The 57,398-nt window shown below is 57.1% G+C and carries 52 protein-coding genes; 15 read left to right on the top strand and 37 right to left on the bottom strand.

Annotation, left to right across the window (positions count from 1 at the left end; all coding sequences use genetic code 11):
* Positions 1–20: 20 nt before the first annotated feature.
* The 8 genes from MT962_RS06175 to MT962_RS06140 form a co-directional block, all read right to left on the bottom strand.
* A complete protein-coding gene (locus MT962_RS06175) occupies positions 21–1,064 on the bottom strand; it encodes a sugar ABC transporter substrate-binding protein (protein WP_048887826.1) in 1,044 nt (347 codons plus the stop codon).
* A 422-nt stretch (positions 1,065–1,486) separates the two neighbouring features.
* On the bottom strand, positions 1,487–2,467 hold the full coding sequence (locus MT962_RS06170) for a LacI family DNA-binding transcriptional regulator (protein WP_024555434.1): 981 nt from the start codon (positions 2,465–2,467) through the stop codon (positions 1,487–1,489).
* Between the two features lie 98 nt (positions 2,468–2,565).
* Entirely contained in the window at positions 2,566–3,717 is a 1,152-nt protein-coding gene (locus MT962_RS06165; RefSeq protein WP_247365174.1) for a Gfo/Idh/MocA family oxidoreductase, read from the bottom strand.
* Positions 3,714–4,784 carry a sugar phosphate isomerase/epimerase gene (locus MT962_RS06160; RefSeq protein WP_247365173.1) on the bottom strand — a complete coding sequence of 357 codons (1,071 nt, stop codon included), beginning with the start codon at positions 4,782–4,784 and terminating at the stop codon, positions 3,714–3,716. The genes MT962_RS06165 and MT962_RS06160 overlap by 4 nt, the downstream gene beginning before the upstream one ends.
* 20 nt (positions 4,785–4,804) lie before the next feature.
* The gene (locus tag MT962_RS06155; RefSeq protein ID WP_024560994.1) at positions 4,805–6,034 is read right to left on the bottom strand and encodes an MFS transporter; all 1,230 of its coding nucleotides are present in this window, start codon (positions 6,032–6,034) and stop codon (positions 4,805–4,807) included.
* Between the two features lie 254 nt (positions 6,035–6,288).
* On the bottom strand, positions 6,289–6,543 hold the full coding sequence (locus MT962_RS06150; RefSeq protein ID WP_048887824.1) for a hypothetical protein: 255 nt from the start codon (positions 6,541–6,543) through the stop codon (positions 6,289–6,291).
* Between the two features lie 260 nt (positions 6,544–6,803).
* Entirely contained in the window at positions 6,804–7,103 is a 300-nt protein-coding gene (locus tag MT962_RS06145; protein ID WP_024555429.1) for a hypothetical protein, read from the bottom strand.
* Positions 7,104–7,170: 67 nt separating this feature from the next.
* A complete protein-coding gene (locus tag MT962_RS06140; RefSeq protein WP_247365172.1) occupies positions 7,171–8,892 on the bottom strand; it encodes an ROK family transcriptional regulator in 1,722 nt (573 codons plus the stop codon).
* A gap of 285 nt (positions 8,893–9,177) precedes the next feature.
* Here MT962_RS06140 and MT962_RS06135 point away from each other — a divergent pair, with 285 nt between their 5' ends.
* The 4 genes from MT962_RS06135 (at position 9,178) to MT962_RS06120 (ending at position 14,209) form a co-directional block, all read left to right on the top strand.
* Entirely contained in the window at positions 9,178–10,194 is a 1,017-nt protein-coding gene (locus MT962_RS06135; RefSeq protein WP_024561154.1) for a hypothetical protein, read from the top strand.
* Complete coding sequence (locus MT962_RS06130; RefSeq protein ID WP_024555426.1) at positions 10,191–11,126, top strand: BadF/BadG/BcrA/BcrD ATPase family protein; 936 nt, start codon at positions 10,191–10,193, stop codon at positions 11,124–11,126. Before MT962_RS06135 ends, MT962_RS06130 begins: the two co-directional genes overlap by 4 nt.
* Complete coding sequence (locus MT962_RS06125; RefSeq protein ID WP_024555425.1) at positions 11,126–12,634, top strand: YfcC family protein; 1,509 nt, start codon at positions 11,126–11,128, stop codon at positions 12,632–12,634. The genes MT962_RS06130 and MT962_RS06125 overlap by 1 nt, the downstream gene beginning before the upstream one ends.
* A gap of 315 nt (positions 12,635–12,949) precedes the next feature.
* On the top strand, positions 12,950–14,209 hold the full coding sequence (locus MT962_RS06120; RefSeq protein ID WP_024555424.1) for an amino acid permease: 1,260 nt from the start codon (positions 12,950–12,952) through the stop codon (positions 14,207–14,209).
* A gap of 70 nt (positions 14,210–14,279) precedes the next feature.
* On the opposite strand, the gene MT962_RS06115 is transcribed toward MT962_RS06120, so the two are convergent.
* The 6 genes from MT962_RS06115 to MT962_RS06090 form a co-directional block, all read right to left on the bottom strand.
* On the bottom strand, positions 14,280–15,053 hold the full coding sequence (locus tag MT962_RS06115; RefSeq protein ID WP_247365171.1) for an ABC transporter ATP-binding protein: 774 nt from the start codon (positions 15,051–15,053) through the stop codon (positions 14,280–14,282).
* A gap of 10 nt (positions 15,054–15,063) precedes the next feature.
* Entirely contained in the window at positions 15,064–15,927 is an 864-nt protein-coding gene (locus tag MT962_RS06110) for an ABC transporter ATP-binding protein (protein ID WP_024555422.1), read from the bottom strand.
* Positions 15,899–16,804, bottom strand: a complete 906-nt coding sequence (locus tag MT962_RS06105; protein ID WP_024555421.1) for an ABC transporter permease — start codon at positions 16,802–16,804, stop codon at positions 15,899–15,901. Before MT962_RS06105 ends, MT962_RS06110 begins: the two co-directional genes overlap by 29 nt.
* The gene (locus tag MT962_RS06100; protein WP_247365170.1) at positions 16,801–17,838 is read right to left on the bottom strand and encodes an ABC transporter permease; all 1,038 of its coding nucleotides are present in this window, start codon (positions 17,836–17,838) and stop codon (positions 16,801–16,803) included. The genes MT962_RS06105 and MT962_RS06100 overlap by 4 nt, the downstream gene beginning before the upstream one ends.
* Complete coding sequence (locus MT962_RS06095) at positions 17,835–19,457, bottom strand: ABC transporter substrate-binding protein (protein ID WP_048887818.1); 1,623 nt, start codon at positions 19,455–19,457, stop codon at positions 17,835–17,837. Before MT962_RS06095 ends, MT962_RS06100 begins: the two co-directional genes overlap by 4 nt.
* A gap of 62 nt (positions 19,458–19,519) precedes the next feature.
* Positions 19,520–20,674: a mandelate racemase family protein gene (locus MT962_RS06090; RefSeq protein WP_024555418.1), complete on the bottom strand. Its 1,155-nt coding sequence runs from the start codon at positions 20,672–20,674 to the stop codon at positions 19,520–19,522.
* Between the two features lie 510 nt (positions 20,675–21,184).
* On the opposite strand from MT962_RS06090, the gene MT962_RS06085 reads away from it, so the two are divergent.
* Positions 21,185–22,084, top strand: coding sequence for a LysR family transcriptional regulator (locus MT962_RS06085; protein ID WP_024555417.1), 900 nt, complete (start codon positions 21,185–21,187; stop codon positions 22,082–22,084).
* On the opposite strand, the gene MT962_RS06080 is transcribed toward MT962_RS06085, so the two are convergent.
* Together MT962_RS06080 and MT962_RS06075 are read right to left on the bottom strand one after the other, a co-directional pair.
* Complete coding sequence (locus MT962_RS06080) at positions 22,059–22,781, bottom strand: substrate-binding domain-containing protein (RefSeq protein WP_247365483.1); 723 nt, start codon at positions 22,779–22,781, stop codon at positions 22,059–22,061. The genes MT962_RS06085 and MT962_RS06080 overlap by 26 nt on opposite strands.
* Before the next feature lie 92 nt (positions 22,782–22,873).
* Positions 22,874–24,181 carry an MFS transporter gene (locus MT962_RS06075; RefSeq protein WP_024561158.1) on the bottom strand — a complete coding sequence of 436 codons (1,308 nt, stop codon included), beginning with the start codon at positions 24,179–24,181 and terminating at the stop codon, positions 22,874–22,876.
* A 378-nt stretch (positions 24,182–24,559) separates the two neighbouring features.
* Here MT962_RS06075 and leuA point away from each other — a divergent pair, with 378 nt between their 5' ends.
* Positions 24,560–26,218: a 2-isopropylmalate synthase gene (gene leuA, locus MT962_RS06070; RefSeq protein WP_247365169.1), complete on the top strand. Its 1,659-nt coding sequence runs from the start codon at positions 24,560–24,562 to the stop codon at positions 26,216–26,218.
* On the opposite strand, the gene MT962_RS06065 is transcribed toward leuA, so the two are convergent.
* Entirely contained in the window at positions 26,215–26,976 is a 762-nt protein-coding gene (locus tag MT962_RS06065; protein WP_247365168.1) for a helix-turn-helix transcriptional regulator, read from the bottom strand. The two genes, leuA and MT962_RS06065, sit on opposite strands and share 4 nt — an antisense overlap.
* Positions 26,977–27,436: 460 nt before the next feature.
* On the opposite strand from MT962_RS06065, the gene MT962_RS06060 reads away from it, so the two are divergent.
* On the top strand, positions 27,437–28,273 hold the full coding sequence (locus MT962_RS06060; RefSeq protein WP_024555412.1) for an alpha/beta hydrolase: 837 nt from the start codon (positions 27,437–27,439) through the stop codon (positions 28,271–28,273).
* Between the two features lie 217 nt (positions 28,274–28,490).
* On the opposite strand, the gene oxlT is transcribed toward MT962_RS06060, so the two are convergent.
* On the bottom strand, positions 28,491–29,747 hold the full coding sequence (gene oxlT / locus MT962_RS06055) for an oxalate/formate MFS antiporter (protein ID WP_247365167.1): 1,257 nt from the start codon (positions 29,745–29,747) through the stop codon (positions 28,491–28,493).
* A gap of 81 nt (positions 29,748–29,828) precedes the next feature.
* Here oxlT and MT962_RS06050 point away from each other — a divergent pair, with 81 nt between their 5' ends.
* The 3 genes from MT962_RS06050 (at position 29,829) to MT962_RS06040 (ending at position 31,991) form a co-directional block, all read left to right on the top strand.
* Positions 29,829–30,236: a hypothetical protein gene (locus MT962_RS06050; protein ID WP_247365165.1), complete on the top strand. Its 408-nt coding sequence runs from the start codon at positions 29,829–29,831 to the stop codon at positions 30,234–30,236.
* A 27-nt stretch (positions 30,237–30,263) separates the two neighbouring features.
* A complete protein-coding gene (locus MT962_RS06045) occupies positions 30,264–31,103 on the top strand; it encodes a DMT family transporter (protein ID WP_247365163.1) in 840 nt (279 codons plus the stop codon).
* Positions 31,104–31,532: 429 nt separating this feature from the next.
* Positions 31,533–31,991: a universal stress protein gene (locus MT962_RS06040; RefSeq protein ID WP_247365161.1), complete on the top strand. Its 459-nt coding sequence runs from the start codon at positions 31,533–31,535 to the stop codon at positions 31,989–31,991.
* Positions 31,992–32,289: 298 nt separating this feature from the next.
* Here the strand turns inward: MT962_RS06040 and MT962_RS06035 are convergent, their stop codons facing one another.
* Complete coding sequence (locus MT962_RS06035; RefSeq protein ID WP_268237245.1) at positions 32,290–32,901, bottom strand: MerR family transcriptional regulator; 612 nt, start codon at positions 32,899–32,901, stop codon at positions 32,290–32,292.
* A 449-nt stretch (positions 32,902–33,350) separates the two neighbouring features.
* Between MT962_RS06035 and uspA the strand changes: the two genes are divergently transcribed.
* Positions 33,351–33,794 carry a universal stress protein UspA gene (gene uspA, locus MT962_RS06030; RefSeq protein ID WP_024555406.1) on the top strand — a complete coding sequence of 148 codons (444 nt, stop codon included), beginning with the start codon at positions 33,351–33,353 and terminating at the stop codon, positions 33,792–33,794.
* Positions 33,795–33,862: 68 nt separating this feature from the next.
* Here uspA and MT962_RS06025 read toward each other — a convergent pair whose 3' ends face one another.
* Complete coding sequence (locus MT962_RS06025) at positions 33,863–36,553, bottom strand: glycogen/starch/alpha-glucan phosphorylase (protein ID WP_247365158.1); 2,691 nt, start codon at positions 36,551–36,553, stop codon at positions 33,863–33,865.
* A 1,066-nt stretch (positions 36,554–37,619) separates the two neighbouring features.
* Here MT962_RS06025 and MT962_RS06020 point away from each other — a divergent pair.
* Positions 37,620–38,072, top strand: coding sequence for a universal stress protein (locus MT962_RS06020; protein WP_024555404.1), 453 nt, complete (start codon positions 37,620–37,622; stop codon positions 38,070–38,072).
* Positions 38,073–38,162: 90 nt separating this feature from the next.
* On the opposite strand, the gene MT962_RS06015 is transcribed toward MT962_RS06020, so the two are convergent.
* On the bottom strand, positions 38,163–38,849 hold the full coding sequence (locus tag MT962_RS06015; protein ID WP_024555403.1) for a VIT family protein: 687 nt from the start codon (positions 38,847–38,849) through the stop codon (positions 38,163–38,165).
* 226 nt (positions 38,850–39,075) lie between these two features.
* Between MT962_RS06015 and MT962_RS06010 the strand changes: the two genes are divergently transcribed.
* Positions 39,076–39,345: a hypothetical protein gene (locus tag MT962_RS06010; RefSeq protein WP_152526335.1), complete on the top strand. Its 270-nt coding sequence runs from the start codon at positions 39,076–39,078 to the stop codon at positions 39,343–39,345.
* Positions 39,346–39,402: 57 nt separating this feature from the next.
* On the opposite strand, the gene MT962_RS06005 is transcribed toward MT962_RS06010, so the two are convergent.
* The 4 genes from MT962_RS06005 to MT962_RS05990 form a co-directional block, all read right to left on the bottom strand.
* Positions 39,403–40,041: a MerR family transcriptional regulator gene (locus MT962_RS06005; protein WP_247365156.1), complete on the bottom strand. Its 639-nt coding sequence runs from the start codon at positions 40,039–40,041 to the stop codon at positions 39,403–39,405.
* A 431-nt stretch (positions 40,042–40,472) separates the two neighbouring features.
* Complete coding sequence (locus tag MT962_RS06000; protein WP_247365154.1) at positions 40,473–40,772, bottom strand: hypothetical protein; 300 nt, start codon at positions 40,770–40,772, stop codon at positions 40,473–40,475.
* A 77-nt stretch (positions 40,773–40,849) separates the two neighbouring features.
* Positions 40,850–41,341 carry an Hsp20 family protein gene (locus MT962_RS05995; protein ID WP_024555400.1) on the bottom strand — a complete coding sequence of 164 codons (492 nt, stop codon included), beginning with the start codon at positions 41,339–41,341 and terminating at the stop codon, positions 40,850–40,852.
* A gap of 381 nt (positions 41,342–41,722) precedes the next feature.
* Positions 41,723–42,283, bottom strand: a complete 561-nt coding sequence (locus tag MT962_RS05990; protein ID WP_247365152.1) for a hypothetical protein — start codon at positions 42,281–42,283, stop codon at positions 41,723–41,725.
* Between the two features lie 126 nt (positions 42,284–42,409).
* Here MT962_RS05990 and MT962_RS05985 point away from each other — a divergent pair, with 126 nt between their 5' ends.
* Positions 42,410–43,306, top strand: coding sequence for a LysR substrate-binding domain-containing protein (locus MT962_RS05985; protein WP_247365149.1), 897 nt, complete (start codon positions 42,410–42,412; stop codon positions 43,304–43,306).
* 65 nt (positions 43,307–43,371) lie between these two features.
* Here MT962_RS05985 and MT962_RS05980 read toward each other — a convergent pair whose 3' ends face one another.
* Complete coding sequence (locus tag MT962_RS05980; RefSeq protein ID WP_024561169.1) at positions 43,372–44,790, bottom strand: MFS transporter; 1,419 nt, start codon at positions 44,788–44,790, stop codon at positions 43,372–43,374.
* A 131-nt stretch (positions 44,791–44,921) separates the two neighbouring features.
* On the opposite strand from MT962_RS05980, the gene MT962_RS05975 reads away from it, so the two are divergent.
* Positions 44,922–45,842, top strand: coding sequence for a LysR family transcriptional regulator (locus MT962_RS05975; protein ID WP_247365147.1), 921 nt, complete (start codon positions 44,922–44,924; stop codon positions 45,840–45,842).
* Between the two features lie 463 nt (positions 45,843–46,305).
* Here MT962_RS05975 and tssJ read toward each other — a convergent pair whose 3' ends face one another.
* The 11 genes from tssJ to MT962_RS05920 form a co-directional block, all read right to left on the bottom strand.
* The gene (tssJ, locus tag MT962_RS05970; protein ID WP_028019786.1) at positions 46,306–46,824 is read right to left on the bottom strand and encodes a type VI secretion system lipoprotein TssJ; all 519 of its coding nucleotides are present in this window, start codon (positions 46,822–46,824) and stop codon (positions 46,306–46,308) included.
* A 7-nt stretch (positions 46,825–46,831) separates the two neighbouring features.
* Positions 46,832–47,932, bottom strand: a complete 1,101-nt coding sequence (gene tssG, locus MT962_RS05965) for a type VI secretion system baseplate subunit TssG (RefSeq protein ID WP_247365146.1) — start codon at positions 47,930–47,932, stop codon at positions 46,832–46,834.
* Positions 47,896–49,656 (bottom strand): type VI secretion system baseplate subunit TssF, encoded by a 1,761-nt coding sequence (gene tssF, locus MT962_RS05960; RefSeq protein WP_247365145.1) that lies wholly within the window; start codon positions 49,654–49,656, stop codon positions 47,896–47,898. Before tssF ends, tssG begins: the two co-directional genes overlap by 37 nt.
* Positions 49,656–52,976: an ImcF-related family protein gene (locus tag MT962_RS05955; RefSeq protein WP_247365144.1), complete on the bottom strand. Its 3,321-nt coding sequence runs from the start codon at positions 52,974–52,976 to the stop codon at positions 49,656–49,658. Before MT962_RS05955 ends, tssF begins: the two co-directional genes overlap by 1 nt.
* Positions 52,966–54,126: a hypothetical protein gene (locus MT962_RS05950; protein WP_247365143.1), complete on the bottom strand. Its 1,161-nt coding sequence runs from the start codon at positions 54,124–54,126 to the stop codon at positions 52,966–52,968. The genes MT962_RS05955 and MT962_RS05950 overlap by 11 nt, the downstream gene beginning before the upstream one ends.
* A 5-nt stretch (positions 54,127–54,131) precedes the next feature.
* On the bottom strand, positions 54,132–54,401 hold the full coding sequence (locus MT962_RS05945; protein ID WP_247365142.1) for a PAAR domain-containing protein: 270 nt from the start codon (positions 54,399–54,401) through the stop codon (positions 54,132–54,134).
* A 19-nt stretch (positions 54,402–54,420) separates the two neighbouring features.
* A complete protein-coding gene (locus MT962_RS05940) occupies positions 54,421–54,927 on the bottom strand; it encodes a hypothetical protein (protein WP_247365141.1) in 507 nt (168 codons plus the stop codon).
* Between the two features lie 21 nt (positions 54,928–54,948).
* Positions 54,949–55,302 carry a hypothetical protein gene (locus MT962_RS05935; RefSeq protein ID WP_247365140.1) on the bottom strand — a complete coding sequence of 118 codons (354 nt, stop codon included), beginning with the start codon at positions 55,300–55,302 and terminating at the stop codon, positions 54,949–54,951.
* Positions 55,303–55,328: 26 nt separating this feature from the next.
* Complete coding sequence (locus MT962_RS05930; RefSeq protein WP_247365138.1) at positions 55,329–56,318, bottom strand: putative type VI secretion system effector; 990 nt, start codon at positions 56,316–56,318, stop codon at positions 55,329–55,331.
* Positions 56,315–56,608, bottom strand: coding sequence for a hypothetical protein (locus tag MT962_RS05925; protein ID WP_247365136.1), 294 nt, complete (start codon positions 56,606–56,608; stop codon positions 56,315–56,317). Before MT962_RS05925 ends, MT962_RS05930 begins: the two co-directional genes overlap by 4 nt.
* 12 nt (positions 56,609–56,620) lie before the next feature.
* Positions 56,621–57,398: putative type VI secretion system effector (locus MT962_RS05920; protein WP_247365134.1), on the bottom strand; the 778-nt coding region annotated here is incomplete at its 5' end.

The raw sequence follows: 57,398 nt of genomic DNA, 5'->3' as shown, positions 1-57,398 counted from the left end.
CCGGGCCTGTCGCCCATGACTTACTGAATGCCTAACGCTTTGCACTCCTCTGCATACTCGCCGGTACAGACCTGGGCGGGAGTCTGGATCTTCTTATCGAAGATTTCCGCTTTGATGTTTTCTTTCGTCACCACCGCCGGGGTAAACAGCTGCGAAGGCGTGTTGTAGAGCGTGGTGGTGGCTTTAGGCGATTTCCCCTCCACCAGCGCCATCGCCGCATTGGCGGCGGCGGCGGCCACAATCTCGGAGGGTTTGGAAATGGTGTTGTACTGGTCGCCTGCAATAATCAACTGCAGCGCCGCGATAGTGGCATCATTGCCCGTGACTGGCGGCAGCGGCGTGACGCCCGCAGCTTTAAAGGCGGCGATGGCTCCGCCGCCGGTCCCGTCGTTGGCGGCGACAACGCCTTTAATCTGATCGCCGAAGCGCGTTATCTGCCCTGCGGTCCACTCCTGCGCTTTGGGCGGCGCCCAGTCTGGCGTGTCATACTCGGCCAGGGTTTTGTAGCCCGATTCTTTAAGCCCACGATGGATGCCGTTGCGAATCAGCCCGGCGGCGGCATCGGTGGGCGAGCCGTTTATCTGCAATACGCCCGCGCCCTGCGGGACGCCTGAGGCTTTTAGGTGCACGACCAGCGATTCAGAGATGGCGTAGCCTATCCCTTCATTGTCGAAAGAGACGTAGAAATCCGCGGGTCTGTCCGGGATGGGACGGTCATAGGCAATCACTTTGACATCCTGTGAATGGGCGATCTCCATCAGCCCCGCCGCCGCCGACGAGTCAACCGGATCCAGCACCACCACCTTCGCCCCTTGCGCAATCACCGAGTTGAACTGCTGCTGTTGCAAAGAGGCGCTGGCGTTGGCGTTCTGATAGATGACTTTACAGTCGGGACAAAGCTTAGCCATTTCCGCTTTAAAGCCCGGATAGTCATGCTGCTCGTAGCGGGTGGAGGCCTGATCGGGCATCAAAAAGGCGACCGTTGCGGCTTCCGCCGCCCGGGCGCTCCCCGTTGCGGACATCATTATCGCTGCCGATGCCATCAGGATCGTGCGGTAGCTCATTTCTCTTCTCCTCAGGTAAGCGGAACGCAGTGCAACGTGCGCAGGCGCCGGGCCTGCAGATGTCCATGGCAAACGAGAGCGACGGGGAAAGGGACGGCGGGACAGCAGCGGGTCTGGGTTACACCACAGACGCTTCCCGGACGGGCATTTTCCTCAACGGAGTCAGCGCTGTTAATTCACATTTCATTTACTTTGTTAATACATTAGCGCAACCATCAGGCGATGATTATCGGGAACCCGGTTTTGGTTAAGCCCGCAGCAAAAGAGTTGTAAATGTGTGACTGAAAGCGGGAAAACAGCAAAAAAATCAACCGCTTCGGCTGAATAAAAAAGGCGCCCCAGTGGGCGCCTTTCCCTCAACCGCACGCGTAATTTTATGAGGAAGCCAGCAGGCGGCGGGTTTTGCGGCGGTAACGCAGGTTTCAGGTGCTGGCGCGCACAATGAGCCGCCAGTCCATCATCACCCGCTCGGTCGGCGCATGCGGGTTATCCATTTTTTGCTGCAACAGGCTGAAGGCCTTGCGGCCGATATCACGCGAAGGCTGCGCGATGGTGGTGAGCGGCGGCGACACCATTTCCGCGAGCTCCGTGCCGTCGAAGCCCGCCACGGCGATATCCTGCGGCACGCGCAGCCCCGCCTGCCGGATGGCGGACATCGCCCCTGCCGCCAGCGTGTCGGAGATGGCAAACACCGCGTCCGGGCGCGTCTCTTGTTGCAGCAACGTTTCCATCGCCTGTTTGCCGGCGCTGAAGCTCAGCGCGCTGGCGTACGTTATCGCCTGCCACTCCAGCTGGCGGCTTCGCAACTCCTGCTGATAACCCTGCTGGCGCAGCTGGGCGTATTTGTAACTGAGATCGTGGTTAATGAGCGCAATGCGCTGACGTCCGCTTTCCACCAGGTGACGCACCAGCTGTCGTGACGCGTCGACGTCGTTAATGCCCACGCACGAGATATCCCCGGCGTCGGCATATTCAGCGCACTGCACCCAGGGCGTGTCGCCAATCAGCTGGGTGAGTTCCGGTAACGTGGTGAACGCATCCATGGTAATAACGCCATCGACAATTTTGCCCGAGAGCAGTTGCAGGCTGGAGCGCGAACGTCGGATATCGGAGCCGGAGTTGCACAGCAGAATACGGTAGCCCTGCTGCTCCGCCTGCTCCTCAATGCCTTTTACCAGCTCGGCGCAAAACGGGTTGGTAATGTCAGAAACCAGCACCAGCACCATTGAGCTGCGCGCGGTACGCAGCTGCCGCGCTAACAGGTTCGGTTGATAGTTACTGGCCTTGATCGCCTGCAGGACTTTCTCGCGGTTCTTTTCCTTTACGGTGTCGCTGTTGTTCAGCACGCGTGACACCGTAGCAACCGAAACCCCCGCCAGCCGGGCGATCTTTTGAATGGACATGGTGGTAACACTTCCTGGGAAACACGGGTAGTAAGCAGGCTACCATAAATTCCCGGGCGACAAGAAGTTAGCCCGGCGCGCTGAGCCGCCGGGCCTCGTCAGTATTGTACCTTAACCCAGCGCTGCTGCTGGTGGCTCTGCATAATCGCCTCGACGACCGCCATGACCTGCGCGCCGTCGTGGAAAGTGGCGAAGCCCGCCGCCCCCCGTTCAGGCATGCGGCCCTTTTCCACCGCCTGATAAAACGCCGCCATCATGGCGCGAAACGCGTCCGGCCAGCCTTCGATATGGCCGCCGGGAAAGCGCGCCCGCGCCGCTATGTCGCCGTTCAGCAAGGAAGGATCGTCTGAGAGGATCTGATTGGCGTGGCGGCGATGGCCTATCCACATCTGCTGCGGCGTCTCCTGGTCCCAGGCGAGCGACGCCGCGCTGCCGCTCACCTCCAGGCTCAGGCGGTTTTTACGCCCGGCGGCCACCTGCGACACGCTGAAGCTCCCTTTCGCGCCATCCTCAAAGCGCAGCAGCACGAAGCCCATATCTTCCGTGGTCACCGGCTTCTCATCATACTGAGCCGCCTGCTGCTGCCCGCCGAAGGTGGCCGCGCCCTGCTGGCTTGCCTTGCGGGTTGGCCAGACGATGGCGAGGTCCGCCATCACCTCAACGATTTTGCGCCCGGTAATGAACTGCGCGGTATCGCACCAGTGGGAACCGATGTCGGCGACCGCGCGCGAAGCGCCGCCTTTCCCGGCCTCCACTCGCCAGTTGTAGTCAGTCTCTTCCAGCATCCAGTCCTGCAGGTAGCTGCCCTGCACGGCGAAAAGACGGCCCGTTTCGCCGTTTCTCACCATGCTTGCGGCCTGCTGCACCATGGCGAACTGGCGATACACGAAGCTCACGCCATGCGCCACGCCCGCCTCTTCTGCAAGACGCACCAGTGTGCGGGCCTCCTCCAGCGTCATGCAAAGCGGTTTTTCCGAAAAAACATGCTTGCCGGCCTGGATAATCTGGCGGTTTATCGCCGCGTGCAGATGGTTCGGCGTGCAGTTATGCACCACATGCAGGTCAGGGTGTTGCAGAAAAGCGGCCACATCGCTGTAGGCATGGGGGACGTGAAGCTGCTGCGCGTGCGCATCGGCGCTCGCCTGGTTTGAATCACAAAGGGCCACCACCGCGACGTTACCGAGGCGGCGCAGCGCCTCTATGTGCGCCGGACCGATGAACCCTGTGCCGATAATGCCGACGTTTATCATCTCTCGCCTCCCTGAGCCAGCCCCAGTTGGGCGCGCACGAGCGCGTCGTCGCTCTGCTGGGCGGCAAAATCATCAAACGCCCGATCAGCCACCGGAATAATGTGCTGGCGGATAAATTCCGCCCCTTCGCGCGCGCCGGTGGCGGCGTCTTTCAGGCAGCACTCCCACTCCAGCACCGCCCAGCCGCCGTAGTCATACTGCGCCAGCTTGCTGAAAATGGTTTTGAAGTCGATCTGCCCGTCGCCCGGCGAGCGGAAGCGGCCCGCCCTGTCTATCCAGCGCTGATAGCCGCCATAGACGCCGCTGCGGCCGTTCGGCAGATACTCCGCATCCTTGACGTGAAACGCCTTGATACGCGCATGGTAGATATCGATAAACTGCGCATAATCGATGTGCTGCAAATGCAAGTGGCTTGGGTCAAACAAGATGCTGGCGCGCGGGTGGTCGTTTACCGCGGCCAGAAACCGCTCAAACGTGACGCCGTCATGCAGATCTTCCCCCGGGTGGATTTCGTAGCAGAGATCCACGCCATGCTCGTCAAAGCAGTCGAGAATCGGTCGCCAGCGGCGGGCCAGCTCGGCGAACGCTTCGCTCAGCAGCTGCGGGTTGTGCGGCGGCCACGGATAAACGTAAGGCCAGGCCAGCGAGCCGGAGAAGGTGGCGTGCGCGCGCAGTCCCAGCTTCTGCGAGGCGGCGGCGGCCTCCCTGACCCGCTGCGTCGCCCACTGCGTGCGGTTCGCGCTGTGCCCCCGCACCGCGGGCGGCGCGAAGTTATCAAAAGCGACGTCATGCGCCGGGTGCACCGCCACCAGCTGGCCCTCCAGGTGCGTGGACAGCTCGCTGATGACAAGCCCGTGCTCCGCAAGCATGCCCGCCACCTCGTCGCAATAGGTCTGGCTTGCCGCCGCCTGGCTCAGGTCGAAAATAGCCGGATGGTTGCAGGGGATTTGCAGCGCGTTATAACCCAGCGCCGCCGCCCATTGCGCCAGCCCTTCCAGCGTATTGAACGGCGCCTGCGGGCCGATAAACTGCGACAGAAAAATCCCCGGTCCTTTTAATGTCTTCAAAAACCACCTCCTGAAAAGGGTTAATCGCGGTACTTAAAGGTAAAGAAGAAAAGAATGGCGATAGCGGCGGCGGCGATGGCCGGGATCCACCAGAACAGCGCCCAGTTTTCAGCGGATGGCTGCCCCGCCACCAGGTTGTTATAGAGCGCGCCGGAAATTTGCGAGCCGAGCAGCATGCCGATGCCGTAGGTAAACATCACCACCATGCTCTGCGCCTGGCCTTTCACCTGCTCGCCCGCCACGCGGTCGGTGTAGATGAATCCCACTACGAAGAAAAAGTCATAACAGACGCCGTGCAGCAGAATGCCGAGCAGGATAAGCATGCGCGTCTCATCGCCCATTCCCATGGCGAACAAGGCGTAGCGTACAAACCAGGCGAACATGCCAATCAGCAGCATGTACTTCACCCCGAGGCGACGGAACAGCAGCGGGATAACCAGCATGAAAAAGATTTCCGACATCTGGCCGAAAGACATCAGCGTGCTGACGTTTTCCACGCCCGCGTCGGCAAGCCAGGAGGCGGTAAAGGCGTAATAGGTGCCAAGCGGTATGGAAATGAGCGTGGCGCAGAGGCCGAAGATAAAGAAATGGCGCACTTTCAGCAGCGCGAAGGCGTCGGCGCAGAACATATCGCGCACTTTAAACGGCAGCCCTTTCGCCGGCGCTGGCGTGTGCGGCAGCGTCAGGCTGTAGAGGGCGAGGATAACCGAACAGACGGCGGCGAGCGTAAAGATAGAGACGCTGGCGGCGATGCCGGTAAAGCCGATAAACATGCCCGCCACAATCCAGCCGATGGTGCCGAACACGCGCACCACCGGGAAGCTCTTCTCGCTGTTCGCAAGACTATGGAAAGCGATGTTATTGGTCAGCGCCAGCGTCGGCATATAGCAAAGCGTGTAGCCGAACAGCAGCGCAATCAGCAGCACGCCGTTTTCCGCAATCAAGGCCTGCGGCACAAACCACAAAATGACCGCGCCCGCCAGATGCATGACCGCCAGCACTTTCTGCGACGGGAAAAAGCGGTCCACCAGCATGCCCAGCACAAAGGGGGAAAGAATCGAGGCGATAGGCCCGGCGGAGAAGGCGTCGCCAATCAGCAGCGACATGTTGTGCTGCGACATCACCAGCCCCAGGGTGACGGACCAGCTCCCCCAGATAAAGAACTGAATAAACATCATTAACGACAGCCGCGGGACCAGCATGCGATGCGTTATTGCCCCGGATTTCGTACCTTGCGTTGCAGTCACCATATAAGCCTCACAGAGGAAAAGTAATCGATTACAAACAGCGGCAAGGTAAAAGTAATCGATTACTTTTTAAGGCGTCGTCGTGTTGATCACAATTTTGAAACAAGAAGAATTGTTTTCTTTTTAATCAATGGAAACGGAAAACAGCGGCCCGGGAGGCGACGCGGTTAAGGCAGGCGAAACGAAAATCGAAAAAGGGAAGGTTCACGGGGTGCCAGTCTGCCCGCCCTCCTTAGCGGGAAGCTAAGCGCGAGGCGTTACGCCAGAAAGACAAGGCCCGCTAACGCCGATGCGATAGCGTAATCTTTGGCGAATTCCTTCAGGGCTTCGGTGTTTTCCCGGAAGTGGTTGAGCATCTTCTCTACCGCTTCCGCTTCATCTTCAGCGCTGGCTTCAAAAGGCAGTTTTCTCATCCCCTGCGCCGCTAACCTCTTTTTTTCATCCGCCGTGAGTTTCGCCTTCTCATAGACGTTTACGGTGATGTCGCTCGAGTAAAAAAGGTACTTTTTCACGATCTGTCCTTAACGCGTTATCCCTTATTTGAGACCATCAATAAAACAGTAATTTATTCAGCCAGTCGAGCGATTTATGGTTGAGAAACGATCGGTTTCGCATTTCGTCATGCGATGAAAAAACGCGTGCGGATGAAAAAGGCGCCAACGCCGTAGCGATGGCTCGCCACCGTCGTGATTCACCCTGACCAGGCTACCCACCCGCGACTGGTCAGCGCACGCGATAATCGGCTACGCCGGGAGCGCCTCCCGGCTTTATCTCAGCGCGGGCTGCTATTTCGCCAGTGCTGTTCGCAGCGTTCGCGGGCTTCGGCGTTCAGGTCGCGCAGTTCAGGCAGGCTGTCGCTGGTGCCATAATCCATCGTGCTGGCCGCCTCTTCCTGCTCCTCTTTCGCGGCGAAACTCAGCGTTTCATCACGCTTGCGCCAGTCGCCGCCGTTTTGCTCATAAATAAGCGCATAAGTCGGCGTCTTTTCGTCGCTGCCGTAAATCTCATATTTACGGGTTGGCGCATCTTCAGGACCAAACTGGATCGTATCGATAAGTGTTGAATCGGCCATCGTTTTCTCCTCTGTGGTTAAGGAGTAAGGGTAGCCTATCGCGCGCAGTGCTGCGGGCCGACGCCGTTCAGCGACGTCGAACCGCCCGTCCCAGCAGCTTAACCTGCGCGGCCTCCAGCGCCAGCTGCACCGCCCCCTCCACCGTCGCCTGCGGGCCAAACTGCGTGGCGGCCACCGTGGTATGCGGCGAAAAGGCGGCCAGGGTTTTGCGCACCGCGGCGACGATAAGCCAGTTCGCCCCCACGCTGCCGCCCATCACTATCATCGCCGGATCGAGAACCGCCACCAGTCCGCAGGCGAGAAAGCCAATCTGCTCGCCATACTGCGCTATCGCCTGCATCGCCATCGGCTCGCCGCCCGTCGCCCGCTCCAGCAGCGCGTCCATGGAGCGCACCATCGGGAGCGACGGCGCGCGGCGGGCGTTCAGCCGGTCGAGAAAACCCTGCTTCGCCAGATGCCGCTCCAGCATCAGTTCGCCCGGCGACTCCTGCTCGCTCCAGGGAAACGGGATATCGGCTATCTCGCCTGCGCCGCCCCGCGCGCCATGTATCAGCATGCCGCCGCTGTATATGCCGCTGCCGATACGCTCGCCGATTTGCAGGAAAACCACGTCTTTTAGCCCTTTCGCTATTCCCAGCCGCACCTCTGCCGCCACGGCGCAGTTAACGTTGTTTTCAACGATGATATGCACCCCCGCAGGCAGCGCCAGACGCGCCAGAATCGCCTCGGGCGACAGCCCCGCCTGCGAAGGCCCCTCGCGCCCCGAAAGCTGAATATCGGGACGAACCGGTTTAGAGAGCGCGACGGTTATCGCCAGCAGCGGTCCGAACGCCGTAAGCTCCTGGCGCAACGCGGCGATGGCGTCGGCTGCGGCCTTAACCAGTTGAACGGAAGCAGCATGAACAAACTGCCGCAGCGCCAGCTGCCGTCCATCCAGGCTGCGGGCGATAAGCATCGCCTGGCTGTTGCCGATATCCGCGCCCAGCACCCAGCCCGTTTGTTGGCTGAGCTGATAAAGCTGCGCGCCGCGCCCGGCCCCTTCAACAACCGTGAGAAAGGCGTGGCGCTGAAGTTCCTGCACGCCGGATGACACCGTGCTTTTGCTCATGCCGAGCCGCGTCATCAGCTCCGACTGCGTCGCGCTCCCCTCAATGATAAGCGATTCCATCAGCAGCCGGGCCCGCACGCTGAGCGCCGGCAGGCCGGACGAGGCGGCCTGCGGCATCGCCAGTTGCGCGGTCTGGTCGAGAAAAGCCAGCGCCTGCGCCAGCGCGCCGGTCCGGTTCAGCGCCTGCGCCTGCCCGGCAAGCCCGGCGCGCAGCGCTTCGCGCTCAAACTCGCCTGCCTGCCACCAGGCGTGCAGCCGGGCGAGATCGCGCTCCGCCTCTGGCTGGCTGAAAAAATCGAGCAGACAACGCCCTGGCGAAGCGAGCCAGAGCCGGGCCGGGAGCGGCGAATCTTCCGGCTGCGGACCAACGCCGGGGACGGGCGTTACCGTCACGCCGGGCAACTGCAACGGGCGGCGGCGCGGATGCACCACATAAAGCGTGGCGCAGGCCGTCGGGTCTGGCTGCATGGCAGACGGCCCCGCCACCACCGCTTGCGGGAAAAAATGACCGACAACCTCCCACAGGAAGCGTCTGGTCAGGGTTTCGGCGGGGGTATGAATGTCGCCGCTGTAAATGCCCCTCGCCAGACGTTGAAGACGACCGCGCCGCAACGCCCGACTAATCACCGCCGCGTCGTGCTCAGCGGCAAAGACCAACGCGGGCCAACCAGAATGCGCCATACCCTTTCCTTATTCATAAACCGCCAGGCGGCGAACGGGCCGCCCAGCCGGTCAATATTGTGTTAATCCGGTCAGTTTATATGCATGAAAAGCGTCACGCTGGTCAAGTTATCTTGTGAGGCGGTAAACCGCTGTCGTGACCGCGCTCACGGTTATTGGGGCAATATAATCATAATCAATTGAAATTAAACAAATTAAATAACCATAGCTGGCAGCGCGGCGGCTGTGCGATGGTGTCTGTGAAGCAAAAACAACCATCAGAACAGAAAAGAGACCCAACCGCTTATGACCGATAACGAAATCTTAATTCCCTTCGCGCAGGGGGTGATGCAGCAGGGCGATGCCTTCGCGCAAACCGTGGCGCGAACGCAGGCGTGGATAGCGTCGCTGGATACTGAAGCGATGCGCCGCGACACCCTGTTATTTGCCGGTATCGGCGCGTCCTATGCCGTGCTCGCCTCGCCGGTGCACGCGCTGCGAGCCGCCGGAATACGGGCGTTTCGCTCGAACGGCGATGATATGCCCGCAGGCGCCCCGCCGCTTGCCGACTGGTATATCGGCGTCTCACAGAGCGGGCGCAGCCCGGAAGTGGTGCGCATGCTGCAACAGCAGCGACACGAGCGGCGGCTGACGGTGGTCAACCAGGCTGACTCGCCGCTGGAGCGCATCGCCGCGAAGCCGCTGTGGCTCGGCACGCTAATCGATTCGGGCATGTCCTCGGTCGCGTTGATGGCGACCAGCGTCAGCCTGGGGCTGCTCACCGATGCGCTGATCGGCCGCGATACGCAGGCAGAGTGGCAGCGTTTGCCTGAACAGTTGACCGCGCTGCGGCCCGCCGCCGAGGCGGTTATTGCGCGCTTCGCCGCCCGGCTGCAGGATGTAGGCTGTATCGATCTGGTCGGCGCTGGCGGTAGCCTGAGCGCTGCGGAACAGGGGGCGTTGCTGCTGCGCGAAGGCCCGAAAGCCGCCGCGATGGGCATGGGCACGCGCCACTACCTGCACGGCATGACCGACGCGGTGGGCAATACCGCCCACGTGGTGATTGGCGGCGAACGCGAAGTGTTGCTGGCAAAACAGATGGCGGCGTTTAAGGTGCCGGTGCTGTTAATTACCGATACCCCGCAGACGATTCCGGGCGTGGAGACGTTGACCCTCCCTTCCCTGCCGCCTTTACAACGGCTGACGCTCGAGTTGCTGGCGATGGAGTTGCTCGCCATCCATCTTGGCGCGGTGCTGGGCCGGGATATCGATGCCGGCATTGTGGAGCGAATCGATACCAAAATAAGCGGAGCAGGCTTATGAACGCCAGCTGGTTAGGAATGGACGTCGGCGGCAGCAAAATTCAGGTGCGCATTGAAGACCGCAGCGGCAGGCTGCTGTTTGACCAGCAGTGGCCCACCGGCCCCTGGAGCGGCGAGCCCTGGTCGCGCAAATCCGCGCGCATGGCGGAGCTGATTGCCTTTGCCTGCAAACAGGCGAAGCTAACCGCGCCGCCCGTGGCGGTAGGCATCGGCGCGCACGGCTGCGATACCCCCGAGGAGTGCGCCACCATGACGGCGTTAATGGCCGACCGCCTGCCCGGCTCGGTATGCCAGGTGGTGAATGACGCGGCGCTGGTGGCGTTAAGCGCCTATGGAGAACCCGCGGCAGGCCTGATTGCCGGTACCGGTTCGGTGGCTGTCGCCCGGGGCGCGGACGGCGGCTGGTTGCAGACCGGCGGCTGGGGCTGGGTGGTGGGCGATGAAGGCGGCGCCAGCGGCCTGGTGCGCGCGGCTATCGGCGCCATCCTGCTGGACTGGGACGGCGGCTGCCAGGACGACCCGCTGACCACCACGCTGGTGGAAGCCTTCGGCGTCGCGCACCTGCTGGACCTCCCTTCGCAGCTGCTGCGTACGCCCGCCAGCGAATGGAGCCGCCATGCGCCGCTGATTTTCGACTGCCTGCCGCGAGATTCGCGGCTCGCCCGCCAGGTGGTCGACGCGGCGGTGGTGTCGCTCACCTCGCTGATACTGCGCCTGCGCGAGCGCGGCGCGACGTTTAATCAGGTTATCGCCGCAGGCGGCGTCATTCGCCATCAGCCTGTTCTGTTCGGCCTGCTGGCTAACGCGTTGCGCCAGCATGATGCGGGTTTATCGCTCTCCCTGTTGCAGGCTGCGCCGGTAAGCGGCGCGCTGCGCCTGGCGCGGCAGATAGCGCCCGAGGCTTCCTTATCTTCTCCTCTGCGAGGTGCATGATGTCCCAGTATGAAAGCGAAGCCGCTCCGGCGGCCAGCAAAGCGTGGCGTTTCCCGAGCACGTACACCGTTCTTATCGTCATTACCGTCGTGGTTTGGCTTCTGACCTGGATAATCCCCGCCGGGCATTATCAAACGCAGGATGGCCGGCCGGTAGCGGGCAGTTTTCAGGTTGCCGCCAGCCCGCTTTCGGCGCACCAGCGCGTGAAGGAGCTTTTCCTCGCGCCGGTTAACGGTCTCTACGGTATTGAAAACGCCGCCGGGTTCGTTGGGCCTTATGAGAGCGGCAGTATCTTCGGCGCCATTGGCGTCTTCTTTTACGTGTTATCGCTCGGCGCGTTTATTGTCACCACCACCAAAACGGGGGCCATCGACGCCTGCCTCGGCCACGTGGCGCAGCGCTTCCGGCGGCGCGGCGGCTTGCTTATCGCCATGGTGATGCTGCTTATCGCCATCGGCGGCTCCACGTACGGCATGGGCGAGGAGACGCTGGGCTTTTACGCGCTGCTGGTGCCGCTGCTGCTGGGGCTGGGGTTCGACCGCATGACGGCGGTAGGGGTAATCCTGGTCGGCTCGGTGGTCGGCAACATGAACTCCACCGTTAACCCGTTTATGACCGGCGCCGCCTCGGCGGGCGCAGGCGTGCCGATGGGCAGCGGCATCGGGCTGCGGTTTATCATGTTTCTCGCGCTCACCGGGCTCGCTATCGCCTATGTGGTTATTTATGCCCGGCGCGTACAGCGCAACGCCGCCCATTCGGTGGTGGGCTTCACCGATGAAGATCGCGAGCTGGCGCAGGCGCGTCTGCAGTTGCCGCAACCGATGACGGGCCGCCAGAAAGCGGTGATGGCAGCCTTCGCCGCCACCTTCGCGTTTATGATTTTCGCCATCATTCCCTGGGCGCAAGTGATTGTCGGGCCGCAGGCGGCGTCGTGGCCCTGGCAGCTCGACTGGTATTTCCCGGAGCTGACCGCGCTGTTTCTGGTGATGTCCGTGGTCACCGGATGGCTTGGCGGGCTGCGCGGCAACAACCTGTTTAACGCCATGCTGGCGGGCATTGCGGACTTCATGGGCGCGGCGCTGGTCATCGTGCTGGCGCGCGGCATTACCGTCATCATGCATAACGCGCAGATAACCGATACCGTGCTGCACTCGATGGAGAGCGTGGTCAGCGGCGCCTCCTCCGGCCTGTTCGCGGTTATCATGTACCTGATTATCATGCCGCTCTCTTTCCTGGTGCCAAGCTCGTCGGGCCTTGCGACGCTCGCCATGCCGGTGCTCGCCCCGATTGCCGATTTCGCGGGCGTTGGACGAGAAATCGTCGTGACGGCGTATCAGGGGTCAGTGGGCGCTATCGCGATGATCTCTCCCACGTCGGCCATCGTGATGAGCGGACTGGCGCTGGCGAAAGTCAGCTACCCGCGCTATCTGATGTGGGTGCTGCCGCTGCTGGCGATGCTGGCTGTCGCCACCTGTCTGTTCCTGGTGGTCGGCGCGGCGTTATCCTGACGGCGCATAAATCAAACCCGGCCTCGCGCCGGGTTTGCTACGGTTCTTCTGCCGCCCGCTTTTATGGCTTTTGCTGAAAAACAGTCAAAACAGCGCCCTTCGCGCTTTCCACGCGATTTCCCCTGCGATTTTACTTACCCCGAAAGATGCCCCTATAATGCGCCCCTTTCTGCGGCGGCGATGATATTTAAACAAAATTTGCCAGCCCGGATAAAAGCCCCGGCGCGATGGGGGTAGTCCTGACGGAGCATGACAAGGCCTCGCCAGTAAAGCAGTCACAGCAATGACTTAACAACACCAGAAAGCGGTTTACTTATGATTTCGGCAACACAAGAGAAGAGCGAAGGCGCGGTCCGCGCAGGCTGGAAATGGCGCGACAATGTCTGGGCGCTGGGGCTTTATGGCACGGCGGTAGGCGCAGGCACGCTGTTCCTGCCGGTGGAGGTAGGCACCCAGGGGCCGGTTATTTTTCTGATGATGCTGCTTGCCGGTCTGCCGCTCTCGCTGATGCCGCACCTGATGCTGTGTCGCGTTTATATGAAAGAGCAGCCGACGGCGGACTCTTCGCTGCCGATTTTCGGCTCCTTTTTTAAGGGCAAAGGGGAGCTTGCGATTATGCTCTTTTACTGCCTGGCGTTCTTCCCGGTGACGCTGGTATTCGGCGTGGCGCTGGTTAACGCGCTGGATAATTACCTGAGCGCCCATCTGCACGCGGCTCACCTTTCCCGCGGCCTGCTCGCTTTTCTCGTCGTCGCCGGAATTTACGCGGTGCTGAGCAAAGGGCGCGACAAAGTGGTCGGCACCATGAGCGCGCTGGCGTTGCCGTTTGCCGCCTCCATTTTGCTCATCGCCCTGCTGCAAATCCCCCACTGGAATATAGCGAACCTGGCGGGCGTGATAACGAAAGCGCATGCGGCGCCCCTTACCGAGACGCTAAAAAGCATCTGGCTAACGCTGCCGCTTATCACCTTCTCGTTCTGCTGCGCGCCGATGGTTTCGCCGCTGACCTCGTACTACCGTGAACGGAAAGCGGAAGGCGAGCGCAAGGCGCTGTTGGTTATCCGCATGGCCTACGGCGCGATTTTCTTCAGCATCCTCTTCTTTGTACTGAGCTGCGTATTAAGCATTCCGCACGACAGCTTCGCACAGGCCAAAGCGCAGAACCTGAACGTGCTGTCAGTGGTGTCGGCGGAAGGCTCGCAGCTTGTCTATCTGCTGGCGCCGTTTATCGCTATTGTGGGCATGACCAAATCGTTTCTCGGCGTAGGGCTTTCCGTCACCGAAACCTTCGCGCAGCTCATTACCGAAGCCTCCGGCATCAAGGGCGCGGGCGGCAAGCGTCTTGCTTACCTGATTATGTTCGCGCTGACCTTCGGCATCGTGTACGCCAACCCGAACGTCATTACGCTGATAGAAACCTTCTGCGGGCCGCTTATCGCCATCATCCTGTTTCTGATCCCGGCCTGGCTTATCTATACCCGCGCCGAACTGCGCGAACTGCGCGGCGTAAAAACCGCCGTCATCGCCCTGGCCGGCGTGGCGACGCTTTCCGCCCTGCTCTATTCGATGGCGTAACGCCGCTCAGGTTGAATCATGCCCCTCGCAGAGGGGCTTTTTTATCGCCTCGATTTCTCCCGACGCTGACTTAATACGCCGCGACTTCCCGCGCCATTTCCCGCGAATAGCGCTGGCTGCCGTTAATCAACATGCGGGTGTAGGCGGTGGCGACGTCGCCTTTGACCAGCGCTTCCACCGTAAGCGTCTCGAGGATTTTGCCGTACTGCATCACCGCCACCTTCTGGCACAGATGGGCGATGACGCCAAGGTCGTGCGTTACCATCAGATAAGTCAGGTTCGCCTCCTTCTGTAGCTCGGCCAACAGGTTGAGGATCTCAGCCTGCACCGACACGTCCAGCGCCGAGGTCGGCTCATCCAGCAGCAAAACCTGCGGCTCCAGAATAAGCGCCCGCGCAATCGCCACGCGCTGGCGCTGCCCCCCGGAAAGCTGGTGCGGATAACGGTCGCGAAACGCCCTGCTAAGGCCCACTCTGTCCAGCAAACTATTGACGCGGCGGTCACGCTCGGGAATGCCGTGAATCAGCAACGGCTCTTCGAGGATATCGCTGATGGTATGACGCGGATGCAGCGAGCCATAAGGGTCCTGAAAAACCATCTGCACCCGCCGACAACGCTCGCGGCTGATGCGCTTTTCCAGCGGAACGTTATTAATAGCCAGCTCGCCTCGCCAGTGGGTGAACAGCCCCGCAAGGCACTTCAGCACCGTGGTTTTTCCGGAGCCGGATTCGCCCACCAGCCCGTAAATCTCGCCGGGCCGCACCTCAAAAGTGACATCATGCAACACCTGGTTCTGCTTGCTGCCCTCGCCAAACGTCAGGTTAAGATGGTTGACTGTTATCATCTGCGTCTCCTTAGTCCGTGAGCCAGCTCGCCTGGCGTTGCAGAACCGGTAATACCGCGCGGCGGCGGTGAATTTCCGGCAGGGAGTCGATGAGTCCCTGGGTATAAGGGTGTTGCGCCTTGTGCAAATCGCAGGCGGCGAGCGATTCCACCACCCGCCCGGCGTACATCACCAGCACCCGGTCGCAAAAGCTGCGCACCAGGTTGATATCATGGCTGATAAAAATAAGCCCCAGCCCGCGCGACTGCACCAGGTCATCCAGCAGCCCCAGCACCTGCAGACGTACCGAGACATCCAGCGCCGAAGTCGGTTCATCCGCTATCACCAGTTCCGGGTCGGTAATCAGCATCATGGCTATCATGATGCGCTGCCCTTGCCCGCCGGAAATCTCATGCGGGTAAAGCTGGTAAACGCGCTCGGGCTGACGAATGCGCACTACCTCCAGCATCGCCAGCGCTTTCTCTTTCGCCTGCGCTTTACGCCCGCGATGGTGCGTAAGCCAGGCTTCAGCGATTTGATCGCCCACGCGCACCACCGGGTTCAGCGAATACTTAGGATCCTGCATGATCATCGATATCCGTTTGCCGCGGATCTGGCGCATTTGCGCCTCGCTGACCGTGCGCAGGTCGATATCGCCGAACTGCATTTTCTCGGCGGTGATGCGGGTTTTTTTCGGGTGCAAATGCAGCAGCGCCCTGCCCACGGTGGACTTGCCGGAGCCGGATTCGCCGACGATAGCCAGCTTCTCGCGCCCCAGTTGAAAAGAGACGCCGCGCACCGCGTGCGTCACCGCCGCGCCGTTGCTGAAATCGACATGCAGATTGCGGACATCGAGCAAGGGCGAATTAGTCGTTGCGAGGATCGAGGATGTCACGTAAGCCGTCTCCTAAGAAGTTAAACGCCAGGCTGTTGATTAAAATCGCCAGCCCCGGAATGGTCACCACCCACCAGCACTCCATCATGTAGGTGCGCCCGCTTGAGATCATGGCACCCCACTCCGGCTGCGGCGGCTGCGCGCCGAGGCCCAGGAAGCCAAGCCCGGCGGCGGTCAGGATTATCCCCGCCATGTTCATGGTGATGCGGATGATGACCGACGGCAGGCAGAGCGGCACAATGTGGCGCCACAGCACGCGCACCGGCGACGCGCCCTGCAGGCGCACCGCGGAGATAAAATCCGCCTGGCGCAGCGAGAGGGTTTCCGCCCGCGCCAGACGCGCTATCGGCGGCCACGCGGTGAGCGTAATGGCGATAACCACATGCTCAAGCCCCGGGCCGAGCGCGGCGACAAACGCCAACGCCAGCACCAGGCTCGGGAAGGAGATGAAAATATCCGTCACGCGCATTAACACCATATCGACCTTGCCGCCGAAATACCCCGCCGTCACGCCGAGCAGCAACCCCAGCGGGCCGACGGTAACCGAAACCAGCAGCACGATATAAAGCGTAATGCGCGAGCCGTAGACCAGCCGGCTGAAGATGTCGCGCCCGAACTCGTCGGTGCCGAACCAGTGCTGCGCGTTCGGCGCCGTCAGCGCGTTGTTGAGATCCTGCACCAGCGGGTGCCAGGGCGCGATGAGCGGCGCGAATATCGCCACCAGCAGCAACAGGGCAATAATTCCACCGCCCGTCGCCGTCAGCGGATTGCGCGCCATTTTGCCAAGAAAAGCGCCGGTCAGCCGCAGCGCGCGCGTTACCCGCCGACGCCCTTCCCGGCTGTCGCGGCCAAGGGGCGAGTCCAGAAAAACCGTCATGATTTGGTCCTCGGGTCAAAGAGTTGATAGAGCATGTCGGAGAGCAGGTTCAGCATCACGAAAATGACGCCCACCACCAGCACGCAGCCCATCACGGCGTTCATGTCGCCGAGCAGCAGGCTGCTGGTGAGGTAGGAGCCGAAACCCGGCCAGGAGAAGACCGTTTCAATCAGCACGGCCCCTTCCAGCAGCGAGCCATAAGCCAGCGCCACCACGGTTAAAAGCTGAACGAGGATATTGCGAAAGGCGTGGTTCCAGATAACCTGCCGTTCCGTCAGCCCCTTTACCCGTGCGGTGATGATGAACTCCTGGGAGAGCTGCGCCAGCATAAAACTGCGCGTCATCCGGCTAATGTAAGCCAGCGAATGGAAGCCCAGCAGTGCGGCGGGCAATATCAGGTGGTTGATGGCGTTCCAGAAAACGGCGGCATTGCCGACCAGCAGCGCATCGACGGTTATCAGCCCCGTGCGCCGCGGCACGATGCCGTCGAGACCGAGATCGAGCCTGCCAGCGCCGCCCACCCAGCTCAGCCAGGCGTAAAACACCAGCAGCCCCATCATCCCCACCCAGAAAATCGGCGTGGAGTACCCGGCGAGGCTGATAATGCGCACCACATAATCCGTCACGCTGTTGCGCCTCGCGGCGGCCAGCACCCCCAACGGGATGCCCAGCCCTGCGCCGACGATAATGGCCATGGTCGCAAGCTCAAGCGTTGCCGGGAAGACGCGGATAATGTCCTGCGCCACCGGTTTACCGGTCAGCAGCGCGTTGCCCAAATCGCCGTGCAGCAGGTTCGTGAGGTAAATGCCAAACTGCGTCGCCAGCGATTTATCAAACCCCAACTGGTGGTAAACCTGCTGATAGGTGCTCTGGTCGGCATCCGGCCCGACAATCGCCAGCACCGGGTCGATGGGCATCACCCGGCCGATAAAAAACGTTAACAGCAGCAGGCCGAAGAGCGTCACCATTACCTGCATAATGCGGCCTGAGAAACGCCTGGCGCGCGTGCCAGGGGCGAGAAGTGCGACGGTCATGGTTTCTCTCCTGCGTTGGTTTTATCCACTTCACGCAGAAACGTGGTGGCGGAGGGATGCGGCTGGTAGTGCTTCACCTCGTTGCGCACCACCACTGAATCCACCATTTGCGAAAGCGGGATAAGCGCGGGGATAAGCTTATCGTAGCGGGTCTGGATAGCCTGATAACCAGCCACCTGCTTTTGCGGGTCGCGTTCAAGCAGCGCGCGGTCGATCATCTCGTTGAGCTGTTTGTCGTAAAAGCCGGTGCGCCAGCCCTGAAAGTTGGTGAGCCGCGCGGCGTCGCTGTTATCGGGGTTGTAAACCAGCGCGCGTAAGCTTGAGTGCGGATGCGGCTCCATGCCGCTGCCGCCGCGTCCCACCAGCATGTCGAATTTACGCTCGCGCATCGCGCCGTAAATCTGGTTGCCGGTGCCGGTGATGATTTTGGCGTTGATGCCGCCCTGCATCAGCGTGGACTGCACCGCAATGGCGATATTGAGAAAGGGCTGGTCCGCCAGCACGCGAAGCGTGGTATCAAACCCGTCCGGGTAGCCCGCCTCCGCCAGCAGTTTTTTCGCCCGGGCAATATCGAGCCGGTAGCCCGGGTCCGGCAGCGTGGAGGGCATGCCGCTTTTTATCGGCCGCTGGTGCAGCACGCCATAGCCCGGCATCAGCGCGTTGTTGATCCCCTGATAGTCAATGAGATAGCGCACCGCCTCGCGCACTTTGGGATTGCTGAAGTGCGGCTCTTTCATGCTCATCGCCACGTAATAGACAGTGCCGCGCTGCACCGCGTCCACCGTTAAGCCCGGGTCATTGCGCAGGGCGTTGATGTCGGAAACCGCCATGTTGCTGGCGATATCCAGATCCCCTTTCTCAATCATCAGCCGCAGGGTCTGTGACTCCTGGAAATGGCGCAGCACTACGCGGCTCATTTTCGCTTCCTCACGCCAGTAACCGGGGTTGCGCTTCATGCGCAGCACATCTTTCGCCTGCCAGCTCTCCAGAATAAACGGTCCGGAACCCGCTTCATTAGTGGTCAGCCAGCGGTTGCCCCAATCATCGTTCACCGCATGCCGGGAGACCGTTTTGCTGTCCAGCACCCCCAGATTGCCGAGCGCCGCCAGCGAATAGAGGATGAGCTGCGGATCGTTGGCCTTCGGTAAGACAATCTGAAACGTATGCGCGTCAGGGGCGCTGACCTGCTGGTCGATATTCTTTTTGCTGAAGCCGTAGGATTTCCACACCGACGCCTGTGCGAGGTTGAGGTGGAGAATGCGGCGCATCGACCAGACCACATCCTGCGCTGTGAGCGGGTTGCCGGAGTGAAACCTCACGTCATCACGCAGATGAAACGTGAGGGTTTGCCCGTCCGGGCTGACTTCCCAGGCGTGCGCCAGCGCGGGTTTAACGTGAGTGAGCTGCGTCGGGTCCAGCTCTACCAGCGAATCGTAAAGATTCACCACGATGCCCACCACTTCGTTGCCGGTCATGGCCGCCGGGTCGAGCGTCAGCAGGTTGTTCATGTTCATACCGATGATGAGCTGATCGGGCGGCGTTTTCGCTATCGCCGCACCACTCCCCATCATCATGGCGAGCGCGAGCAGGCACGCCCCCAGCGAGGAAGTTCTGTTCATAGGTATACCGTTTTGTAGGGTAAGGGTTGCCGGGCAGACGCCTGGCATGATTTTGTTATTCGTCAGTCGTGGCTGAGGGTGTTCGCTTCGATATAGGCGAAGTTAATGTCTTCACCGAGCCCGGGGCGCTGCGGCAGGTGAACAAAGCCTTCATCGTCCATCGGGTCGACCAGCGTGTTGAGGTAAGGCGCCGGCTCGTCGTAATCCAGGAAAGGATGCAGCAGCCCGCGCTCGTACCAGCGGCAGTTGCGAATAGCGCCGATGACCGCGAGGCTCGCCGCGCCGTTGCCATGCACTTCACAATCCATGCCGAACGATTCCGCAAGGCTCGCCACTTTCAGGGTGGGCGAGATGCCGCCTACGCCGTTGGCGCCTGCGCGAAGAATGTCGCACGCCCCTGCTTTCACCCAGTCCGCCCGGCTGTGGTGTTTGCCGCCGAGGCTTTCCGGCCCGATGACGGGAATAGACAGGTTTTCCGCCAGCCAGCGGTAGGAATCCATGCTCTCCTCCTCCATCGGCTCTTCAAACCAGGCGAAGTTGAGCTTTTCCAGCGCCTTGCCTATCCAGAGCGCCTCGGTGCGGCTGTACCAGTGATAACCGTCAATCATCAGGTCAATATCCGGTCCCACCGCTTCGCGCACGGCGGCGCAGGCTTTAACGTCCATTTTCGGGTCAGGGGCGAAAGAGACGGGCGGCATCCAGGTATGCAGCTTGATGGCCTTATAGCCGCGCGCCACCAGCTTTTCGGCGAAAGCGGCATACTCATCCGGGGTGGAAAGGCCGCCTGCGAGGTCGTCCCCACACATGGTGCTGCCATAGGCGGGCACTTTATCGCGAAAGCCGCCGAGCAATTTATAAACCGGCATGTTGAGCTTGCGGCCGATTAAATCCCACAGCGCCTGTTCCACAAACGACAGCGCGCGTTCAGTGAGCTGGTGCGCGCTGCCCCGCTGCCAGTGCGCGAGATCCTGCCAGATGCGTTCGCGGTTAAACGCCTCCTGACCGACCATGACCTTGCGCAAAAAAGTATTGACGACAAAGGGGCGCACCACTTCCGGCGGCGCAAAAGAAAACCCCTGCGTGCCATCGTCGGCGGTAATCGTCAGCATGGCCATTTTCGCCATACTCTCCGGGCCCGGGTGCGAATGCCCGGCGCTGTCAGAAACCCGGCGCGAGAGGTACTGGAAGAGGGTAACGTTTACAGATTCAATTTTCATGGTCGGTCCTTAAAAAGGCAGGGTAATTCATGTTCTGTTTATCAGCCCTGCGGATTACCGAAATCGGCAAGCAGGTTTTACGTAATTAAAAAGCCGTTTCAATGCCCAATCTAGGCACAAAAAATCACCATGTCCTCGGAAAATGTTCACTAACAGACGGTGATTTTTTGGGCGACAGCACGAAGTTAAGTGATGGTTTTCACAAAAGAAGTGCAAAGTGTGAGATGGGTCAGACCAGGCCGGGAGCGGGAAATTAGCGCGCCGTCACATCAGGCGGAAGCTCAGGTCTCTATCCCCTCTGGCGCTTGCTGCTGGCGGCTTCGGCACCGTTTTTTTCTCAAGCGCGGGAACGGTGCATGGCATTTGTTGCTTTTATGTTTCATTTAAGTTAACTGCCCCCCCCTTTTACCCGCCTGTTCTGCTATAACAGGCGGTGCCCTGCCTGCGCAGAGGAGGCCGGGCAAAGGAACGCTACGTTGAATTTTCGCAGTAAAAGGACGAGATACCGCTATGCCCGTGAATTTTGACCTCAATGACCTTTACGCGTTTCGGGCCCTGGTGGAGTACGGCAACTTTCGGCTGGCGGCGGAGTCTATCTGTCTTTCGCAACCGGCGCTCAGCCGCCGCATTGATAAGCTCGAAAGCGCGCTGGGATTAAAGCTGTTTGAAAGGACAACCCGGCGGGTGACGCTCACGCTCAAGGGGCAGGCTTTCGCCGAGCGCTCGGGCCAGTTACTGGCGGATTTTGAAGCGGTGATGGCGGATCTCAGCGAAGTCAGCTTAGCCCGCACCGGGCTGATTACCGTCGCCTGCGTCCCCTCTGCCGCTTACTACTTTATGCCGAACGTCATCCGCAGCTTTCAGGCCAGATACCCCCGCGTGCGCATCAAGCTTATCGACAGCAGCGCGGGTAACGTCTACGACTCGGTCATGAGCGGCCAGGCGGATTTCGGCATCAGCTTTTCCGGCAGCACGCAGCCCGATATCGAATTTCTGCCGTTGCTCAACGATGAGTACGTGGCGGCCTGTCGGCCTGAACACGCTATTGCCGGTAAAAAAAGCATCACCTGGCAAGAATTTTACCGGCACGACTGGGTTGGGCTGGATAAAACGTCGGGGAACCGCACCCTGCTCGACCAGGCGCTGGCGGAGATTGCGCCCGAACGGCCCAGCATCTGTGAGACGCGCCACGTGACCACCATGCTCGGCATGGTGGAAGCGGGGCTCGGCATCGCTGCCGTGCCCGCGATGTCGATGCCGCTGTCCGCGCATTCCGCGCTGACAAAAGTCGCGCTTACCGGGCCGGTCGTCACGCGGACGGTCGGCCTGCTGAGAAGAAGCGGGCGCATGCTTTCCCATGTGGCGCAGGAGCTTGAAAATACCCTTATTGAACGGTATCGCTCGCTTTGACGGCATGCTTCGCCTTCACGGAACGAAGGCCGGTTGACTGAACGACGTTTTGCACCTCCGGCGAGGACAAATAGCGGAGCAAATCCGCCGCCTCATGGCGGGACGCCGAGGTGGCGGTCACCGCACCGGCAAACCGCGTGGTGTATTGCACCTTTTCCGGCAGTTCGCCAATGAAGGTCACGCCCGGCACCGGCAGCAGCTCGCTCACCTGCTGGAAACCCAGCGCATATTCGCCTTTCGCCACCACCGAGGCCACCGGGATCCTGTCAACCCGGTGCGCCTTCTCTTTCACCTCTTCTGCAATGCCAAGCCGCCGGAACAGCTGCTCGCTGACATACCTGCCGCTGGCGCTGTCGGAATAGGCTATTGAGCGGGCGTTGCGCAAAGCGGCGCGGAGTTCATCCTCGGTTTTAATGCTCACCGGCGTCGCGCCCTGCTTTATCACCGCGCCGACAAGCGAGTCCGCCAGTTCTACCCGCGAGCCAGGCAGGGTCTGGCCCTGCGCGGCGAGTTTTTCCAGCGCGCTTCCCACCATGATAACCACATCGGCCTTTTCACCCCGCGCCAGCCTTTGCGGAATGGCCTGTGGCGTATCGCCCATGGACGGGCCTGCAACCGTGTGAAGGTGAACCCCTTCCCGCGCTGCAAAACGCGGGGCGAGGGTTTCCCATGCCGCCTTAAAGCCGCCCGAGATCATGACGGTTAACGCTTTAGCCTGAAGCGCCGGGCTGCTCGCCAGGGCAACAATGAACGCCGTAGCGCGCCAGTAGATTTTCACGGTTTCTCTCCTTAGCCGAACGTCTTACGGGCATTGGGCAGCGGCAGCGTGCTGCGACGGTATAAAAAGAGGGTCGCCAGCAAAGCGCATACGGCGGCGAAGCTCATCCAGTACCCCGGCGAGGCTTTGTCGCCCGTGTACTCAATCAATGCAGTAGACATCACCGGCGTAAACCCGCCGAACACCGCCGTCGCCAGGCTGTAGGCAAGCGAGAAACCCGCCACCCGCACCTCCGTCGGCATAATTTCGGTAAGCGCCGGGATCATCGCCCCGTTGTACAGACCATAAATAAACGAGAGCCACAGCAGCACGCCCAGCATCATGTAAAAGCCCGGCGCGCCCGCCAGCAAACGCAGCGCCGGGTAAGCGGTAGCCAGCGCCAGCAGCGTCATGGCGACCAGCACCGGCTTGCGGCCAAAGCGGTCGGACAGCGCCCCGCCTACCGGCAGCCAGAAGAAATTGGAGACCGCCACCAGCAGCGTGACCAGCAGGCTGTCTGAGGCGCTGAGCATCAGCACTTTTTTGCCAAACGTCGGCGCATACACGGTTATCAGGTAAAACGCGGTGGTGGTCATGGCGACCATCAGCATGCCGGCGATAACCACCTGCCAGTTATTGAGCAGCGTTCTGAACACCTGCCCCATGCCGGGATGGCTGCGGCGCGCGTTGAACTCCTGCGTTTCTGCCAGCTTGCGGCGAAGGAGGAAAATAAACGGTACGATCAGGCAGCCGAAAAGAAACGGGATGCGCCAGCCCCATTCGCGAATGGCCGTTTCCGCCAGCAATGCGTTGAGCGCGAAGCCCATCGCTGCGGCAACCATGATAGCCACCTGCTGGCTGCCGGACTGCCAGCTGGTGTAGAAGCCTTTACGCCCCGGCGTGGCGATTTCCGAGAGGTAAACCGAAACCCCGCCCAGTTCCGCGCCCGCGGAAAAGCCCTGCAGCAGGCGCCCTGTCAGCACCAGCAACGGCGCCCAGAGCCCGATGCTCTCGTAAGAAGGGATAAGCACAATCAGGAAAGTCCCGGCCGCCATGATGGAGAGCGTGACAATAAGCCCTTTACGTCTGCCCACCTTATCAATGTATGCCCCTAACACCACGGCGCCGACAGGGCGCATCAGGAACCCGGCGCCGAACACCGCGAAAGTCAGCATCAGCGAAGCAAATTCGCTGCTTGCCGGGAAGAAGGTGTGCGCAATGTAAGTGGCATAAAACCCGAACAGGAAAAAATCAAATTGCTCCAGGAAGTTACCGGAGGTGACGCGCAGGATAGCGCCAGCGCGCGCCCGGGCAGTTAACGGTAAGGAAGCGGTTTGCATCTGAGTCTCCATTTATTTACGACGCTTTTGCTGCGCCTGATTTGAAGACTGGACCAGGGTTGCGAAGTTAATAAGTGCAATAAATCAATCGACCCATGCGCGGGCTGCATTAATTAACCAGCCCGGCGAATAAACATTATTATTTACAGTTATTTACGATGAATGACACAGGCTTAATCTCCGCCCGCCAGCGCCAGATGGCTTTTCCGTTTTGTGACGAAATTCATACATGATTTCTCATTTACGCAACGTTAATTTAACAAGAAGAACCTAAGAATGGCTGCGCGGTTGTCCAGTTTAATTAACCTGTTGTCCAGACCGATGCAGCGCCGTTGGCGACGACTCAGCAAAATGGCATGACGTTAAGAGGAGATAACCATGCTGAGTCAACCGGAAAACAAATACCGCCCCTGGCCCCCCCTGAATCTGCCCGACCGCACCTGGCCGGAAAAGCGAATAACGCACGCGCCGCGCTGGTTATCCACGGATTTACGCGATGGCAACCAGGCGCTGGCCGAACCAATGGACAGCGAGCGCAAGCTCCAGTTCTGGAACTTATTGCTGGAGTGCGGCTTTAAGGAAATTGAGGTGGCGTTTCCTTCCGCCTCGCAGACAGATTTCGCCTTTGTCCGTCAGTTGATTGAGGAAGCGCGCATTCCTGACGATGTCACTATTCAGGTATTAACCCAGGCGCGTGACGAGCTTATCCTGCGCACCTTTGAAGCGCTGCGCGGCGCGAAACGCGCCACGCTTCATCTCTATAACGCCACCGCGCCACTGTTCCGGCGGCTGGTCTTCGGCATGGAGAAACAGGAGATCGTCGCACTGGCTGTCAACGCCACTACCCTGATTCGCCAGCAATGCGAGCGATATCCGCAAACGTGCTGGCAGTATGAATATTCGCCCGAAACGTTCTGCTTCACGGAGCCCGAATTTGCGCTGGAGATTTGCGAAGCGGTGGCGGATGTCTGGCAACCCTGCGCAGAGCGCCCAATGATTATCAATCTTCCCGCGACGGTCGAGGTGAATACGCCCAACGTCTATGCCGACCAGATTGAGCATTTCTGCCGCCATTTTTCACGGCGCAACGAGGTGTGCATCAGCGTTCACCCGCACAACGATCGCGGCACCGGTGTGGCCTGCGCGGAGCTGGCGATAATGGCGGGCGCCGATCGCGTTGAAGGCTGCTTATTTGGCAACGGCGAGCGCACGGGCAACGTCTGCCTGGTGACGCTGGCGATGAATTTATACAGCCAGGGCATCAGCCCGGGGCTGAGCTTCCATGACATGAATAAGGTGGTTGAAGTGGTTGAAAGCTGTAACCAACTGCCGGTTCATCCGCGTCACCCCTGGGCGGGAAGCCTGGCGTATACCGCCTTTTCCGGCTCGCATCAGGACGCCATCAAGAAAGGGTTTGACGCGCGCAAAGCGGGCGACCGTTGGGAAATGCCCTATCTGCCTGTCGATCCGCAGGACATCGGGTGCAGCTACGAGGCCGTTATTCGGGTCAACAGCCAGTCCGGTAAAAGCGGCAGCGCCTGGATAATCGAGCAAAACCACGGCCTGACATTGCCCCGCGCGCTGCAGCAGGATTTCAGCCAGCATGTGCAGCGCGAAACGGATAGCCATGGCCGCGAGATGACGCTAAACGCGTTATGGCAGCTCTTTCGCACGCGCTACGGGCTGGTCCCCCAGCCGCCGCTCGCCCTTCGCGACTACCGCAGCGAAAGCCAGCAAAACGGCCGTTTAAAACTTCAGGCCACGCTTACGGTGAACGGCGAGCAAAAGCGAATTGAAGGGTACGGCAACGGGCTGCTCTCCGCCGCCGCCGCAGGGCTGGCGCCGTTAACCGCACAGCCGCTGGTGATTAAAGACTATCACGAGCACACGCTGGGGGAGCGAAGCGACAGCCGCTCGGTCGCCTATATCCGCTGCGAGTTCGCGGATGGCGGCAGCCGCTGGGGCGTGGGCATCGACAGCGATGTCTCGCGCGCCTCGCTGCAGGCGCTGTTCAATGCGGCGGTAGCGCAGGATTAGTCATTAAAATAGTCGCTGGGTGATATGCCCATCACCCGGCGAAACATGGCGGTGAACGCGCTGTGGCTGCCGTAACCCAGCTCCAGCGCAATCGCGAGCACGGATTGCCCCTGCGCCAGGCGAATCAGCGCTTCCATGAGTTTTGCCCGCCTCACCCATTCGCTCCAGGTCAGCGCCGTTTGCTGCTGGAAATGGCGGTTCAGGGTGCGCTCGCTCATGTTAACAAGACGCGCCGCGCGCTGGCTGGACCAGTCATCCGCAGGCCGCGCCTGCATGCTTCTGCACAGCTGGCGCAGTATCGCGGTTTGCGGCTCCGCCAGGCCAAACGGCAACACGGTCATTCCCCGTATTTCATCCAGAATCAGCTCATAAATACGCTCTTCGCGGCTGCCGCCGACATAGTGTTCAGGAAGCGCCAGCGAGGCCACAATAAGCTCCCGCAGCAGCGCGGAGATTTGCACAATCTGGCACGCGGCGGGAAGGTCGGCCCGCGCGAGCGGATCGATAAACAGCGTTCTGGCCGCCACCTGTCCGGTAATACGAAGCGCATGCCGCGTTCCTGCCGGCAGCCAGACGCCGCGGCCTGGCGGGATGACCCAGCACCCGCTCTGGGTATCGACGCGCACCACCCCGCTGATGATATGTAAAAGCTGTGCGCAATCATGCTGATGCCAGGGTTCGGTGGCCCCGTGCGGGTAATCATGCGCCACGGGAACCAGGGGGCGATGGGCAAACGAAAGCGAGGCGCTGGATTGCATAGGGTTATCGGTAATCGGTCGCAGATAAAGTTACAGGGACGCTGTCTGGCTGCGCCCCGTTTTAAGGTATTGAAGAGTCATAACAAATTTTTCCGAAAAAGTCAGGCCGGACCTCTGCGCCAGGCTTTGCAAGGCGTCAGGGCGCGCCGTTCGCCTTTTAAAAAATCAGTGAGGCGACAACCTGAGCCTGTTTTCACCTGGGGCGGTCTACAGGCCCGCAGTAATAAATACGCTCGCTCCCTGTTGCGGAATAATAAGAAAGCACGAATTTAAAGCGCGCCGATCATGGCAACGTTTGAAATATGAACGCCAGACAGAAATTTAAACTGCCACTGGAAATGGCGAAAAAACCGCTTCCTGCATAATTTCTTTGTAACCCCGCGGGCATAACAATGTCATGCGCTGAAGTATCAGCTCAATTATTCACCCTCCCTCACTTATATCGGTCAGGAGATTTCTCATGAGCTTTGTTACCACGAAAGACGGCGTTGAAATTTTTTATAAAGACTGGGGCCCGAAAGAGGCGCAGCCTATTATGTTCCACCACGGTTGGCCGCTTTCCGCTGACGACTGGGATACCCAGATGCTTTTCTTCGTCGCAAAAGGCTACCGCGTGGTGGCGCATGACCGCCGCGGCCATGGCCGCTCCTCCCAGGTCTCCGATGGTCACGATATGGACCATTATGCCGCCGATGCGTTTGCCGTAGTGGAAGCGCTGGATCTGCAAAACGTTATTCATATCGGGCACTCCACCGGCGGCGGCGAAGTGGCGCGCTACGTCGCGAAATTCGGCCAGCCCTCCGGCCGGGTCGCTAAAGCCGTACTGGTTTCTGCCGTACCGCCGCTGATGGTGAAAACCGAGGCGAATCCGGAAGGATTGCCGCTGGAAGTGTTTGATGGCTTTCGCGCGGCGCTTGCCGCCAACCGCGCCCAGTTCTTCCTCGATGTGCCCGCCGGCCCGTTCTACGGCTTCAACCGGGACGGCGCGACCGCGCTGGAAGGCGTTATTCAGAACTGGTGGCGTCAGGGCATGATGGGCAGCGCCAAAGCCCATTATGAAGGTATTCGCGCCTTTTCCGAGACTGACCAGACGGAGGATCTCAAAGCCATTACGGTTCCTACCCTGCTGCTGCATGGCGAAGACGACCAGATTGTGCCGATTGCGGATGCGGCGTTGAAATCAATTGAGCTGCTAAAAAACGGCACGCTGAAAACCTATCCGGGGTTTTCCCACGGCATGCTGACGCTTAATGCGGATGTGCTGAACGCCGACCTGCTGGCGTTTATCGAGAAGTAATCTGCCTGCGACGAGGCGGGACAGCGTCCTGCCTCGTCGGTGTTTGCGTTTAAACCGGCCTGTTAAGCGGCATCCCGGACGACGGGCACTCTCACCCCGGTAACGCAATCGCCAGGCAGAAGGATGAACGGGTAAATCTCCTGGCGTGGCTGCATCCGAATGAGGAAGCAGTGGCGGGTTAAGCTCTCATTGCCGTCGTCCCTGAGAAAAGCCGCGATTAACTGTGCTTGCTGATGAACCGCGCGCGCCAGGGTTTTAATACTAACAGCGCCAGCCCGGCGGTGATGAAATCAAGGGCTATCGCGCAGCTGAAGACAACATGCCATCCCTGGGTGTGTTGATACAAGAGCGCCGCCAGCGGACCGCCGAAAATCGAGCCGATGCCCTGCGAAATATAGAGCCAGCCGTAGTTTGCCGCGGCGTGTTTGCTGCCGAACGTATCGGTCAGCGTTGACGGGAACAGGGAGAAAATCTCACCCCAGCCAAAGAAGACGACGCCGGAAAGCAGCACAAACAGCATGGGATCGTCGCGGCAGGCAAGCCATAGCGTCATCGCGACGCCTTCCAGCGCGAAGGCGATAAACATGGTTTTTTCCCGGCCATAGCGGTCAGAGATAAAACCAAACAGCGGACGCGTCAGGCCGTTGGTGAAGCGGTCAATGGTCAGCGCCAGCGGCAGCGCCGCCATGCCAAACACCACCGCCTTGCTGATGCCGAAATCGTCGGCAAAGACCGCCATCTGCGACGTTACCATCAGGCCCGAGGTCGACATCATCGCCATCATCGCAAACATCAGCCAGAACAGCGGCTGGCGCAGCATTTCGCGCGAGGTGAACTGCTTCGCGCTTTGCGCCACGTTCTGACTGGCGGGCTGCGGCGCTGCGGTCGGCGGCAGCTTTAGCCCCTGGCTTGCCAGAAAGCCGACAAGGGCGAAAATAATGCCGTAGAGCGTCATGGTCTGCTCAAGGCCGTAGCTGCCAAGCGAGAGCGAAATCGGGAAGGTGGTCAGAATCGCGCCCATGCCATAGCCCGCCGCCACGGCGCCTGCCGCAAAGCCGCGCTGTTGCGGGAACCATTTCACCATCAGCCCGACAACGCCGATGTAGACGATGCCGGTGCCCAGCCCGCCCATACCGCCATAGACCAGCCAGAGCGCCGTCAGGCCGTTGATATGCGCAGAGAGCACCCAACTGAACCCCGCCAGGATCGTGCCGATGGAGATAAGCAACCGGGGACCGAATTTTTCGACAAGGCGCCCCTGGAACGGTGAAAAGAAGGTCTGAAGAATGATAAGCAGGGAAAAGGTCACCTGCAGTTCGGCTAATCCCACGCCCAGTTTCTCCGTGAGCGGGCGGGTCAGCAGCGTCCATACATACTGCGGGCTGGATATGGACGCCATACAGATCAGGCCAAGCACAAGCTGCGTCCACTTGCCATATTTGGGGGCAACCAACGGTTCGCTAAGAACGGTCATACTTATCTCCAGTAGCCGGGTGATGTCGCGTTATGAAGAGACGGCCCCGTAGAGCGCCATCCCGAAAAAACAGGTCATGCCATGCAGATGAAGGGGTTACCCGCGCGCCACGCCGCCATCGCTATCGTGATGTCATCAGGGTCTTTGCATGACGGCGTGTCGACAACTGCGTATACAGAGAAAAAGCACGAAGCGTGCCATTTTATTTACTCTTTTTTTATCAATGAGTTGAAAAGAGAATATTGCGCACGGCAGGAAAAGCGCGGCGGTACGCATTGCACCGGAGCGGTGCGAATGTGTGATCCCGGTGCGTATAATCGACATGCGGATACAGAGCGCCAGGCGTTAAACGTGGAGGCGTTCTGGCCTGGCAGGGACGGCGCAAGGCGAACCGGCGCGAGAGCCTGTGAAAGGGATTTATTCGGTTTACGCAAGGAAGGGATGCCAGTAAAGCTACGCTTTTCCTGTGCATCCTGTAAAACGGTGTAAAAGGCCGTGCTGGCGACGGGGAAAACAATGAAAAAAGGCCTTCTGGTTATCTTTACTCTGGCGGCGTTCGCCGCAAATTCTGTCCTGTGCCGCATAGCGCTCAAAGAGGGACATGCCGATCCCGCGACGTTCAGTAGCCTTCGTCTGCTCGGCGGGGCGGTAGTGCTGCTTTTTTTCCAGCTGGCGGCCCGTAGCAGGCGCGGCATTCAGTGGAACGTGGTGAATGCGGGTCTTCTTACCGCCTACGCTTTCCTGTTTTCGCTCGCCTATGTTCACCTTAACACCGCCACGGGCGCGCTGCTGCTTTTCGGCGCGGTTCAGGTCTGCATGATCCTGTGGGGCATCATCCAGGGCGAAAAACCGGGGCGGCGTAAAATAGCCGGTATTGCCGTAGCTATTACAGGCATGGCGGTTTTACTGCTGCCGGGCGCCAGCATGCCGTCGCCAATACCGGCAATCATGATGATCGCCTCCGGGCTGGCGTGGGGAGCCTATTCGGTAAGGGGTAAAAAGGTGGCGGACCCTACCGGCGCCACCACCGGTAATTTTCTCCTGAGCGTGCCGGTTATCGCCTTGCTGTTTATGCTGTCGCCGGAGCCAAAGAGGGTCGATAGCGATGGCGTGGCGCTGGCGCTCGTTTCGGGGGGCGTCGCCTCCGCAGTTGCCTATGTTCTCTGGTACCGCATTGTGCGTCATCTTACCTCAACCACCGCCAGCACCCTTCAGCTGAGCGTTCCTTGTCTCGCAGCGCTTGGCGGCGTCTTCTTTTTGAAAGAAATGCCAGACCTCAGGATGATTTTCGCCACCGCGCTCGTCATCGCAGGCATCGTCATGGTAATCGCGTCGGACCGGGCCGCCGCGCGATAACGGGCAGAATCGTCTCCGGCTAAATGAAAGCGCGCGTCGTTATGTTCCGGCTGCCGCTTTACGGCGTGGCGGCGCGGCGGGCTTTACAAATAACTGGCGGCCATAGTCTGCTACCTCATTACGCCAGCTGCTAAGCTAATTTTTGCAGTTCAGACTCGGGTTCAGATGAATAAACCGCAGCCCGGGTCGGCTTTTCAGAATCTCTTTTACAAAGTTGGCGATGCCGGCGGGTCGCAAAGAACCGAAATTAATTCTGATAGCAGGATAACTGAACTCACGTTCAGAGGCGGTAAACGATCCTGAGCGTTTGTCTCTTTATCGTCATGCATGACGATGGGATACGCGCTGTCTGGAATGACATTCATCTTCTTAAATGATGAAGCCCAACAGACCGATTGCCGCCCGGAACGGTGCAAGAGGAGTCATCGTATGGCTTATCATCATATTCTGGTTGCAGTCGATCTTTCTCCCGAAAGCCATTTGCTGGTCCATAAAGCCGTTGCGCTGGCGCGCGCCTGGGAGTCGGAACTTTTTCTTATTCACGTCGATATAAATTATACCGAAATATACAGCAGCCTGGTCGAAGCGGAATTTCGCCGCGAACAGGAGGCGATTGCGCACGAAACCCAACAGAATCTGAACATATTAGTGGATAAAGCGGGCTATCCCATCCGGGAAATCATTAACGGTAAAGGCGATTTGGTTCAGGCGCTGGATGAAGCAATCCATCAATATGGCATTGACCTTGTCGTATGTGGGCATCATCAGGACTTCTGGAACACCTTAAGATCGCCTGCGCGTCAGCTTATTCATCGTTTGCATGTCGACATGCTGATTGTGCCGCTGCGCGAGGAAGACGAGGAATTCTCAGGAATGAGCCTGTTTTAATCTGTTTTCAGTAATAAGAAAAACGCCACCATTTTTGGCGCAATGATTGTGACACAGCGACCGTTCTTTTCGCCGTTTCTTCGCCCGGTTCGTCGCGAATAAATAAGCGAAAAAAAGCCGATAATGCCCTGCACTATCGGCTTTTTACCATCCCAATACGGCCACGTTATTTAATTTCCTTTTGAACAAACAAAAGTCGAGTTGTTATTTTTCGGTTCAGTACATACAGCGACGCCACGGCATGCAAATCATTCTGATGCGGGGGCTTCGGTACGCGCTGTGCGGTGATAAAAATGCGTTACTGGCGAACCGGTCGTGCCGCTAAGTCACTCAGGCTGCCGATAGTGTTTTTTCTTGCCGGATTAACGCGTTCAGAACCCTGGCAGCAATATGACGGGGGCTGAAGGTTGAGGCTTTTGATAATGCCGAGCAGCGGCTGCGCGTATTTTTCGCTCTGCTCATTTCGCAGCAAACGGTGAGTATGGTTTAGCAGGCAGGCAATAAAGCGCGGCCGTAAGGTTTGTTTTCCCTCCCCTTCTTCACAAAGCCAGGTGGCCAGCGGCGCCAGGATAAAGGCTTTTATGTCTTCCGGGCTGTAGGTGCTATAGAGTTTCCAGATAAACCCGTCGCGAGTTTGGTCAGTGCCGAACTTAAGCTGGAAAATAAACTCCTGACGACGCTTTTCCCAGCCGCTCGGCCGGTACTGCCATGAATCATGCAACAGCGTATGAATTTCGCTAAGCGTATCGCCCGACGAGGTAAGCGCCCGAATAACCCTGATTTGTGCGACCTGCGCCTCGCTGTAGCCTTTCGCACAGGGAGAAGGAATGAGTGACGCAAAGCGCCAGTATTTTAACGTGGCAGGTAAAACATCGACCATATTGCAAACCGTTGAAGCTGAGATAAACACGTGCAGAACCCTCTACAGATTAAAAGTTGCGCTATAGTGGCGACAAACCCCTGCCTGAAAATTGACCAGAATCAAAAATAGTTTCTATACGTTATTATTCAATTTTTATTAAGAAAATTCTTAGAAAAAAGCGGCGCATTAACGCTGTGGATTTTTATAAATTAAAATCAACTATTTATAAAGAAACCTTTCCCTTTTTCACTTTCTGTAAACATTGCTTGATCAATGTCAATCGCTCAATAAATAACCAAAGTAAACTTTTGATATCTATCTCCGGTTGACGGTTTTGGACCGGGCGGGAGCGGGTTGTTTGAGACGTAACAGACCAGCCGCGACGCCCGATGCTGTCGGCGCATCCGGTAAGGACGCTACGATGCGGTAAGCTTTGTCCGCTCTGGCGCGGCAGGAAAACCCGCTGCTATACGGACGCGTATGACAGGAGCCGTATCATGGCTTACAAACATATTCTCGTTGCAGTAGACCTTTCTCCCGAAAGTCAGTTGCTGGTCAGTAAAGCGGTTTCGCTGGCTAAGCCTTACGACGCCAAAGTCTCCCTGATTCATGTTGAGCTGAACCAGACCGGCCTTTATACCGGCCTGATTGAAGCTGAGCTTGGCTATTCGCAGGAGCGTATCTCCTATGAAATGTTTCAGGGGCTTAAAGCATTAGCCAGCGGCGCGGGCTATCCCATCAACGAAACCCTGAACGGCAGAGGCGACCTGGCGCAGGTGCTGGCGGACGCGGTGAAAAAATACCAGGCCGATGTCGTGGTCTGCGGTCACCATCACGATTTCTGGAGCCGGCTGATGTCCTCCGCGCGACAGCTGATTAACAATGTGCATGTCGACCTGTTAATTGTGCCGCTCTATGAACAGGACGATGACGACGACTAACCCCATTAAAAAAGCCGGTTAACCCCGGCTTTTTTATGGCCTGTCACGCAGGCGCTGCCGCCGCGCCGTCAGGGTGCGGCAAGGTCGATTTTCACCGCTCGCGTTTGCCAGATGTTCTCGCAATACTCTTTAATCGCCCGGTCTGAGGAGAACGCGCCTGAACGGGCGGTATTGATAATCGACATGCGCGCCCAGCGTTTTTCATCGCGCCAGGCTTCACTCACACGCTGCTGACACGCCGCGTAGTCGGCGAAATCCGCCAGCACCAGAAACGGATCCGCATTCAGCAGGTTATCCAGCAACGGGCGAAACATCGCCTTGTCGCCCCGCGAAAAACGCCCCTGCGCAATCTCATCCAGCGCCTCGCGCAAAGCCTCATTCGCCTCCAGATAGTGCCCAGGGCGATATCCCGACTGCTGAAGCGCCGCCACCTGCTGTGCTGTCATTCCGAACAGGAAGAAGTTGTCTGCGCCCGCCTGCTCGCGAATCTCAACATTTGCGCCATCGAGCGTGCCGATGGTCAGCGCGCCGTTCATCATAAATTTCATGTTGCCCGTGCCCGACGCCTCTTTTCCCGCCGTTGAGATCTGCTCGGACAGATCCGCGGCCGGATAGATAATGTGGCCGTTCTTAACGTTGAAATCGGGATAGAAAACCACTTTTAGTCGATCGCGTGTCGCCGGATCCTGATTAACCACCTCGGCGATGCCCGAGATCAGCCGAATCATCAGTTTCGCCATATCGTAGCCGGGCGCCGCTTTGCCGCCGAAAATAAAGCAGCGCGGTGCGACGTCAAGCGTCGGATCGCGGCGCAGGCGCTGATACAGACTGATGATATGAAGCGCATTGAGATGCTGGCGTTTGTATTCATGAATGCGTTTCACCTGAATATCAAACATCATCTCCGGCGGAACCGCGATGCCGGTGATGTTGCCGATGCGCGCCGCAAGCTTCGCTTTGTTCTCGCGCCGGACCGCACGCCAGGCCTTCTGCAGCGTGGCGTCGTCGGCATGGTCGGCCAGCGCGTCGAGGCGAGTCAGATCGGTTCGCCATTTCTCCCCCAGCGTATCGTCCAGCAGCCGCGCCAGCCCCGGGTTGCTCTGCATAATGAAGCGGCGCGGCGTAACGCCGTTCGTCACATTGAGAAAACGCGACGGGAACATCGCGGCGAAATCACGCAAAATCGTCTGTTTAAGCAGATCGGAATGCAACGCCGCTACGCCATTGACCTTGTGGCTGCCGACGGTGGCGAGATGGGCCATACGCACGTTTTTATCCCCCTGCTCGTCAATGAGGGACATGCGCGCTACGCTGCCTTCATCGCCGGGCAGCGCGCGGCGGACCTCATCCAGAAACCGCTGATTTATCTCGTAAATTATTTCAACCAGGCGCGGCAACATGCTTTGCATCAGCGGCAGGCTCCAGGTCTCCAGCGCCTCCGGCAACAGAGTGTGGTTGGTATACGCGAAAGTCCGCTGGGTGATGGACCAGGCGTCCTCCCATGAAAGCAGACGTTCATCAATCAGCAGGCGCATTAACTCCGCCACCGCAATGGAAGGATGGGTATCGTTCAGCTGCGCGGCGAAACGGTCGGCAAACCGCTCGACGGGCGTGTGGCTCACCTCCATCAGGCGCAACATATCCTGCAAGGCGCATGAGACGAAAAAGTATTGCTGCGCAAGGCGCAGGCGTTTACCGCTCTCCGGTTCGTCGTTCGGATAAAGCACCTTTGAAAGTGTCTCCGAGACCACTTTTTCTTCCACCGCTTCATAATAATCGCCTGCGTTGAAATCATCGAAATCGAAAGATTCCACCGCCTCGCTCTTCCAGAGCCGTAGCACGTTGCAGGTATTGACGCGGTATCCCTGCACGGGCACATCATACGCCACGCCTTTCACCTGCCTCCCCGGAACCCATTCCACGCGCAATCTTCCCTGCTCATCGTTCCACATGCGGGTGTAGCCGCCGAAGCTGACGTAATAGTGAATATCAGGCCGGATGATTTCCCAGGGCGTGCCCATTTTCAGCCACTTGTCGGTGCGCTCCACCTGCCAGCCATCGACAATATCCTGGTCGAAAATGCCGAATTCGTAGCGGATACCATAGCCTATCGCCGGGATCTCAAGACTGGCGAGCGAGTCGAGATAACAGGCTGCGAGCCTGCCCAGGCCGCCGTTGCCAAGCCCTGGCTCTTCTTCGATCGCCAGCAGCGCATCGAGATCCTGACCGAGCGAGTCCATGGCCTGCCTCGCCTCTTCCTCCAGCCCAAGGTTAAGCAAATTGCAACCGAGCTGCGGGCCGATAAGAAACTCGGCTGACAGGTAGCAGGCGACTTTGACGTGGTGCAGCGCGTAGTTTTTCACCGATTCGGCCCAACGCGCGAGCATGCGATCGCGAACCGTATAAGCAAGCGCCATATACCAGTCCTGGGGTGTCGCGATATCGGGGTAGCGGGCCTGACGGCAGATAAGGTTGCGGACGACATCGTGCTCAAACACAGCTTCGCTTGCCGCATCGGATGCAAGCGCTATGGAGGCAGACGCCTGTGCGACAGAAGTATCGTTGATCATATCGTTGTCTCGCATTGGCGCGTGCGCCAGTACCAGCGTATGACGATCCCTGTGTTTCTCTTTGCGCTGTGGGGACGCAGGCGCGAAAGTGGCGTGCCGGGAAAGCGTATTCGGGCGCAGGACGGCGTCGCGCCCGGGATGGAGCATGGTGAGGACGCCGGCAATGGGTTGCCATCGCCCAACGGACATTGCGCCGTCGGCGCGCCTCACGGGAACAGATGGCGAGTCGCACTGGCCTGCACTCCCGTTTTTCTTATTTTCGGTTCGTTGTTCTGCCCCGCTTTTAAGCAGGTCGCCGTTACCTGTTATCAACATAGTCAACGCCCGGGGCGATAGCAAATGCATTCAGGATGCCGCGTTGTCCTTTCCTGAGCCGCTAGTTTTAGCTATTTCAGAAACGCGAGTCTTCGGCGCTGTAACCCTGTTCTGTTGACGCGCCGGATATGTCGTAATAACAGAGCGGCAGAGGAACGAATAAGCATTATGCTTAACTCATAGCGCAACGACAGATTAAAAAAACGTAGCGCAAAGGGTTTAAGAGAATATTTCCGCCGCTTCCAACAGTATTCTCTATGTCAATAAGAGTTTCTCCTTACTTTTATATACCGGAAAGCTGATGTTTAATTATGCTGATGACCATTAATACTATAAATTAAAAACCGTGAGGCCAGCTTATTTGCTCTCTGTCAACCGCCCCGCTGATAAGCTATTAAATGACAAGAAAGTGATGCAGAACAAAAAAGCGTTAAAAATAACAAAGCACAGCCTGATAATTTTGCAGAAGCCTACGGCCAACGTCATAATTCCTGTTACTAAATCTGAGCGTTTCCTTTGATATTTCACGAGGCGCGTAGAGGTTTTCTTTTTTCGTTAGCCGGTTAATAAAGAATTTGGGCATTTGCATTATTTATCAGATTATTAAACGTGCCCGTCATAACGGTAGTAACCCGGTTTACGTTTGGGGTTGCCACACCAACCGTAAACTGTCGCTTCGAATGCCACGCGCCCTGGTTCAAATGGCCTTTCGGGTGTTAGCGACGGGCTGAGACATGAGGCGGCGTTAAAAACATCCTGATGGCACAATAATGGTACAGCAGTTCAAAAGCGGTAAATGGCCGTGAGTAGATGCGCAATGGCGCCCACCTGACGGCATGATAAAGCGAACAAGCGTTTGTCGCCTGGCTCTTAATAAGTGCAGGCCATAACGTCATAGCAGAACGTTTATCGCCAGGAACTCTGTCAGAGGATAAATATCATGGCTTATAGAAATATTTTGGTTGCAGTCGATCTCTCTCCAGACAGTCAGATACTGGTTCATAAAGCCGTTTCGCTGGCTGAGCGTGACGGCGCTAAAATCTATTTTATTCATGTGGATGTGAATTATGCGGATATTTATAGCAGTCTGGTTGAAGAAGATCTCGGCCCTGAGCAAGAGCGTATTGAAAAAGAAAATCGGCAGCTAGTTCAATCCTTAATTGATGCGGCGGGCTATCCCATCAGCGCAACCCTGTATGGCAAAGGCGACTTTATTCAGGCGCTGGAAAATGCGGTCGTAAAATATGATATCGATTTGATTGTGTGCGGCCATTACCAGGATTTCTGGAATACGCTTAAGTCGGCAGCACGGCAGTTAATCCATCGAATGCACATCGACATGCTGATTGTGCCGCTGAGCAAAGATAATGATGAGTATTTTGAAGAGGACTAACGCGTTTCTGTTATAAAAAAGCCGGAACATTTCCGGCTTTTTAGGGTTGATTGCATTTTCAGCCGCTTCGTCGGGCATAACTGCCATCGCTTAGCCAGCAACCAGACCAAACACCGATCCGGTAAAGCCGGAGATCCCCATGGCCGCGATGCCTCCGAGGGTGACGCGCAGTATTCCTCTCATCACCGGCGCGCCTCCTGTTGCGGCGGCGGCGCCACCAAGCATGCCGAGTGCTAACAACGTCGCAGCCACAACCGCAGTAACTGCATAATGAAAGGGGGTAATCACTGCGACGGCAAGGGGTAACAACGCGCCTGCGGCAAAACTCGCCGCTGAATACACTGCCGCTTGCAGCGGACGTGCGCTGCTGAATTCGGTGATGCCGAGCTCATCCCTGGCATGTGCGGCAAGGGCATCGTATGCCATTAGTTGTTCCGCTACCTGTCGGGCCAGGAGAGGAGAAAGCCCGCGCCGGACATAAATTGCCGTCAACTCATCCGTTTCCAGTTTAAAATCAGCCTTCAGTTCGTCACGCTCCTCAACAAGGGCCGCTCTTTCGATATCTGATTGAGAAGAAACAGAGACATACTCCCCCACCGCCATTGACATGGCGCCCGCAATCATACCGGCTATACCGGCAAGTAAAACATTCCGGGGAGTGCTGTCAGCCGATGCTACGCCTGTTAACAGACTGGCCGTAGAGACAATGCCATCATTGGCGCCCAGCACGGCGGCGCGCAGCCAACCGGAGCGGGACATTTTATGATTTTTCACCATATGTTCACCACCGAGCAACGCTTATCTGCATCAGGCTGTAGCAAGCCGGAAAAACAGGCGGAGAGAGTGTTCCTTTGCTCCCGCTTACGTACGGCAACGTTATAAAAAAAGCATAACCAGACAGGCGTAAACTGCTCGTTGCCGGCTCAGTTTTATCATGCGCTCAGCCGGGGTTTTGAATTGCTGATAAGTGGGCAGCGCATGATGGCGAAACCAGAGAAAAAGCATGTCCATGAGCCAGAACAGGCGGTTTCTGCACGTTAAAGTAAGCCTGTCCCGTGAGGCAAAATATCGGGCTTCATCCGCCTTGCAAATAAATCCTTTTGGTTCGCAGTGGGTAAAAATGCGAGGCGATAACGGCGGCTTTTTTATTGGCGCCATAAATTTATTTCTGTTTACCAGATGCAAACCAGCCGCTTTATATCAATCCGTGAGGCCACTGCATGAAATTATCGCCGCGATTATGTTAACGGGCTACCGCTGTGCCGCCTGTTAATTCAACGCATACATTCTTAAGGGGCGCCTGACGACGCCAGCGCCACTCTCCTTTGTGTTACAGCACCTCCTTGCTTTTTACCAGCGTGTCTGGCTTCCAGAACGCCCGTTCGCCTGAATCATGACGCTTGCTGGAGTTGAGCATGCTTATGCGCGTACCGGTACTGGGCTCCCGACAAATGAAAGATGGCAAATGGAGCTTTACTGTCTTAACGATGTCCAGCAGCGGCAATGTAATGCTATCTCCCACCCCGGTCTGGCTAAGACGATTAATATGACTGACGAGGCATGTAATAAAACGTGTCCGTAAGATGTCGCTTCCTTTCTGACATAACCCGTCAGTTAAAGGTAACAGAATAAAAGTGCGGATGTCGCCAGGACTGTAACTGCTGTAAAGCTCCCAGAGAAAACGGCTGCGCGTTTCGTCAGTTCCTGACTTAAGTTGCAGAATAAATTCCTGTCGGCGAGCTTCCCAACCGCTGGGCCGGTAATGCCAGGAATCGTTTAACAGAGTATATATATCACTCAGCGTGTCCCCGGAAGACGTTAAAACCCGAACAACCCTGATTTGCGCAACCTGCGGCTCGCTGTAACCCTTTTCATGAGGGGAAGAAATAAGCAAAGCGGCCTGCCAGCCTTTTAACGTCATAGGCAGGATATTGAGCATTCGACATACAGTGGATACAGACGTAAGCATAATAAAAATCCCCCGCCGGTTAAAAATTAAACTATCATAGACGCGCGGCAAATGCAGAAAGATTAATAATTATCAATAAAAACGGGCGATAAATTTAAGGTGTGTTTTAATTTAGAATATTTTTCACCCCTCATTAAGCGAGACACGAAGGGTATGTTTACCGAAACAGTAACTCATCTCTTTTTATCTGAGACGCAGCCTTGTTTTTATTCTTACATTGGCGCTGGTTGACTGTCGCGCCCTTCAGGCTGTAAAAAAGAGCCGTCAACGATGACCTTGCGAAAATTTTCACGTTGCAGTTTTATTACCTAAAAGCGCCTTTAAAATTAACACAATGGCCTTTTAATTTTTAACGTGAATTTAAGCCATAATATGATATTGATAAGAAACGCTATTCAACGCCATGCAAAAAACGCGATAAAGCAGTACGGTTATTCACCAGGGTCAGTCATGGTATTTTGAATAAACCGTTTATCAAGCAGATACAAAAGCAGAGAGACTCTACGCCCGGTCCGCTCTGCCGTGTCTGGCGGCAGGTTATAACGCAGGGAGTAGCGTTTACCTTTTTTATCATAAAACTCGACATCCAGCACCGGCATGATAAGCGCAGGGAGTTTTCGGTATCTCAGCACGATTTGGGAATCTCCCAGTTTCATATGCGTCGTTAAAACATCCTGTTCAACAAGCCTCGGCTGACGGGTATGATCGGGCGTAACGGTGATGATCTTCATGTCATTATCTTCATAAGCAAACTATTACTATACCGGGTGGAGGAACCCACGGTTCCTCCTGATACAAATGGCCAAACTTATCCGTTTTTCTGCTCAAGCGCTTCCGGCGCCTTTTGATGAATTGGAATACGCTGCGGTTTTTGGCTTTCAAGTAATTCCTGATGCAGACCGACTGTCAGGATGCCATCTTCAAGGCTCGCGTCTGTTACTTTCATATGTTCCGGAATAGCATAATTCAGACAGAAATCGGTACGGCTGATGCCTTTATGTAACCATCCTCCCTGCGTTTCTTCTGCGCTGCGATTGTCATCAAATTTCACTTCTTTTTTGCCGACAATGGTTAACCGTCCGCCTGTAACTTCAATTTCCAGTTCATGTTCTTTCCAGCCGGGTACGCTCAAACTAAGCGCGAAGCGATTTTCATCCATTTGGCGAATATCATAAGGCGGTTTAAAGGAGACGGGTAAATCCCCGGTGAGCTGACTAAACAATCTGTCGATGCGGTTAAACCTGTCAGAAAAAACTGCATCGGTTAATGAAGGATAGGCTGAAAAATCGTGCAGGGACATAATGATAACCTCCTGAATTATAAATATTCAAAAGTTCATCCGGGCAATATTGCTTTCAGATCGTGATAATTTATAGAACAGGTGAAATAATTTTCAAGCGAAGCAATATGGCTGTTTATTAAACAGTTAACGGTTTTATGATTACGATCAATTGATCAAACAATAAACAACCCATCACTTAAAAAGTCGTCTCGCCTGGTGGAGGATAAGATGCAGGAGATCCATCTGGTAATATGTGGCATGAGGCGCTATGAATAACCGGTTGCTCGTCTCGCTGCATGAGCGAGACGCTAAACATCAATAAGCGATTCGGTGATAAAAAACCGGGTAAAACCGGCTTATTTATTACCAGACAACAGCACCGTTTCTGCATGCCGTAACTTAATTTTCATCCCGCATGATTTTTATCCATAGCGCACCAAGCAAGGCGAGATCAAGCAACAAAGCGAAGGCGTAAGGGAACCCCGCCGTTTCTGCAAAAGCCGCCTGAATCCGCAGGCACGTCATAACAGCAAGCGATATCGCGATAATAAGCGCAGCCAGTCTGCATTTGGCTGGACGCGCCCGATATAATTGCCGGGCTTCGCCGCACAATATTGTCGCCAGGCCTGCTCCCTCTGCCAGCCCGGAAATAACGGTCCCCATCAGCAGCAGTGATTTATTATTTGCTTGTGTACATGCAACCAGTAATAAAAAAAGGCCCGCGGCGTTAATCAAAAAAGCCAGACACAGAAATCCCGGCGTATTCCCTGCGGCGAACAGGCTTGTTTGCATCAGCAATACGCCAACAGCGAGGGTGAAAAATAATAACATCACCAGCCCGGCGGCAAAGAGCCAGCCCATCTGCGCGTTGAGGCGAAGCAGCAGCGCGACCTGCGCGGCAAGCCCACTGAGCAGTAAAAAAGCGGCATTACGCGAGGCGGGCAAAATCGACATCATCATGACGACTCCTTATAAGTAAAACGATGAGAAAAAATTCATCCTCCCAGAAAGATGGAGTAAGCTTATCCCCTGCTTAATCAGGTGATCAAAGTCAGGGTTTTCATCCATAGATGAAAATAACTCATCATGAAACCATCACGTCTGCCGCCGCTTGGCGCTTTACGCGCCTTTCATTCTGTTGCCACGCTTTTAAGCTTTAAGCGCGCCGCTGAACAGCTTAGTGTCAGCGCAACTGCCGTCAGCCACCAAATCCGCCTGCTGGAATCGATGCTGGAATGCCGGGTTTTCGAACGCAACGCGCAGGGCGTTAAGCTCACTGAAGCAGGCCATTTACTCTATGTCGGTACGCAAAGCGCGTTTGCGGCGCTGGAGGCGTCGGTAAAAAAAATCGACCAGACGAGGCAGCCGCCGAGGCTTACCATTACCACCACCTCCAACTTTCTGACTAACTGGCTGGTGCCGCGACTGGCTGAGTTTAAGGTCCGCTTTCCGCAAATTGATTTGCACCTGCATACCAGCGTTGAAAGCATCGACCTGACGCAAAAAACGGTAGATGTCGCTATCCGCTATCGCGAAAAGGCGGAAGAGAAATTGCACAGCACGCTGCTGTATGAAGATAGGTTTATCGTGGTCGCCAGCCCCACGCTTGCGCTGAAGCAGCCCGACGATCTGGCTCACGCCACGCTGTTTCACATCGATAATCGTCATGTCCCTGCACAGTTGCCGGACTGGCGACACTGGAAGCAACGTTACGGGCCGGCAACGCTGAATATCGCCCGTGGGCTGCATTTCAGCGACGAGACGCATGCCCTCCAGGCGGCCGTGGCGGGACAAGGCGTGACCATTGCAAGCAAGCTGCTGGCGGAAGATTTGATCCAGCGCGGTATGCTGGTCGCCCCCTTCCCCACTTCGTTGCCGGGAGCGAATTACTACCTGGTCACGATGGAAGAGACGGCCAGTCGCCCTGATGTCGTTGCGTTGCGAGCGTGGTTGCAGGAAAAAATGGCCGCCAGAGCGCTTTAAGCGTTGCAAACTTTTGCGCCTGAATGCGCCGGCTCATGAACGTTTTCAGGCTTAACCGCGCACTATCACCGCTCAGCGCGCGCACTCTGGCTGACCTGCCGCAAGCGGGTCAGGCTGAAGATCAGCGCCAGTAGGGTTGCCGCCAGCGCCAGCCAGAGCGCTATCCGCACCGCCTGCTCCTCCTGAACTATCCCGCCGTCGGGGGCAAAGACCGCAAGCATAACTCCCACGAAGGCGGCGCCCAGGCACTGGCCGAAGGTGCGCATAATGGCCAACACGCCGGATGCATAGCCGCTGTGCTGGCGCGAGGCGTTAGCCAGCATCTCCCGGTTATTCGGGCTTTGAAAACAGCCGAAGCCAATACCGCAGATAAACCCGCGCAGGCTGATATCCCAGGCGTGCGCGTTCTCCGGCAGTTGCGCCAGCAACAGCAGCCCGAGACTAAACAGGCACAGCCCCGAGGTGGCGATAACCGCTGGCGTATAGCGGTCGGCAAGCCGTCCGGCATGCGGCGCCACCAGAATGATGCCGACCGGCCAGGCGGTGAACAGCAGCGCCGAGTCGAATGCGCTATAGCCATAAACGTTCTGGAACAGAAACGGCAGCGCCACAAACGTCATCCCCTGGCTGACAAACGAAGCCAGCGAGGTCAGCGCCGCCAGCGAAAAACGGGAGGAGGCAAACAGCGCGGGCGGCAAAAGCGGCTGCGGCGCGCGGCGCAACCGATGCGCAAACGCCGCAGCGGCCAGCAACGCCGCCAGCCCGTAAGCCAGCGCTACGGGCAACGCCTGCCGGTGAGATAACGCATCGCAAGCCATCACCGCCGCGCCCAGAAATAGCGCTGAAAGCAGCGCGCCCGGAGTATCAAACGGCCCGCTCGCTATCGCCCGTTTGCCAGGAATAACGCGAAGCGTAAAGGCCAGCGCGATGATGCCCGGCACAATATTAATGGCAAACAGCCATGGCCAGCCGAACCCCGCCAGCAACGCGCCGCCGCACACCGGCGCGAGAGCGGTGACGCTTGCTATCAGCAACGCGTTGAGGCCGAGAATGCGCCCGAGCAGCCGGTCAGGAAAAACCGAGCGCAGAATAGCGGGCGCAATACTGAGCGTGGCCGCCCCGCCGACGCCCTGCAGAACACGCATCGCCACCAGCATAGTCAACGAAGATGACAGCGCGCACCCGAGCGAGGCCAGCGTAAACAGCGTCAGCCCGAAGGCGAACAACAGGCGAAACCCCAGCCTTGTCGCCAGCGCGGCGAAAATAGCCAGCGTCATGGCGGCCGAAAGCAGATACCCGTTGGCTATCCAGACCGCGCCGGCGGCGGACGCATTCAGCGCGCGGGCCATTTGCGGCAGCGCAATATTCACCATCGAACCGTCGAAAACCGCCATGGTGGTGCTTATCATCACCGCTATCATCGCCAGCGCCCGCTGGCGGCCCGGCAAACCTTCATCGCCAGGTTTGTTTGAAAATAACTCCATGTTTGCCTCTGCTGCTGTTTGTGCTTGCGTTCACTCTACTTTCAGGGGATACATGGCGGAAGACGCAGCAGTTGCAGTTATATAATGCAGCAGACGCCATACAGGCTTATACCCGGTGGAATTAAAAGACGATGGATGAACCCGACCTCAATTTGCTGTTCGCCCTGAACGTATTACTGGCGGAAGCCAGCGTGGCGGCCGCGGCCCGGCGGCTTGGGCTTAGCGCGTCGGCCATGAGCCGCACCCTGAGCCGACTCAGGGACACCACCGGCGACCCGCTGCTGGTGCGGGCGGGACGAAATATGGTGCTAACGCCTTATGGCCAGGCCATTCGCGAACGTACACAGAACGCGGTTTTTGCGGCGCGAGCCGTGCTGCGCCCCGCCTCGTCAACGCTTGATATCGCGAACCATGAGCAGATGTTTACCATTCGCGCTAACGATGGTTTTGTGGAGGCTCTCGGCCCGGTTCTGGTCGCAGAAGCCGCAAAAGCCGCGCCGGGCGTGCTGTTGCGCTTTGCATCCAAGCCGGAAAAAACGGACAAACCGCTGCGGGAAGGACGGGTTGATCTGGAAATCGGCGTGCCGGGCGAAATGGGGCCCGAGATCCGCCTGCAACTGCTGTTTCGGGACAGGTTTGTCGGCGTGGTAAATCATGGCCATCCGCTGGCTGCAATGGCGCAGGTGACAGCCGAACATTACGCCGCCTGGGGGCATGTGGTCGCATCACGGCGCGGTTTGCTGGCCGGGCCGGTAGATGAAGGCCTTGCCGAGGCAGGGTTAAGCCGCAAAGTCGCCGCCATCGTGCCCGGTTTTCCGGCCGCGCTGGCCGTGGCGCGCAACACCGATCTTATTGCGCTCGTGCCCGCCTCGTTTCTTATTAATCACCCGGCGCGCGAGACCCTGTCTGTTTTTGAGCTTCCTGTAAAAACGGCGGCGATTTCAATATCGCAGATGTGGCACCCGCGCTCAGAAGTAGACCCGGCGCACCGCTGGCTGCGGCAGTTTATGCTGCGGGTTTGCCGCGCACAGGTGCCGCAATGGGATAAATAACCGCCAGGTTTCATCGCAGGCGGCTTTACCCTTGTCGCCATGCGATTTATCTCTGAGGCGGCAGGGTCCGGATCTTTTGCCGATACCCCCTCCCCTGACTATGCCGAACCGGTAATCATAATGTCGTCATGATTTAGCCGGGGAATAAACGTCGTAGCGGCGGACATCTGCCTGTTTTGCTAATGCGACAACGGCGAGTAAATAGCGAAGCGGGATCCGAAGACATCAGGAATATTTAACCCGCCCTGTTAAAACAGAGGCGGGTCTATACCAGGAATTGATCGTCACGCTCGTTTGCAACCCCTGCCAGTGTAATAAGGATAATGCTTCACGCCGTGTCCCCTGATCCGCCAGGATAGTATGGTACTGACTGAAAATACGCTGCCTTTCGATCTCATCCATCACGCGTTTACGTTCGAGCAAAAAATTCAGAGCGGATTTAAAATAATGATCTGCACAATCCTCATTTATCTTCAGTCGGTTTCAGCGTCATCGAATACCCTTCCAGCATTACAGTGCGCGGTTTGTCCGGGTCGAGATCATCCCGCGTCAGCACCAGCCGCCAGTCATTTTTACGTATATCTGGCGTACGGAACTGCGCCACCAGCGTCACATACTGCGCCTTTTCATCCAGCGGCAAATTCAGCGATACCGACGCGCCTGGTCGTACCCATACGTCTTTTTCAGCCAGCAGGTCTGCACTCAGCGTCATACCGGCATCGGACTGAAGCGCAGCATAGTCCGCTTTATCGAACGTCTGCCGGTCTTTGAGCTGATATACCCATACGTCGGTCGCCAGCGGCATCCCGTCTTCATCGGGATTAAGCGCCGCACGGGCTGTAAGGTCGAGATGCAGGGTTTTCACCTGTTTGTAAAAAATGGCCTTTGCCACTGACGTTGTGCCGTCGCTGACACGCTGGGTCAGGCCACAGCCGGTTAACGTAAAAGCCAGCAACAGCAGTAGAGTAAGTTGTTTCATCATTGTCCTTTCAATCTTCAACCTCAGTCACCTCGCGGCGGACGGGGTTCTTTTGCAGTCCTTCGTAGCGGCCAAGTTTAACCGTTACTACTTCCGGCATTTCCGGGTCCGGTCCGGTATCGTCCTGGTCATGGCCCAGCAGGAATGAATAGCCCATGTAAACGCTGTCCTCGCGTTCACGGACGGACAATCGCGGTGCAGGCAATAGCCTGCGGGGAAAGGTCAGAGAGATCCGGGCGTCATAGCGCCAGCCCAGGTAGACCCGCAACAGTGAGAGTAAATCGAGGTACAGCGAGCATTTTGGCGGCATCCAGCCCCGCACATCGGCTTTGCTTTCGGTATACAACCGGATTTCAATCGTGCTGTTCACATCCCAGGCAAAGCCACCCATCACCGGGCGGTCATCCAGGACAAATCCGTCCCCGTTCGCGCTCAGGGTCAGTTCAGGGATTTCCACTTTCCGCTTATAGCGCGGTATCACCGTAACGGTGGTGTCCGACGTAATCATCTTCACCACCGAGGCGACACCTTCCGCCGTACGTCCCGGCACCTGCAGGGCAGGCAGCATCCCAAGAAAGCGTGACAGCGGAGTATCCAGGTGTTCTGCCGTACCGGGAATACCGAGTCCCGCCAGCCCCAGCAGGCACTGCGAAATCCGGTCTGTTCCGCCGTCTTCAAACGACGCCGGGTAGCTGTGCTTACGCCAGATGCGGTAATACTGCGTTATCAGACGGTGGTTGAAGATATCGAGGAAGTGCTCCACCGTTTCATGACCCTCACGCCGTTGCGTGATGTCATCGATATACGCCGTGGGCAACGGTGATGTGACGCCGTACAGTCCCATAAAGGTGGTTCTGACCGTGGGCGGCGAATCCGGATTGTCATCGGGGTTGCATTCAATGCCCCTGAACTCACCCGCCGGAAAGCCCATTCCGGCATACGGACGCAGACGCACCGGGTCATCACCGATGCGCCAGCTGCTGCCGAGCGGTGGATACTCAGGATGCGTCTTTTCCAGCCACTGCAGAAAGCGGTAAAAATTCGTATACGGCAGGTCCCTGCCAAACGCGTCATTCAGCGTCGTAAAGCTGACTGATGGTTTTCTTTCCATCGCAGGCAGTGTCCCGTCGGTTGCAGTATCAGGGTGAGCCGGTTAAACAGGTGCATATCGGCGTATTGTGCGAAAAAGCGGTTCAGCAGGCCGCCAAACAGCCATACGTCGCCTTCGCCTGCGAAGTGCGTGCTATCGAGAGTCACTTCAATATCCACGCCCCGTATCAGGCCACGCTTCCAGTATTCGAGGCGGTGGTGTTCAACATTCAGGATGCCCTGCAGGCGGCGACGGTTGTTATCGTTCTCTGTCCAGTTATAGAGCGCAAGGGTGTTACGCAGCACCTCTGTATTGTTCATCATCCACAGAAAGCTGCTCCCGAGCTGGCTCAGCAGCTTCCAGTGAAAGCGGTTCTCGTTCGGCGGGTAGCAGGGCATAGACGGCGGACAGAGATTGCGCACGCGAACCGGGGTCTGTTGCGTACCGGCAAGCTGGTCGAGCAGAATACTCTGCAGAGTTTTGCGCGGCAGACTGCCATTGGTACCGGTGAGGCTCAGCGCCAGCGGCTCGTCCGGTAACAGGCGCTCCCGTTCAAATTCTTCGCCGCCGAGAATCAACCGGGTTTCCGTACGGCCTGACGGCCCCCGCAGCACGCGGGTATGAAAATACCGGGGTGGACGTTCACGCCGGAGCATGCCGCCCCGCTGTTCAAACAGACGAAACGAGGTATAACGCGGTGCATCCTCTTCAAACGAGGCGGCCACCGATTCCACCGCGAAGATTTCGGTATGCGGGTCGTCATCACGTAATGGCTGGAGCCGGTATTCCGTCTGCTCTGCATTAATCGCCAGCGGACGTGCATCAAGGCGAAACAGATTCACCACCGGCACGCAGTGCAGACGCAGGTTCTCTTCGCTGACGGTGAAGTCGTGCGGCCAGTGCTGCGTGAAACGGAACTCCAGCTCAAACCAGGACAGCGTTTCAGGCCAGGCAACCTGCTCCAGCCCTTCCAGCGAGACGAACATAAACTTCTCACGGAAGGTGAAGTATTCCAGTAAATGCTGGTAACCATTGTACTCGCTCTTCTCCACCTCCCACAGGTGCGCATCGTCATCAAAGGCGCTGGCGTGAAAACGCAGCGGTAAAGGATTACGGTCCACATTGCCGGGCATCCGGATATACGCCTGCGCCACCCGACGGGTCAGAAACAGGTGCAGCAGTGAGGCCAGCGGCGCATCGCCGTTCAGGTAGACAGGCAACGCGGAAAGGTCAAGCCGTTGCCAGTCAGCCGTGTTGCCGCAGGTAAAGTGCAGACACAGGGCATTTACACCGTCCGGCTCGGTATAAATACTCGCCTTCTGAAGGGCAAGCGGTTGCAGGGTCAGTGGTCGCGTGGTGCGGTAGCGACAGCGTACCCGGTTATCTCCCACCGGTGCAGAAACCACTTCGGTATGCATGAGCACTGTGTCACTGTGCTTAAGCGCATCAGGCTCCGGCGCGATTTCCACTATGCACATCGACGGCAGCGGACGCAGATAGTGCGGCCACAACAGACTAATCACACCTTCCGTAAGTTCGGGGTAATCATCATCGAGCTTCTGGCGCACTCGGCCCATCATGAAGGCAAAGCCCTGGAACAGACGCTCGACTGACTCATCCATCGCCCCGTTCATTGTCAGTCCCATTTCACGGGCTTCTTCCGGGTGTAATTGAGCAAACTCCCGCGCCGCATCACGCAGATAGCGCATCTCGGTATCGAAGTAGCGGAGGGTTAAGTCTTCCATTACTGGTCGCCTCCGGCATCTTTTCCTGTATAACCCGCTGCCGTACTGTCCGTCTCGACAAACACCTGCTGCGGTAGTCTGAACCCTTTCAGTCTCAGCAGCGCCAGCGGGCCCTCGCCTGCATCCGTACGCAGCATCATGTTCAGCGTGTCGCCGTCCGCCGTTTTCCAGCTCAGCACAAAAGTACTGTTGTCCACAGCCCTCACCTGCGCCTTATCCAGCAGACGGATAAAGCCCCAGCTTCCGGGGTAATCGGCGTATATACGTTCTCCGGTGTTCACGCTGGTCCAGGTGAGGGTGGTGCGTGGCTTCCACTGGCTGTCCGGCCAGACGAACGGCTGCCAGCTCTCCACCTGGTTGTGGTAATCCAGCTTCTGCTGGTCGAGGAACAGCGAGGTCTGCATCACGTCGCGGGCGGGTTTGCCCATCAGTTGAAAATGCACGCTGGCATCGCCGCCGGTGAATACCACATCGGCCAGTTCGCTGAGCGCATTCAGGGCGGTAATGAAATCCGGATTAAAATGCAGCCCCTGACTGCTGATGGCATCCGGCACCCAGCGACGGCCTTCCTTATGCAGCACGCCGCCAAGGCTGGTTTTCACAAACTGGGTAATACGCCCGGTATCGTTGCGCAAGTACTGCGAAAGCAGTGGTAATGAGGCTTCACTCTGCTTATTGGGGGTAAACGGCCAGCGGTCGTTAAAGTCATGCTGCCAGTCGTTGACGATGGTCTGTTGCCACTGGCTGTTGATGCTCCCGGCCGTCGGGGCCAGCACCTGCTGCCAGGCCTGCTCCATCGGCTGCACAAACAGCGCCTGCCCAAAACCGCTCCACTCCTGGCCGAGACTAGCTGCTACCAGACTGCCGTAATCGCGGGTGTCAGTCACATCCACCGATTTTCCCTGGAACACGGTCTGCGCCAGCGCCTGCATCATCGCCTGCGGGTCAGCGGTGTTCGTCACCTGCTGGAGTTTAAGGCGCACACGGGTGACGCGGGTCAGGAAGGTCTGCAGGCTCAGGCTGTCGCTGCCGACGTTCTGGTTACTGAGCAGTGCCAGCGCCGGACCAAAGGTCGCATCCAGCGGGCCATGCGGTTCGGCATTCTGGTCGATGGCTTTTGCGTTATCGCTGTGCAGCAGAATCTGCGCCGATTTCACCAGCGAGTCGGACAGGGCTTCCTGTGACTGTCCGGCACGCCCCTGCTCGTTCAGGGTGTTCATCAGCGCTACCAGCGGCGACTGGCGCACATCAGCGAGTATCGTCAACTGGTCAATGGCATCCGACAGCGTGGCGGCATTCTGCCAGTGCAGGCTGTTGAGGAAGTTGAGCCACGCCCCGGCATAGTCGGTAAAGTAGCGTTCCGTCAGACGCGCTTTAAGCGCGTCCGGTGAAATATCCGAGGCCACCTGATGTTTGCTCTCACTCAGCACCCAGTCAATTTCATCCCGGCGCTCATTCACCACTTTATCAATGGCGGGCTGCACGGCGTTGTCCCAGGCGTCACGGGTGAACATCCCCGGCACCACCTCATCGGTGGTAAACAGCCGCGCGGCATCGGTATCACCGGTCATATCGGAGAGGCGCATATCGGCGTAATTGTGGGATACCTGTTGCAGCATCTTCTGGTAGAGCGCGGATTCTGCGTTACGCTGACCAATCAGGCGTAACAGGGCGCTGCGTGTAGCGGAAATCAGCTGAGGGTCGACGGGGATTTTCCACTCCGGATGAGATGGCAGGTTTTGCGCCATAAAGGTCAGCTGGCGCGGCCCCTCATACTGCCATACGCCGGGTGCCACACCGTCACGGCGCGGCCAGAGGGTCATCACCGTTGAGGTGAGGAAACCGGCGTCCATCTTCTCCGGGCGGCTAAACATTAACAGAGCCTTCAGCCAGTTATAGGCATCCCGGCTCAGCTTCGCCCGCTGGTCGCTGTCGGCAGGCAGCGCATTCCAGGCGGTCAGCGTGTCGCGCAGTCTGGCTGCGGTGGCATCCCGCAGCAGCGGCAGCGCACTGCGGGCATATTCCGGCCACAGACGAGCCAGCAGGTCATTATTCTGACTTTGACCAAAACGGCTGTACCACGGCACGCCGTGCTCACTCCGGTACTGCAGGCGCTCTATCTCTCTTTGCAGTTCGTCCAGTGCACCCAGGCGTTTATCCGCGTTCTGGTGTTCATTACGGGCCGTCGCTGCCAGCTGTTGGGCATCCGTAATCTCATTACGGTTGGTATGCCAGGAAAACAACACGCCCGCGCAGGTCAGCCCGAGGACCACCAGCACCGCCTGATACAGCGTGCGCTCCCACGCCATCCCGGCTCGCTGGATTTTAAGCCCCGGTAAATCGTCCAGAATGGCGGTCCAGCTGTTATCCGGCAGCCAGCGCTGTTTGTCGGTTCCATCCTTCGGGTAAACCGGCGGACTGAACATCACTCCGCGCAGCGGCACCGCATAGGGGCCGGTAAGCAGTGACACCGCCAGCGCATGGAAGCGCTCCGCCATCCCGTTACGCAACTTCCAGCCCAGACGCAGCAGAAAATCATGGGCGTGATTCGCCAGCCCCTGCTGTACGCCCGGTGCCATCAGCGTGTCCGGCAGGGATTTCAGCGCCGCCACCAGCTCCGGCGGTGTGGTATGCGGCGCCAGCAGGCAGCCCACCGGCTGGGTCACGCGGCCTTCCTGCGGCCAGTCGCTTTTCTGGATTTCCCACAGGTACAGCGGCACGCGCCAGCCCAGCTTCTTATAGCGTTCGTTCAGCTGGCGCACAATCAGGTCGCCCTGCATCGCCTGACGCAGCTCACCGTCATAGACCAGCACTATCGCACTGACCGCGCAGCGCTTAAGTTTACGCAGTACCGCAATACGGGCGCTGTCCGCCCCTGAGAGCAGACTTCCGCCCCATACCGCCACCACGTTGTTGGCTTCCAGCCATCCGGCTTCTGTCAGGCCCGGTACAGCAAGATCGGCCTGGTTCGGTGAGCCGCAAATCACCACAAACCGCACCTTTCTGCGCCAGTTAAGCCCGTAGTGATGCTTCAGGTAATCACGCATCTCCGTGATATACGCGGGCGTGGAGACTTTTCCCTGCCGCGCTGTGTTTTGCCTGTCATCGTCTGACTTTGGCTCCCGCTGCTGATACAACCGGTAACCAGCCATTACGGCAGTCAACAACGCCTGAACGCCCAGCCAGACCAGGCCCATCTGTGCAGGAGACAGTCCGTAATGTTTGCCCAGCAGCCATACCACTCCGGCAGACAACACTCCCGACACCAGCGTAAACAGGGTTGCCCCCGATGGCCGCCAGACCTGTCCCTTAAGCGACATTCTCACCTCCACTGCTGACACTCATTAAAAACGCCTCACTTCCCTTCGCCAGTGCCAGCACCTGCGTTTCACGGGTATGCTCTGCCATCTGTATTGCCTGCGTGACCGCAAACCATGTTTCGCCGTCTTTCATCTCGCCCAGCCAGTGAGGCAGATATTGCTGAGCCGGTGATGCGGGCGGAATGACCGTCGCTTCCCCCTGCGCAGCGACAGCCTTAAGCCGCTGGCTCAGGGCGACCATCAGACGGCTGATATGTGGCTGAGTGATCGCATCAGACCACACGCCCTTCATCGTATTACTGACACACTGGTATTGCAGAAACTGCCGGAGATCACCGTCAGGTAACGAGTTATCAGTGGGGAACACACGGTGCAGCGTGGCACAGGGCCGCAGCCCGGTACGGGTATCCGGATGAGATAACAACCAGGCCACCGCTCCCTGAGTGCCTTCGCTGTCGTTAGTCCAGTTATGACGGATAATGAGCCAGCCCGAACGCACCGCATTTTTCTGTTGCCAGAGCGTCATCTGGCGGCTGAAAGGCTCAGGCTTCATTTCCGAAAGCTGGATCGAGGAAAGAGGCAATGACAGCGCCGCCCACACTGACCGGAAACATTGCCAGTCGTCCTCTGACGCGCCTTCCGGCAGGCAGATCGTCAGTGACTGGCTGCGGGTGAAAATCTGTAGCGCCACACGCAACGGGGTTAGCAACTCGGTAAACAGATACGTGGCTCCCGGACAATCAGGCAGTCGCATCGGGGCATCGACACTCACCGGCTCACCGCTGTCCTGCGGTGACCGCACCTGTTCAGGGAAAAGAGTACTGACGCCTGACACCACCATGCCTTCCTGTGCCCACGTCTGCCACTGCGCTTCCAGCATGGCGTTGTACTGCGTGGTGCCATCAGCGTGCTCCAGAAGTACGCCGTAACGGTACATCCACCAGCCAGCAATCCCGGTAAACAGCAGTATCAGCACCACCACACCGGCAAAGGCGTAAATTAGCGCCCGCGAGTCATGCAGCCAGAAATAAATACCGCATCCGGCCATCGCCACGGCTGAGCAACTTAACATCAGTGCCCGCCACCAGCCTGACCACGACGGTGCAGCAGGCCAGTGAACCGCATCCGGCGAGGGGATTTTCCATGCCATCAGATTCAGTTCCCCAGAATGCCGCCGGTGGCGCTGGCAATCACCGTGCATCCACACTGGCACAGCGCACCATCAAAGGCGGCCTGTTCACTGTCTGACTGCCATTCGGGCGATGTCCCCACAATGCGGTTAATGCCATGCCCCTCAATCGGGCAGGACACCAGATCGTTGAGTAATGCGGCTTTGATACCGTCGATAATCATGGAGGAAGAAGCGGAGATCACTTCCCCGCCGCTGCTGAGTTTGTCGTGCAAACGTACAATACCTTTAGTCATGATAAAAACCTAAAGAGACTTAATAGAATTCAATTCGAGTCAATCCTAAAAAATAAAATATAGCAGCAATAAAGGATGAGCTAATAATAAAAACAAACAACAATATGGTTATTCTGAAAAAATAGGATTTTCGGGGTAACACCTCTTGCATATTACAATTAAAACTATCAATAAAAAATGGATATGAACTAAATAAAAGGCACAAAGCCACCACTAGGGTAAAAACCATATCGCAATGAAAAGAGTTTATTGTTAATGTACGAACTCCGTCCTTGATTAAATGAAAAATAAAAACAGCAGATCCAACAAGCCCCAATAACACCCCCCATTTAAAATCACTTTCATATAACATTTTTTTGACAAACTTAAATTCAATTATGCTAGCCAGCCCAATAAAGCTGAACCTCCTTGAATTTTCACTTTTTCGGTAATAATTAGAGATAATAGATCTAATTTCTATCAACGGTATTAACCCCATATTTTCAGAACAATACCTGTACATTTTTTCCAATTTTGACCCAGACATATCTCACACCTCCAATAATTATCAGTTTGTGAATTTGACAGTAATATCACCACTTTCATTCTTATCAATTACATAAACTTTGTTCACCGAAAACATCATTCCAGGCATCGTAAATGATATTTCGCATTTCCTATAGAAAGGATTGGCATCGTCTTTTGATATGGTTTTTATTGATTCTACATTCAGTTTTAATTCATCTGGCGCAACACTTTCCCGAGTCAACATATATGTTTTTGTCGCCAGATCTTTCTTTATGCTATCAACTAGAGAGTCTTTTACATTCTGACCATCGCATTCAACAGGAGTCGATGGAGTACAACCGGCCAGCAACATTATGGATATTGTAAAAACTGAAATCATTGTTATCTTACTCATTATAACGTCCTTAAATGAAAACAATATTAGTAATAATAAAAGTAGTTCACCCAAGCACTGCGACGAGAAGGTAAATCCCGGTCTGCCAAGGTGAGAGGTTTAGAAGAAAGCATTTTTACACGCGTTTTGGTAAGTTTCCGAAGATCGACATACTGAGAGTCAGCAACTCCCAACGTGGTAAGAATATTTTCAGTAAGAAGAAATACTGGCCCTGGTCGTTTTTTCACCTTCCATGTTGCACGACCAAAAGCCAAAAGTAAGATCCCGCCAAACATTGCGGCACAAACAGCAATTCCTTTCCAGTCCACACCCTTAAAGTAAAATATTATCAATATAATAAGAAATATACTTGCAAACACTGGCATCCCGTACACCAGTCCAAAACGAATATCAGCCTCTCGCCCACAACGACAACGCGGGGTTATAGATAGCGTCCGCAATTCAGGAAACATTATGGCGTACACCAGATAGTGATCGTCTTCACCCATTACGGCCATTTCGACATAATCACCGACCTGGACATGTGTTTTTCCTAACCAACCATAAAAGGGAACACCATTAATTTTTCCGCGAACAAAATCGCAACGATCACTTACACGAACATCACTCTGCCCTGTCACCGCAGATCCAGCTGCGTTTCCAGTTATCGCTAGCAACAGTGCCCCTACCTGATTTCGCGCCTCCTTTCGGGAAAATGCTTCAGGGTCATATTCACGTTCGGTGAAATATCCCATAACTTTCTGCACGCTAAATTCTTCCAGCACACCACAGATCTTTACCAAAGGCTTTCTAGGAGGAAGTTCAGGTGGTGGCGGTTCTGTTGCTAGAATAGCTTCCAGTTGCAGGATTTTTTCCTGCCTAATTTTTATCTCTTGCTCAAAATGCCTTCTGAGAGACGGATTTTCTTTATTAATCGCATCCTCTCTTACGCGAATTTCGATGCGAAGACTGGAGAGTTCCCCTTTAACTTTCTCAAAATCGATAAACTCGCCTGAGAACACCCTATTTGCTGTCATAACACCACTCCAAGGGCTTTTTGATATTCTTCCTGCTGGTTGTCATACTCCTTGTCACGAGGCTTTTTGGGGCCGATCAGCCAGGTACTCTTCAGTTTTTCATCAGGCTCCACCCCGAACACTCCTTCCCTGCACCATTTCTGCAAGTCATTGCCAAAGTAATAAATAACCAATTGTTCAATCAGTAAAATACCGATCATTACTTCCCAACTAGCAAGAACACCGATAGCTTCTGCAAAATCACCAGTGACAAGAAGTTTGTCATGCAGACGAATAATGCCCTTTCCCATCAGAAATCCCTTTCAGTAGTAATAGAAGTAGTCTCGCCAGGCATTACGATCCGGCATTGGTCTGGAACCTTTTAGCGGAGGTTCGCTTTTTAACCTTTTTTTTGTTTTTTCCGGCAAATTAACCCATTGAGGATCAGAAAACCCCAGTGTGGAAAAAATAGATTCAGACAGCAAAATAACGGGACCGGGATTCTTTCTGATACTGCGCATGGCGAAAAAATAGGCCATCGCTAACATGAAAGCGAAAACACCAGCACAAACGGCTATACCTTCCCAGTCAACGCCACGAATACGAAGATATGTTAAAATAACCAGGAAAATGCTTCCTATCCCCATGACCGCATATTTGCCGAAACTGATTTCAGCTTCCCTTCCAGCCCCACAACGAGGTGTCATAGAAATAGTCTGAATTTCAGGAATCATTAATGCGTAAGTTACATAGTGATCCCCTTGCCCCATCACAGCCATTTCAACGAAGTCACCGGGTTGAGCATTGGTTTTTCCCAGCCATCCATGAAAAGGAATACCGTTGATTTTTCCTCGAACAAAATCACAACGATCATCCTGTCGAATATCGCTCTGTCCTGTTACCGCTGAACCTGCGGCATTTCCCGTCATCGCCAGTAAAAGGCTCCCCACCTGATTACTGGCTTCCTGTCGTGCAAACTCTTCGGGATCATATTCACGCTTGGTGAAATAGCCGATCACTTTCTGCACACTAAATTCTTCCAGCACACCACTAACTTTAAATAAAGGCTTACGCGGTGGTAGCTCTGGAGGTGGTGGTTCC

Source organism: Franconibacter sp. IITDAS19 (genome assembly GCF_023079515.1).
Taxonomy (GTDB): Bacteria; Pseudomonadota; Gammaproteobacteria; order Enterobacterales; family Enterobacteriaceae; genus Franconibacter; species Franconibacter pulveris.
Note: the sequence above shows the minus strand (reverse complement) of the source record. Positions and strands in the feature narration are given on the sequence as shown.

Coding starts and splice junctions, on each gene's coding strand:
- MT962_RS06040 (WP_247365161.1), top strand. CDS start 31,533: ATGGCTTATCATCATATTCTGGTTGCAGTCGATCTTTCTCCCGAAAGC.
- MT962_RS05985 (WP_247365149.1), top strand. CDS start 42,410: ATGAAACCATCACGTCTGCCGCCGCTTGGCGCTTTACGCGCCTTTCAT.
- MT962_RS06115 (WP_247365171.1), bottom strand. CDS start 15,053: ATGATAACAGTCAACCATCTTAACCTGACGTTTGGCGAGGGCAGCAAG.
- MT962_RS06005 (WP_247365156.1), bottom strand. CDS start 40,041: ATGCTTACGTCTGTATCCACTGTATGTCGAATGCTCAATATCCTGCCT.
- MT962_RS06165 (WP_247365174.1), bottom strand. CDS start 3,717: ATGATAAACGTCGGCATTATCGGCACAGGGTTCATCGGTCCGGCGCAC.
- MT962_RS05980 (WP_024561169.1), bottom strand. CDS start 44,790: ATGGAGTTATTTTCAAACAAACCTGGCGATGAAGGTTTGCCGGGCCGC.
- MT962_RS05925 (WP_247365136.1), bottom strand. CDS start 56,608: ATGGGAAAGGGCATTATTCGTCTGCATGACAAACTTCTTGTCACTGGT.
- leuA (WP_247365169.1), top strand. CDS start 24,560: ATGCTGAGTCAACCGGAAAACAAATACCGCCCCTGGCCCCCCCTGAAT.
- MT962_RS05955 (WP_247365144.1), bottom strand. CDS start 52,976: ATGTCGCTTAAGGGACAGGTCTGGCGGCCATCGGGGGCAACCCTGTTT.
- oxlT (WP_247365167.1), bottom strand. CDS start 29,747: ATGACCGTTCTTAGCGAACCGTTGGTTGCCCCCAAATATGGCAAGTGG.
- tssG (WP_247365146.1), bottom strand. CDS start 47,932: ATGGAAAGAAAACCATCAGTCAGCTTTACGACGCTGAATGACGCGTTT.
- MT962_RS06020 (WP_024555404.1), top strand. CDS start 37,620: ATGGCTTATAGAAATATTTTGGTTGCAGTCGATCTCTCTCCAGACAGT.
- MT962_RS05945 (WP_247365142.1), bottom strand. CDS start 54,401: ATGACTAAAGGTATTGTACGTTTGCACGACAAACTCAGCAGCGGCGGG.
- MT962_RS06060 (WP_024555412.1), top strand. CDS start 27,437: ATGAGCTTTGTTACCACGAAAGACGGCGTTGAAATTTTTTATAAAGAC.
- MT962_RS06130 (WP_024555426.1), top strand. CDS start 10,191: ATGAACGCCAGCTGGTTAGGAATGGACGTCGGCGGCAGCAAAATTCAG.
- MT962_RS06065 (WP_247365168.1), bottom strand. CDS start 26,976: ATGCAATCCAGCGCCTCGCTTTCGTTTGCCCATCGCCCCCTGGTTCCC.
- tssJ (WP_028019786.1), bottom strand. CDS start 46,824: ATGATGAAACAACTTACTCTACTGCTGTTGCTGGCTTTTACGTTAACC.
- MT962_RS06050 (WP_247365165.1), top strand. CDS start 29,829: ATGCAGATGAAGGGGTTACCCGCGCGCCACGCCGCCATCGCTATCGTG.
- MT962_RS05990 (WP_247365152.1), bottom strand. CDS start 42,283: ATGATGATGTCGATTTTGCCCGCCTCGCGTAATGCCGCTTTTTTACTG.
- MT962_RS05950 (WP_247365143.1), bottom strand. CDS start 54,126: ATGGCATGGAAAATCCCCTCGCCGGATGCGGTTCACTGGCCTGCTGCA.
- MT962_RS05930 (WP_247365138.1), bottom strand. CDS start 56,318: ATGACAGCAAATAGGGTGTTCTCAGGCGAGTTTATCGATTTTGAGAAA.
- MT962_RS05935 (WP_247365140.1), bottom strand. CDS start 55,302: ATGAGTAAGATAACAATGATTTCAGTTTTTACAATATCCATAATGTTG.
- MT962_RS06105 (WP_024555421.1), bottom strand. CDS start 16,804: ATGACGGTTTTTCTGGACTCGCCCCTTGGCCGCGACAGCCGGGAAGGG.
- MT962_RS06140 (WP_247365172.1), bottom strand. CDS start 8,892: ATGGCGCATTCTGGTTGGCCCGCGTTGGTCTTTGCCGCTGAGCACGAC.
- MT962_RS06090 (WP_024555418.1), bottom strand. CDS start 20,674: ATGAAAATTGAATCTGTAAACGTTACCCTCTTCCAGTACCTCTCGCGC.
- MT962_RS06170 (WP_024555434.1), bottom strand. CDS start 2,467: ATGTCCATTCAAAAGATCGCCCGGCTGGCGGGGGTTTCGGTTGCTACG.
- MT962_RS06145 (WP_024555429.1), bottom strand. CDS start 7,103: ATGGCCGATTCAACACTTATCGATACGATCCAGTTTGGTCCTGAAGAT.
- MT962_RS06125 (WP_024555425.1), top strand. CDS start 11,126: ATGTCCCAGTATGAAAGCGAAGCCGCTCCGGCGGCCAGCAAAGCGTGG.
- MT962_RS06100 (WP_247365170.1), bottom strand. CDS start 17,838: ATGACCGTCGCACTTCTCGCCCCTGGCACGCGCGCCAGGCGTTTCTCA.
- MT962_RS06155 (WP_024560994.1), bottom strand. CDS start 6,034: ATGGTGACTGCAACGCAAGGTACGAAATCCGGGGCAATAACGCATCGC.
- uspA (WP_024555406.1), top strand. CDS start 33,351: ATGGCTTACAAACATATTCTCGTTGCAGTAGACCTTTCTCCCGAAAGT.
- MT962_RS06015 (WP_024555403.1), bottom strand. CDS start 38,849: ATGGTGAAAAATCATAAAATGTCCCGCTCCGGTTGGCTGCGCGCCGCC.
- MT962_RS06000 (WP_247365154.1), bottom strand. CDS start 40,772: ATGAAGATCATCACCGTTACGCCCGATCATACCCGTCAGCCGAGGCTT.
- MT962_RS06135 (WP_024561154.1), top strand. CDS start 9,178: ATGACCGATAACGAAATCTTAATTCCCTTCGCGCAGGGGGTGATGCAG.
- MT962_RS06120 (WP_024555424.1), top strand. CDS start 12,950: ATGATTTCGGCAACACAAGAGAAGAGCGAAGGCGCGGTCCGCGCAGGC.
- MT962_RS05975 (WP_247365147.1), top strand. CDS start 44,922: ATGGATGAACCCGACCTCAATTTGCTGTTCGCCCTGAACGTATTACTG.
- MT962_RS06045 (WP_247365163.1), top strand. CDS start 30,264: ATGAAAAAAGGCCTTCTGGTTATCTTTACTCTGGCGGCGTTCGCCGCA.
- MT962_RS06010 (WP_152526335.1), top strand. CDS start 39,076: ATGTCCATGAGCCAGAACAGGCGGTTTCTGCACGTTAAAGTAAGCCTG.
- MT962_RS05995 (WP_024555400.1), bottom strand. CDS start 41,341: ATGTCCCTGCACGATTTTTCAGCCTATCCTTCATTAACCGATGCAGTT.
- MT962_RS06095 (WP_048887818.1), bottom strand. CDS start 19,457: ATGAACAGAACTTCCTCGCTGGGGGCGTGCCTGCTCGCGCTCGCCATG.
- MT962_RS06025 (WP_247365158.1), bottom strand. CDS start 36,553: ATGTCCGTTGGGCGATGGCAACCCATTGCCGGCGTCCTCACCATGCTC.
- MT962_RS05940 (WP_247365141.1), bottom strand. CDS start 54,927: ATGTCTGGGTCAAAATTGGAAAAAATGTACAGGTATTGTTCTGAAAAT.
- MT962_RS06085 (WP_024555417.1), top strand. CDS start 21,185: ATGCCCGTGAATTTTGACCTCAATGACCTTTACGCGTTTCGGGCCCTG.
- MT962_RS06075 (WP_024561158.1), bottom strand. CDS start 24,181: ATGCAAACCGCTTCCTTACCGTTAACTGCCCGGGCGCGCGCTGGCGCT.
- tssF (WP_247365145.1), bottom strand. CDS start 49,656: ATGGAAGACTTAACCCTCCGCTACTTCGATACCGAGATGCGCTATCTG.
- MT962_RS06175 (WP_048887826.1), bottom strand. CDS start 1,064: ATGAGCTACCGCACGATCCTGATGGCATCGGCAGCGATAATGATGTCC.
- MT962_RS06080 (WP_247365483.1), bottom strand. CDS start 22,781: ATGATCTCGGGCGGCTTTAAGGCGGCATGGGAAACCCTCGCCCCGCGT.